The 52,989-nt window shown below is 67.9% G+C and carries 43 protein-coding genes, 1 tRNA gene and 1 pseudogene; 19 read left to right on the top strand and 26 right to left on the bottom strand.

Annotation, left to right across the window (positions count from 1 at the left end):
* Nucleotides 1-1,171: 1,171 nt before the first annotated feature.
* The 6 genes from NS2_RS14425 (at nucleotide 1,172) to phoU (ending at nucleotide 7,562) form a co-directional block, all read left to right on the top strand.
* Nucleotides 1,172-1,244: transfer RNA gene (locus NS2_RS14425), tRNA-Lys, on the top strand.
* A gap of 135 nt (nucleotides 1,245-1,379) precedes the next feature.
* Nucleotides 1,380-1,970, top strand: coding sequence for a DUF937 domain-containing protein (locus NS2_RS14420; protein ID WP_033087925.1), 591 nt, complete (start codon nucleotides 1,380-1,382; stop codon nucleotides 1,968-1,970).
* A gap of 209 nt (nucleotides 1,971-2,179) precedes the next feature.
* Nucleotides 2,180-3,163 carry an acyl-ACP desaturase gene (locus NS2_RS14415; RefSeq protein WP_033087924.1) on the top strand — a complete coding sequence of 328 codons (984 nt, stop codon included), beginning with the start codon at nucleotides 2,180-2,182 and terminating at the stop codon, nucleotides 3,161-3,163.
* Nucleotides 3,164-3,309: 146 nt separating this feature from the next.
* The gene (gene dusB, locus NS2_RS14410; protein ID WP_220703201.1) at nucleotides 3,310-4,425 is read left to right on the top strand and encodes a tRNA dihydrouridine synthase DusB; all 1,116 of its coding nucleotides are present in this window, start codon (nucleotides 3,310-3,312) and stop codon (nucleotides 4,423-4,425) included.
* Between the two features lie 244 nt (nucleotides 4,426-4,669).
* On the top strand, nucleotides 4,670-6,778 hold the full coding sequence (locus NS2_RS14405; RefSeq protein WP_033087922.1) for an LCP family protein: 2,109 nt from the start codon (nucleotides 4,670-4,672) through the stop codon (nucleotides 6,776-6,778).
* A 112-nt stretch (nucleotides 6,779-6,890) separates the two neighbouring features.
* Entirely contained in the window at nucleotides 6,891-7,562 is a 672-nt protein-coding gene (gene phoU, locus NS2_RS14400; protein ID WP_033087921.1) for a phosphate signaling complex protein PhoU, read from the top strand.
* A gap of 54 nt (nucleotides 7,563-7,616) precedes the next feature.
* Here phoU and NS2_RS14395 read toward each other — a convergent pair.
* The 7 genes and pseudogenes from NS2_RS14395 to NS2_RS14365 form a co-directional block, all read right to left on the bottom strand.
* Nucleotides 7,617-9,219, bottom strand: a pseudogene (locus tag NS2_RS14395) (MFS transporter).
* Nucleotides 9,220-9,417: 198 nt separating this feature from the next.
* On the bottom strand, nucleotides 9,418-10,194 hold the full coding sequence (pstB, locus tag NS2_RS14390) for a phosphate ABC transporter ATP-binding protein PstB (RefSeq protein ID WP_033087920.1): 777 nt from the start codon (nucleotides 10,192-10,194) through the stop codon (nucleotides 9,418-9,420).
* A 13-nt stretch (nucleotides 10,195-10,207) separates the two neighbouring features.
* Entirely contained in the window at nucleotides 10,208-11,107 is a 900-nt protein-coding gene (gene pstA, locus NS2_RS14385) for a phosphate ABC transporter permease PstA (protein ID WP_036548737.1), read from the bottom strand.
* The gene (gene pstC, locus NS2_RS14380) at nucleotides 11,104-12,090 is read right to left on the bottom strand and encodes a phosphate ABC transporter permease subunit PstC (protein WP_033087933.1); all 987 of its coding nucleotides are present in this window, start codon (nucleotides 12,088-12,090) and stop codon (nucleotides 11,104-11,106) included. Before pstC ends, pstA begins: the two co-directional genes overlap by 4 nt.
* A 113-nt stretch (nucleotides 12,091-12,203) precedes the next feature.
* The gene (gene pstS, locus NS2_RS14375) at nucleotides 12,204-13,322 is read right to left on the bottom strand and encodes a phosphate ABC transporter substrate-binding protein PstS (RefSeq protein WP_033087918.1); all 1,119 of its coding nucleotides are present in this window, start codon (nucleotides 13,320-13,322) and stop codon (nucleotides 12,204-12,206) included.
* Between the two features lie 230 nt (nucleotides 13,323-13,552).
* On the bottom strand, nucleotides 13,553-14,449 hold the full coding sequence (mshD, locus tag NS2_RS14370) for a mycothiol synthase (protein WP_033087917.1): 897 nt from the start codon (nucleotides 14,447-14,449) through the stop codon (nucleotides 13,553-13,555).
* The gene (locus NS2_RS14365; protein WP_147207184.1) at nucleotides 14,449-15,201 is read right to left on the bottom strand and encodes a winged helix-turn-helix transcriptional regulator; all 753 of its coding nucleotides are present in this window, start codon (nucleotides 15,199-15,201) and stop codon (nucleotides 14,449-14,451) included. The genes mshD and NS2_RS14365 overlap by 1 nt, the downstream gene beginning before the upstream one ends.
* Before the next feature lie 411 nt (nucleotides 15,202-15,612).
* Here NS2_RS14365 and NS2_RS14360 point away from each other — a divergent pair, with 411 nt between their 5' ends.
* The 6 genes from NS2_RS14360 to NS2_RS14335 all read left to right on the top strand — a co-directional run bounded on the left by NS2_RS14360 (nucleotide 15,613) and on the right by NS2_RS14335 (nucleotide 19,872).
* Entirely contained in the window at nucleotides 15,613-16,512 is a 900-nt protein-coding gene (locus tag NS2_RS14360) for an LmeA family phospholipid-binding protein (protein ID WP_033087915.1), read from the top strand.
* On the top strand, nucleotides 16,509-16,970 hold the full coding sequence (locus tag NS2_RS14355) for a thioredoxin family protein (protein WP_033087914.1): 462 nt from the start codon (nucleotides 16,509-16,511) through the stop codon (nucleotides 16,968-16,970). Before NS2_RS14360 ends, NS2_RS14355 begins: the two co-directional genes overlap by 4 nt.
* Before the next feature lie 257 nt (nucleotides 16,971-17,227).
* Nucleotides 17,228-17,728, top strand: coding sequence for a DUF4395 domain-containing protein (locus NS2_RS14350; RefSeq protein WP_036548740.1), 501 nt, complete (start codon nucleotides 17,228-17,230; stop codon nucleotides 17,726-17,728).
* Nucleotides 17,729-17,800: 72 nt separating this feature from the next.
* A complete protein-coding gene (locus tag NS2_RS14345) occupies nucleotides 17,801-18,634 on the top strand; it encodes a sulfurtransferase (protein ID WP_036548744.1) in 834 nt (277 codons plus the stop codon).
* Nucleotides 18,635-18,639: 5 nt separating this feature from the next.
* Entirely contained in the window at nucleotides 18,640-18,945 is a 306-nt protein-coding gene (locus tag NS2_RS14340) for a DUF1416 domain-containing protein (protein WP_033087911.1), read from the top strand.
* A gap of 252 nt (nucleotides 18,946-19,197) precedes the next feature.
* Nucleotides 19,198-19,872: a heme-binding beta-barrel domain-containing protein gene (locus NS2_RS14335; protein ID WP_045437834.1), complete on the top strand. Its 675-nt coding sequence runs from the start codon at nucleotides 19,198-19,200 to the stop codon at nucleotides 19,870-19,872.
* A 413-nt stretch (nucleotides 19,873-20,285) separates the two neighbouring features.
* Here NS2_RS14335 and NS2_RS14330 read toward each other — a convergent pair whose 3' ends face one another.
* The 5 genes from NS2_RS14330 to NS2_RS14310 form a co-directional block, all read right to left on the bottom strand.
* Complete coding sequence (locus tag NS2_RS14330) at nucleotides 20,286-21,950, bottom strand: ATP-binding cassette domain-containing protein (RefSeq protein ID WP_033087909.1); 1,665 nt, start codon at nucleotides 21,948-21,950, stop codon at nucleotides 20,286-20,288.
* A complete protein-coding gene (locus NS2_RS14325) occupies nucleotides 21,947-23,929 on the bottom strand; it encodes an ABC transporter ATP-binding protein/permease (RefSeq protein WP_063865004.1) in 1,983 nt (660 codons plus the stop codon). The genes NS2_RS14330 and NS2_RS14325 overlap by 4 nt, the downstream gene beginning before the upstream one ends.
* A 56-nt stretch (nucleotides 23,930-23,985) precedes the next feature.
* The gene (gene cydB, locus NS2_RS14320; RefSeq protein ID WP_033087908.1) at nucleotides 23,986-25,035 is read right to left on the bottom strand and encodes a cytochrome d ubiquinol oxidase subunit II; all 1,050 of its coding nucleotides are present in this window, start codon (nucleotides 25,033-25,035) and stop codon (nucleotides 23,986-23,988) included.
* A gap of 9 nt (nucleotides 25,036-25,044) precedes the next feature.
* Nucleotides 25,045-26,517 (bottom strand): cytochrome ubiquinol oxidase subunit I, encoded by a 1,473-nt coding sequence (locus NS2_RS14315; protein ID WP_033087907.1) that lies wholly within the window; start codon nucleotides 26,515-26,517, stop codon nucleotides 25,045-25,047.
* A 185-nt stretch (nucleotides 26,518-26,702) separates the two neighbouring features.
* Entirely contained in the window at nucleotides 26,703-27,629 is a 927-nt protein-coding gene (locus tag NS2_RS14310; RefSeq protein ID WP_033087906.1) for an aminodeoxychorismate lyase, read from the bottom strand.
* Nucleotides 27,630-27,774: 145 nt separating this feature from the next.
* Here NS2_RS14310 and ygfZ point away from each other — a divergent pair, with 145 nt between their 5' ends.
* From ygfZ to NS2_RS14290, 4 genes are all read left to right on the top strand, one after another.
* Nucleotides 27,775-28,890 carry a CAF17-like 4Fe-4S cluster assembly/insertion protein YgfZ gene (ygfZ, locus tag NS2_RS14305; protein ID WP_033087905.1) on the top strand — a complete coding sequence of 372 codons (1,116 nt, stop codon included), beginning with the start codon at nucleotides 27,775-27,777 and terminating at the stop codon, nucleotides 28,888-28,890.
* Nucleotides 28,887-29,555: an MOSC domain-containing protein gene (locus tag NS2_RS14300; protein ID WP_033087904.1), complete on the top strand. Its 669-nt coding sequence runs from the start codon at nucleotides 28,887-28,889 to the stop codon at nucleotides 29,553-29,555. The genes ygfZ and NS2_RS14300 overlap by 4 nt, the downstream gene beginning before the upstream one ends.
* Nucleotides 29,556-29,581: 26 nt before the next feature.
* Entirely contained in the window at nucleotides 29,582-30,544 is a 963-nt protein-coding gene (locus NS2_RS14295; protein ID WP_033087903.1) for an asparaginase, read from the top strand.
* Between the two features lie 187 nt (nucleotides 30,545-30,731).
* On the top strand, nucleotides 30,732-30,944 hold the full coding sequence (locus NS2_RS14290) for a DUF3073 domain-containing protein (RefSeq protein ID WP_071811571.1): 213 nt from the start codon (nucleotides 30,732-30,734) through the stop codon (nucleotides 30,942-30,944).
* A 296-nt stretch (nucleotides 30,945-31,240) separates the two neighbouring features.
* Here NS2_RS14290 and purM read toward each other — a convergent pair whose 3' ends face one another.
* The 7 genes from purM to purF form a co-directional block, all read right to left on the bottom strand.
* Complete coding sequence (gene purM / locus NS2_RS14285) at nucleotides 31,241-32,320, bottom strand: phosphoribosylformylglycinamidine cyclo-ligase (RefSeq protein ID WP_036548396.1); 1,080 nt, start codon at nucleotides 32,318-32,320, stop codon at nucleotides 31,241-31,243.
* 183 nt (nucleotides 32,321-32,503) lie between these two features.
* Nucleotides 32,504-34,216, bottom strand: coding sequence for an ABC transporter ATP-binding protein (locus tag NS2_RS14280; protein ID WP_033087901.1), 1,713 nt, complete (start codon nucleotides 34,214-34,216; stop codon nucleotides 32,504-32,506).
* Nucleotides 34,209-35,234 (bottom strand): ABC transporter permease, encoded by a 1,026-nt coding sequence (locus NS2_RS14275; protein WP_045437829.1) that lies wholly within the window; start codon nucleotides 35,232-35,234, stop codon nucleotides 34,209-34,211. Before NS2_RS14275 ends, NS2_RS14280 begins: the two co-directional genes overlap by 8 nt.
* Complete coding sequence (locus tag NS2_RS14270; RefSeq protein WP_033087930.1) at nucleotides 35,234-36,274, bottom strand: ABC transporter permease; 1,041 nt, start codon at nucleotides 36,272-36,274, stop codon at nucleotides 35,234-35,236. The genes NS2_RS14275 and NS2_RS14270 overlap by 1 nt, the downstream gene beginning before the upstream one ends.
* A gap of 53 nt (nucleotides 36,275-36,327) precedes the next feature.
* On the bottom strand, nucleotides 36,328-37,881 hold the full coding sequence (locus NS2_RS14265) for an ABC transporter substrate-binding protein (RefSeq protein WP_033087929.1): 1,554 nt from the start codon (nucleotides 37,879-37,881) through the stop codon (nucleotides 36,328-36,330).
* Between the two features lie 308 nt (nucleotides 37,882-38,189).
* Nucleotides 38,190-39,776 carry an ABC transporter substrate-binding protein gene (locus tag NS2_RS14260; protein ID WP_033087900.1) on the bottom strand — a complete coding sequence of 529 codons (1,587 nt, stop codon included), beginning with the start codon at nucleotides 39,774-39,776 and terminating at the stop codon, nucleotides 38,190-38,192.
* Nucleotides 39,777-40,035: 259 nt separating this feature from the next.
* Entirely contained in the window at nucleotides 40,036-41,601 is a 1,566-nt protein-coding gene (gene purF, locus NS2_RS14255; RefSeq protein WP_036548400.1) for an amidophosphoribosyltransferase, read from the bottom strand.
* 176 nt (nucleotides 41,602-41,777) lie between these two features.
* Here purF and NS2_RS14250 point away from each other — a divergent pair, with 176 nt between their 5' ends.
* The gene (locus NS2_RS14250) at nucleotides 41,778-43,085 is read left to right on the top strand and encodes a YhgE/Pip domain-containing protein (RefSeq protein WP_052086418.1); all 1,308 of its coding nucleotides are present in this window, start codon (nucleotides 41,778-41,780) and stop codon (nucleotides 43,083-43,085) included.
* A 13-nt stretch (nucleotides 43,086-43,098) separates the two neighbouring features.
* Here the strand turns inward: NS2_RS14250 and NS2_RS14245 are convergent, their stop codons facing one another.
* From NS2_RS14245 to NS2_RS14230, 4 genes are all read right to left on the bottom strand, one after another.
* Complete coding sequence (locus tag NS2_RS14245; protein ID WP_033087898.1) at nucleotides 43,099-43,485, bottom strand: sterol carrier family protein; 387 nt, start codon at nucleotides 43,483-43,485, stop codon at nucleotides 43,099-43,101.
* Between the two features lie 67 nt (nucleotides 43,486-43,552).
* Nucleotides 43,553-44,044: a hypothetical protein gene (locus NS2_RS14240; protein ID WP_033087897.1), complete on the bottom strand. Its 492-nt coding sequence runs from the start codon at nucleotides 44,042-44,044 to the stop codon at nucleotides 43,553-43,555.
* 128 nt (nucleotides 44,045-44,172) lie between these two features.
* Nucleotides 44,173-44,799, bottom strand: a complete 627-nt coding sequence (locus tag NS2_RS14235; RefSeq protein ID WP_096490738.1) for a CPBP family intramembrane glutamic endopeptidase — start codon at nucleotides 44,797-44,799, stop codon at nucleotides 44,173-44,175.
* Nucleotides 44,800-44,801: 2 nt separating this feature from the next.
* Complete coding sequence (locus NS2_RS14230) at nucleotides 44,802-46,604, bottom strand: alpha/beta hydrolase (protein ID WP_228102536.1); 1,803 nt, start codon at nucleotides 46,602-46,604, stop codon at nucleotides 44,802-44,804.
* Nucleotides 46,605-46,753: 149 nt separating this feature from the next.
* On the opposite strand from NS2_RS14230, the gene NS2_RS14225 reads away from it, so the two are divergent.
* Nucleotides 46,754-47,041, top strand: coding sequence for a YiaA/YiaB family inner membrane protein (locus NS2_RS14225; RefSeq protein ID WP_033087895.1), 288 nt, complete (start codon nucleotides 46,754-46,756; stop codon nucleotides 47,039-47,041).
* Nucleotides 47,042-47,148: 107 nt separating this feature from the next.
* Here NS2_RS14225 and purL read toward each other — a convergent pair whose 3' ends face one another.
* Nucleotides 47,149-49,443 carry a phosphoribosylformylglycinamidine synthase subunit PurL gene (gene purL, locus NS2_RS14220; protein ID WP_033087894.1) on the bottom strand — a complete coding sequence of 765 codons (2,295 nt, stop codon included), beginning with the start codon at nucleotides 49,441-49,443 and terminating at the stop codon, nucleotides 47,149-47,151.
* A gap of 352 nt (nucleotides 49,444-49,795) precedes the next feature.
* Here purL and NS2_RS14215 point away from each other — a divergent pair, with 352 nt between their 5' ends.
* A complete protein-coding gene (locus NS2_RS14215; protein WP_228102537.1) occupies nucleotides 49,796-51,043 on the top strand; it encodes a glycosyltransferase 87 family protein in 1,248 nt (415 codons plus the stop codon).
* Nucleotides 51,044-51,151: 108 nt separating this feature from the next.
* Here the strand turns inward: NS2_RS14215 and NS2_RS14210 are convergent, their stop codons facing one another.
* Nucleotides 51,152-52,471 carry a M18 family aminopeptidase gene (locus tag NS2_RS14210; RefSeq protein WP_033087893.1) on the bottom strand — a complete coding sequence of 440 codons (1,320 nt, stop codon included), beginning with the start codon at nucleotides 52,469-52,471 and terminating at the stop codon, nucleotides 51,152-51,154.
* An 87-nt stretch (nucleotides 52,472-52,558) separates the two neighbouring features.
* Nucleotides 52,559-52,966, bottom strand: coding sequence for a MarR family winged helix-turn-helix transcriptional regulator (locus NS2_RS14205; protein WP_036548412.1), 408 nt, complete (start codon nucleotides 52,964-52,966; stop codon nucleotides 52,559-52,561).
* Nucleotides 52,967-52,989: the final 23 nt, after the last annotated feature.

Genomic DNA, 52,989 nt, shown 5'->3' with positions numbered 1-52,989 from the left:
CGACACTAGCTAACCGTCGCTGACCGGTTCCCCGGCCTCGACGCAAAGTTACGTGTCTTTCAAATACTTCAAATCGGGCTTCGCCCGGAATTACCAAACTTTTGGTACGAAAAAGCGCGAAAAACTTGAAACACACCAACTGGTATAGTTTTTCCCGCCCGGGTGCACCGCAGGGGGTGCGCACCCGGGCGTTCACGTCGTTTCGGTCCGCCTCCCCGCAGCTTCATCTGTTGGAGCCGCGATCGGCCGGACCGGTCGCGACACGTTCGGGCACTTCAACGATAAGCCGAATCCCGTGCCGCCGGGGCAATCCCGGTTCTTCGGGAATTCACCAGTCGGTCACCGTACCCGGAAAGCGCACCCAGCGTGAGGTGTACCGGAAAGTCAGTTAGCCAGCATGCCCCCTTTCGAAAGCCGCAATTTCCCAGCAATCGTATGGGCGATTGGCCTGAATCGACGAATTCGCCCATACCCCACCGATGTTCGACATACCGGCCCCCACGGCGCGCAGGGTCCCCACCGACCCCGCATCGCCGCCGAGCCGCCGCCCGCGTCCCCGCGACGGCCCCGACCGGCACCCACCCCCTACTCCAAAAAGCTTGCCACACATCACCATTGGATGATATTCACACTCCAGCGCCACGAAACAAATTGAGTGGCAAGACGATTGCAAGAAACCGCGTAAGCGGCCATCAGCGCCCGCTTACCGCGAGATTCCGGGCCCATCGGACCGGGAAACCGTTCGAACCGGAGCGCGGCGCGACCGCGCCGCCGCCCCTCCCCACCCACACTCCGCGCGAACCCCTACAAACCCCCGGGTCCGCTTTTTTGCTGTCCGATACCGTCTCCCGGTGCCGCACCGACCGGTCCGCACCCTCACAGAGCCACATCGTCCCCCCAACCCGGCCCCGAGAGTCGACGACCCCACCTTATCGGCACGAGTGGTCACCCCAACGGCACATCGCGTCATCCCCCGATGCCCCCGCCCCGGGACACCCGGCCGACCCCGACCACCGCGCCGACCGCCCTCCACCCCCGCCCCGACCCCGGACGCGCCGCTCCAGCCACCTCCGCGAAACCATCATGACCTGCACAAATACCATCTGCGAGAGCACAATCGGATACTCGTTTAACGATTACGGGGTCGGCACATTAAACTGACGTCCCGCAAGCCCCTATAGCTCAGTTGGTAGAGCTACGGACTTTTAATCCGCAGGTCCCAGGTTCGAGCCCTGGTGGGGGCACTCCCAGACGAGGGGCCCGGAATCATACCGCCGGGCCCCTCGCCACATCCGCGAATCTGTGGCAATCTGTCCGGATTTCCCCTACGGTGGCCTGAGCAGAGCTTTTCCCGGGATCCACCACCACAGGCGGAGTTCATGACTTCCTTCGATGACCTGCTCTCCCAAGTACCCGTCGCCCAGATCGCCGCGAAGCTCGGCGGCGACGAGGCGACCGCGAAGACGGCGATCGACGCGGCCGTCCCCGTGCTACTCGGCGGATTCCAGGCACAGGCCGGCAACCCCGACACCGGGCTGAATCTGGAGAACGAAGTCGCCAACCAGCCGCACGCGCTACTCGACGGCGGTGTCGACATCGATCAGGTGGATGTCGGCAACGGCAGTCAGATCGTCGATCAGACCTTCGGCGCCGAAAAGAACACGGTGATCAGCGCTCTCGGCAATGTCGGCGGCAATGCCATCAGCGGCGACCTGATGGGCAAGCTGCTCCCGATGCTCGCGCCGATCGTGCTGGCGTATCTGGGCAAGAAGGCCCTCGGCGGCGGAGGCGGCGGCGCGGCAGCCGAATCCTCCGGCGGCGGTATCGGGGACATTCTCGGCAGCCTGCTCGGCGGGGCCACCGGCGGAAACAAGAGCGGCGGTCTCGGCGACATCCTCGGCAAGGCCATGGGACAGAACGCAGGCAACGTGCTCGGCAATGTGCTGGGCGGTTTGCTGGGCAAGAAGTGATCGCGCACCGGAAGGTGATGCGCGGCTAACGAACTGCGGCCCACAGCGATACACCCGTCGCTGTGGGCCGCTGCCTTATGACCTCTCTCACCTACACCGCAATGGTGCGCACATGAGTTTCACATCACCCTACGGTCACGTAAGGTATGGGCGCGGCGGCAGGCCGGCGAGGGTACGACAGCACTAGGCACGACACGAAGGGCACATACATGGCAAAGGATCTGACTCAACTCGAGCTACTGCGGGAGTTGGAGCCGGTTGCCGCGGAGAACATCAATCGTCACCTCTCCCTGGCCAAGGAATGGCACCCGCACGACTACGTGCCGTGGGACGAAGGCCGTAACTTCGCCGCCATGGGCGGTGTCGATTGGGATCCCGAGCAGTCGAAGCTCAGCGAGGTCGCCAAGGCGTCCATGATCACCAACCTGCTCACCGAGGACAATCTGCCGTCCTACCACCGGGAGATCGCCGAGAACTTCTCGCAGGACGGGGCCTGGGGCACCTGGGTCGGTCGCTGGACCGCCGAGGAGAACCGGCACGGCATCGTCATGCGCGACTACCTGGTGGTCACCCGCGGCGTCGACCCGGTCGCGCTGGAGCAGGCCCGCATGGTGCACATGACCAACGGGTTCGCCTCTCCCACCGAGAAACTCGAAGAGGTCGGCAACGCCGGATTCCTCTACTCCGTGGCGTACGTGACCTTCCAGGAGCTCGCGACCCGCGTCTCGCACCGCAACACCGGCCGGGTCTGCGACGACCCCATCGCCGACCGCATGCTGCAGCGCATCGCCGCCGACGAGAACCTGCACATGATCTTCTACCGCAACATGTGCGGCACGGCCCTGGACCTGTCGCCCGACCAGACCATCGAAGCCATCACCCTGATCCTGGAGAACTTCCAGATGCCGGGCGCGGGCATGCCCAACTTCCGCCGCAATGGCGTGCTGATGGCCAAGCACGGCATCTACGACCTGCGCCAGCACCTCGAAGAGGTGGTGAACCCGGTGCTCAAGAAGTGGAAGATCTTCGAGCGCAGCGACTTCACCGCCCGCGGCGAGGAGACCCGCGAGCGCCTCGGCAACTTCCTCGAGAAGCTGTCCAAGGATGTCGTGAAGTTCGAGGAGCAGCGCGACAAGATGCTGGCCCGCGAGGCCGCCAAGCGCGAGAAGGAGCTGGCCGCCACCGGCAGCTAGCAGCCGCGATTTTTCGAACACCGCCGCTCACATCGCAGACCGCGATGTGAGCGGCGGCACTTTGCGGGGGACGTGGCTCTGGCGGGGTCCGGGCGGGTGAGACCCTGGGCGGCGTGACTGCCTCGCTGGACGCCCCCAAGACCGAGTTGCGGATCGGGCCCTACCCGCTCGACCCGCCGGTCGTGCTGGCCCCCATGGCGGGCATCACCAATGTCGCCTTCCGGACCCTGTGCCGGGAGTTCGGCAGCGCCACTTCGCTTTATGTGTGCGAGATGATCACCGCGCGCGCGATCGTGGAACGCAATGAGAAGACGCTCAACATGATGGCCTTCGGGCCCGACGAGTCGCCGCGGTCCATGCAGCTCTACGGTGTCGACCCCAAGACCCTCAGCGAGGCCGTGCGGATCGTGGTGGGCGAGGGCTGGGCCGACCACATCGACATGAACCTGGGCTGCCCGGTGCGCAAGGTGACCCGCCTCGGCGGCGGCTCGGCACTGCCCTACAAGCGGCGGCTGTTCCGCGAGATCGTGCGCGAAATGGTCGCGGCCGCAGGCGATGTGCCGGTCACCTTCAAGTTCCGCATCGGCATCGACGACGAGCACCACACCTACCTCGACACCGGCCGGATCGCGGAAGAAGAAGGCGCGGCGGCGGTTTCGCTGCACGCCCGCACCGCCGCCCAGCTCTACTCCGGGCAGGCCGACTGGAGCGCCATCGCCCGGCTCAAGGAGACCGTCACCGGCATCCCGGTGCTCGGCAACGGCGATATCTTCACCGCCGACGACGCGCTGCGCATGATGACCGAAACCGGTTGCGACGGTGTGGTCGTGGGCCGCGGCTGTCTGGGCCGCCCGTGGCTGTTCGGCGAACTGAGCGCCGCCCTGCGCGGCGAGCCGATTCCGGCGGGCCCGACGCTGGGCAAGGTCGGCGAAATCCTGCACCGCCACGCCGCGCTGCTGGTCGAGCACGACGGCGAGGACAAGGCCATGCGCGACATTCGCAAGCACATGGCCTGGTATCTGATGGGCTTCCCGGTGGGCTCGGCGCTGCGGCGGCAGTTCGCCACCGTCACCAGCCTGGCGCAGATCGCCGATCTGGTCGGGCAGCTGGATCCGGATGTGCCGTTCCCGGAGGACGCGCTCGGCCCGCGCGGGCGGCAGGGTTCGCCGCAGACCAAGGTGACGCTGCCCGACGGCTGGCTCGACGATCCCGAGGACGCGACCGTGCCGACCGCCGCCGACGTCATGCACAGCGGCGGCTGACGGTAGGCCGACCGGCCGAGGCGGCGAGGCACCGCTTGCGGCTCGATCCGGATAACGCCCGGCGCGCTACCGGGTCCAGCCCCGACACCCTGGCACACTTCTCGGGGCGTACTTTTCGGCCCCCGAAGCACCCCGACATAGCGGAAAAAACGGACCCATCTGCGGTGGACATACGTTCGAGTGGTCCATCGTGGCGAAATCGTTATCATGACCCTCGGCACAAAGAGCAAAGTGAGGTTCGTTGGTGGGTGACGATCGGTACGGGCGGACGCCACGGCCCGGAGGTCGCGCCCCTTGGGAGCGCTACCCCGCGGACACGGATGACACGGCGCGCACCGGGCGGCGCTCCCGGCGCGCCGAGGACAGTGAGACCGCCGCCGCGCCGATCTCGGTCCAGGACCTCGTCGAACGGGTGGACAGCGAGCGCCAGACCCGACGCCGGGTAGAAGCGGACACTTCAGACGAACCGGTTGCCCCCCTGTCCTCCACGGCGCAGAACGGCCACAAAACAGAGGGACCGGTCGGAGTCGTACCCCCGTCCGCCCCCGGCCCACAACCGAAGGCGGCCAACGGTTCCCAGCGGGCCACCCGCGACACCAGCCACCTGCGCCGGGTGGCCAACGCGCCCGGAACCGGAAGCAACCGCGCGGTACCGCGTCCCGCCGACCCCGTGTGCGATCCCGTCACCGAGGAACTAACCCCGATCACGGAGGCCGCTCCAGCCCCGCCGCCCGCGGAACGGGCCCGGGCGCTGCTGTCCCGAAAGGTCAAGTCGCCCGCCGGCTATCCGACCACCGCGCTTCCCGCCGCCGTGGGAACCGAACCGGCCAAACGGATCTCACCGGCCCGCCGGGAACGCAACCGGCGCGTGCGGCTGGCCGGACGCGCCACCCTCGCGGTGATCGCCGTGATCGCGCTCATCGTCACCGGCGGCGGCTGGAGCTATCTGCGCGCCAAGGACAACAACTTCCAGCGGGTCGTCGCGATCGAGGACAACAACGACGACGTGGTCGACGCCGACGGCCAGACCGGCGACGAGAACTTCCTGATCGTCGGCACCGACACCCGCGCGGGCACCAACAGCCAGCTCGGTGCCGGCAGCGTCGACGACGCCGAGGGCGCGCGCTCCGACACCGTCATGCTGGTCAACATTCCCGCCAACCGGTCCCGGGTCGTGGCCGTCTCCTTCCCCCGCGACCTGGACGTCACCCGCCCCGACTGCGAGGGCTGGGACAACGACAAGGCCACCTACTCCGGCCAGAAGTTCCTGGGCGCGGCCGGCGACAAGCTCAATGCCACCTACGCCCTGGGCGGCCCGAAATGCCTGACCAAGGTGATCACCAAGCTCTCCGGCCTGAAGATCAACCACTTCGTGGGCATCGACTTCGCCGGGTTCGAATCCATGGTCGACGTGGTCGGCGGCGTCGAGGTGTGCACCACCAAACCGCTGGTCGACGAGGTGCTCGGCACCGTGCTCACCACCCCGGGCAAGCAGGTCGTGAACGGTTCCACCGCACTGGATTACGTGCGCGCCCGCCACGTCTACGGCGAGGAGCGCAGCGACTACGACCGCATCAACCGGCAGCAGCGTTTCCTGTCCTCGCTGCTGCGCAGCGCACTGTCGAGCAAGGTGCTCTTCGACCCGGGCAAGCTCAACGGCTTCATCAACGCCTTCGCCCAGCACTCCTTCATGGACAACGTGACCACCAAAGACCTGCTGACACTGGGCCGTTCGCTGCAGAAGATGCAGGCCGGGAACATCACCTTCCTGACCGTCCCGACCGCGGGCACCACGTCCTACGGCAACGAGATTCCGCGCGAATCCGATATCAAGGCCATCTTCCGGGCCGTCATCGACGACCAGCCGCTGCCCGGCGAGAAGAAGACCGACGCCCCGACCGGCACCAGCACCGCACCCGCCGCCAAACCCAAACTGGCGGCGGTGGATCCGAGCATCGTCTCGCTGCAGGTGTCCAATGGCTCGGGTCAGGCGGGCGTGGCCGGGACCACCGCGACCAAGCTGGCCAATCAGGGCTTCCAGATCTACAGCACCGGCAACTACGCCGACGGCACCTCGGCCAAGACCAAGGTCCGCTACTCCGGCGGGCACGAGGCCGAGGCCGCCACCGTGGCCAGTTCCGTTCCGGGTGCGATCCTGGAACCGGCGAGCGGGCTGGGCAGCATTGTCGAACTGGTGGTCGGCGCCGATTTCGCGGGCACGGTGAAGGCGCCCACCGCCTTCGGCCAGACCCTGCCCGACACGCCGAGCGACGCCGGCAGCCCGAGCGCGCCGCCGGTCACACTTCCGTCCGATCTCGAGCACGTCAACGCCGCCGACGACCTATGTAAATAGAGGGGATGATCCCACCCACCGGACCTGCGGCAACACCGCTGGAACCGACCGGCACCGACGGTTAACCCGCAGTTGGTGACTTGGTCAGCGGTGCGCACTAATGTCTTGACTCATGCGTGTCATCTACAACGAACAAATGGCCGAGCTCGCCGATCTGCTCGGCGGCATGGCCGGGCTCGCCGGATCGGCGATGGAGCGGGCCACCCAGTCCCTGCTCAATGCCGATCTCGAGCTCGCGGAGCAGGTGATCAGCGAATACGACCGCATCGCCGAGATGATCCAGCTCGCCGAGGAGAAGGCCTTCGCGCTGCTGGCCCTGCAGGCCCCCGTCGCCGGAGATTTGCGGCAGGTGGTCAGCGCCATCCAGATCGTCTCCGATGTGAACCGGATGGGCGTGCTCTCGCTGCACGTGGCCAAGATGACCCGCCGCCGCTTCCCCGCGCACGCCGTGCCGGAGGCCGTCAACAGCTACTTCGCCGAAATGGGCCGGGTCGCCGTGAAGATGGGCGCCACCGCCAAAGAGGTGCTGGAGTCCCGCGATCCCGAGCGGGCCGCCAAGCTCACCGATGACGACGAGGCGATGGACGACCTGCGCAAGCACCTGTTCACGCTGATCATGGACCGCGACTGGCAGTTCGGCGTGGCCGCGGCCGTCGACGTGGCGCTGCTGGGCCGCTACTACGAGCGGTTCGCCGACCACGCCGTCGAGATCGGTCGTCGCGTGGTGTTCCTGGTCACCGGCGTGCTGCCGCCGGACCCGGATTCCGAGAAGGAAAGCATCTAACTGCTCGAAGGGGTTTCCGGGACGAATCCCGGAAACCCCTCGTCGCGCTTCGCGTCAGTCCTCGTCGGACTCGCGCCAGCCCATGAGTATCGAACCACCCCGTTCCACCCGCCAGGGAAGCGTCGCGGCCACGATGACCGCGCATACGACCAGGGTGCCGACCGCCACGTAGGAGGCGGCCTCGGCGCCCTGCAGGGCCGCGACCTTCATGGCGTGGATCAGATCCGCCTTCGCCGGTGCGAATATCGGATTCACCGGCGCCTTCACGATCTCGAGGACACTGATCGGGGTATTGCTCGCCAGGTCCTTCTGGTGCGCGTTCATGATCTGGTTCGGAATAGCGGCGATCTTGCCGCCGATGCTGCCGGAGTAGACCGAGGTCATGATCGAACCCAGCAGCGCGACGCCGAGCGCACCGCCCACCTCACGCGTGGTGTCGTTGACCGCCGAGCCCGCGCCCGCCTCCTCCATGGGCACCGCGCCCATGATGGATTCGGTGGCCGGTCCCTGCACCACCGCGAACCCCAGGCCCATCAGGATCATGGACACCACAACCGGTCCCAGATAAGGGGTTTCGACCCGGGTCTGGCCCGCGATGTACATGGCCACCGCCAGGATCAGCAGCCCCGACACCACCATGGCCGTGGTGCCCAGCCGCTGCGCCAGCATGGTCGCGATGGGCGCGCCGAAGCCCACCGCCACCGCGAAAGGCAGTGAGTGGATGCCGAATTCGAGCGGGGACAGCTCCTTCACGCCCTGGAAGTACTGGGTGATCAGGAACAGGAAGCCGAAGGCCGAGAAGTAGGACACCGTGATCGCCAGCGAGGGCAGCGCGAAGCGGCGGTTGCGGAACAGGCGCATGTTCCACCGGGGTGGCCGTGCGCAGCTCCCAGCCCACGAAGGCGGCCAGCAGGACGATCGAAAGCAGGTAGCCCAGCAGGGATTCGGTGGCGAACCAGCCGTGCTTGGGGGCCTCGATGATGGACCACACCAGCGCGGTCACCGCGGCCAGCGACAGCACGACGCCGATCCGGTCGAGCCGATCCACGTGCGCCGCACGGGATTCCGGAACCGTGAACAGTACGGCCGCGATGGCCGCCAGCGCCACCGGCACATTGATCCAGAACACCGAATGCCAGGAGAAGTACTTCAGCAGCCAGCCGCCCACGGTCGGCCCGATGGCCACGGCGACACCGGCCATGGCAGTCCACAGCGCGATGGCCGCGGCCCGCTCGCGCTTGGCGGTGAAGATATTGGTGATCAGCGCCAGCGTGGCCGGGAAGACCACCGCTGCGAACACGCCCATGCCGGCGCGGGCCGCGATGACCTGACCGAGCCCGCTCGACAGCGCGCCCGCCGCCGACATGACCGCCACGCCGGTCAAGCCGATGATCATGAACAGCCGTCGCCCGTACCGGTCCCCGAGGTGGCCCATGGCCAGCAGCAACCCGGAGAAGGCCAGCGTGAACGCGTCCACGATCCACTGCAGGCCGCTCATATCGGCCTGCAACTGCACCGCCATCGACGGCAGCGCCACGTTTACCAGCGTGTTGTCCAGCACCACAAGAAGTTCCGCGAGACAGATGGCGACCAGCGCCGCCGCCTTCGCCCGCTGCGACAGCCCCGTCGCGGTCCGTCCGGATCCCAGGCTCGCCATTGAGACGGTCATCCGACACCTCCTTACTAAACCTATCGGTTTACCAGCAAGGTCAGAGTAACTGTGACGAACGGTTGCATACAAGCACCCCGCCGCCATATGACTGACTACACACAGCGGTCGCTTACGCACCGTCACCAGCACAAATGAAACGACCCCTGCCAGCTGGCAGGGGTCGTAGACGCCGGAGAGTCTTTTTTATCCGAAGCGACCGGAGATGTAGTCCTCGGTCTGCTTCTGCGACGGGTTGGAGAAGATCTTCTCGGTCTCGTCGATCTCGATGAGCTTGCCCGGCTTGCCCTGCGCCTCCAGGTTGAAGAACGCCGTCTGGTCGCTCACGCGCGCGGCCTGCTGCATGTTGTGGGTGACGATGACGATGGTGAACTCCTTCTTCAGCTCGGTGATCAGATCCTCGATCGCGAGCGTGGAGATGGGGTCCAGGGCCGAACACGGCTCGTCCATGAGCAGCACGTCCGGCGACACCGCGATGGCGCGGGCGATGCACAGACGCTGCTGCTGACCGCCGGAGAGGCCGCCGCCCGGCTTGTCGAGGCGGTCCTTGACCTCGTTCCAGAGGTTGGCGCCGCGCAGCGAGTGCTCGGCCACCTCGTCCAACTGGGCCTTGTTGCGCACGCCCTGCAGCTTCAGCCCGGCCACCACATTGTCGCGAATCGACATGGTGGGGAACGGGTTCGACCGCTGGAACACCATGCCGATGGTGCGGCGCACGCCGACCGGATCGACCTGGGCGCCGTAGATGTCCTCGCCGTCGAGCAGCACCGCGCCCTCGACGCGGGCCTCCGGGGTCACCTCGTGCATGCGGTTGAGTGCGCGCAGCACGGTCGACTTACCGCAACCGGAGGGACCGATGAACGCGGTCACGCTGCACGGCAGCACGGTCAGCCCGACATTGGCGACGGCATGGAACTTGCCGTAGAAGATATTGAGGTCTTTGACGTCAATCCGCTTGGCCATCAGTCTTTCCGTTCTATCGGTTCCGCGTGAGCAGCTTGTTGACCGCCGCGGCGGCGAGGTACAGCAGCGCGATGATCAGGATCAGGGTCAGCGCCGCACCCCAGATGCGCTCGCGGCCGGCGGGCTCGGGGTTGGACAGCTCCTGGTACATCAGCAGCGGAAGCGAAGCCATATTGCCGTTGAAGACATCGAAGTTGATGGCCTTCGAATAACCCACCAGCACCAGCACCGGCGCGGTCTCACCCATGACGCGGGCGACGGCCAGCAGCATGCCGGAGATCATGCCCGGGGCGGCGGTCGGAATGACGATCCGCACAATGGTTTTCCACTTCGGAATGCCGAGCGCGTAAGCGGCCTCGCGCAATTCGTCGGGAACCAGTTTGAGCATCTCCTCGGTGCTGCGGACGACCACCGGCAGCATGAGCAGCACCAGGGCCAGCGACACCGCGAAGGCGCTCTGCGGGAAGCCGAAGGTGGCGATCCACAGCGCGAAGATGAACAGCGCGGCCACGATCGAGGGCACACCGGCCAGGATGTCGACCATGAAGGTGGTGGTCTTGGCCAGCCAGCCGCGCCCGTATTCGACCAGGTACACCGCGGCCATGATGCCCAGCGGCACCGCGATGATCGCCGCGATGCCCGACTGCACGATGGTGCCGTAGATGGCGTGGTACACACCGCCCGCGTGCGATTCCGGCAGCACGCCGTTCTGCGACATGCTGAACCAGCCCGAGCGGGTCAGGGCGACCGCGCCCTTCTGGATCACGATGTAGAGCACCCACAGCAGCGGCACCAGGGCGATGCCGAAGCACAGCCACACCGTGGCGGTGGCGACGTTGTTCTTGATCCGGCGGCCGACGCTGACGTGCCGGAAGGTCGGGGCCTTGACCGGTTTGTCGAGTGTGGTGGTCATCCGTTGACCTTCCCGCCCGCCGCGAGCCGAGCCAGTGCGTTGACGACGAACGTCAGGGCGAACAACACGAAACCGGCGGCGATATAGGCGCCGGTCGGCAGATTGGAGCTGAATTCCGAAGCGGCCGAGGCGATCTTGGAGGCGAAGGTGTAGCCGCCGTCGAACAGCGACCAGCTGCCGGCCTTGGTCGAGGTGCGCAGCACGATCAGCACCGCGATGGTCTCACCGAGCGCGCGGCCCAGGCCCAGCATGGAACCGGCGATCACGCCCGAGCGGCCGAAGGGCAGCACCGTCAGGCGCACCACTTCCCACTTGGTGGCGCCCAGCGCCTGCGCCGCCTCGATGTGCGTGCGCGGGGTCAGGCCGAAGACCTCACGGCTGACCGAGGTGATGATCGGCAGGATCATCACCGCGAGCACCACGCCCGCGGTGAAGATGGTGCCGCCACCGGCAATGCTGACATTGCCGTCGGAGAACAGGAACAACCAGCTCAAGTGCTTGTTCAGGAAGTCCTGGAGCGGGCTCAGTTTGGGAGCCACGACCAGGAATCCCCAGAGACCGAACACGATGGACGGCACCGCCGCCAGCAGATCCACGATGACCGAGAACGGCCGCGCCAGCGCCTTCGGCGAGTACTGCGTCAGGAACAGGGCGATGCCCACACCGATCGGCACCGCGAGCACGAGCGCGAACAACGAGCTCAACACCGTGACCATGAACAGGTCCTTGATGCCGAAGCGCAGGTTGTTCTCGTCCTTGACGTTGAAATCCGTCGTGGTGAAGAAGTTCGCCTTGTTGGCCATGATCGAGGGCCAGGCCCGGATCAGCAGGAACAACGCGATCAGGGCAATGGCGGCGACGATGATTCCGCCGGCGGCGGTGGCCGCCGAACGGAAAGCGAACTCCGCGCCGAACTTGGTGGGCGCGCCCTTCCTGGGTACGCCGTGCCTCGGGGCCGGTTTGGTGCTGGGTTCGGTCGGCATCAGCGCAGTATCCCCCGGCAGTTGGGCACGTTCTCCCCCCGGGCCGTCCGAAACGGACAGACCCGGGGATGCAATGTCATCGTGCACGGTCATCGTGGTTTTCGATCAGGCGATCAGGAAATGGCGTTGATCGCGGTGGTGAGCTTGGTCTTGAACGCGTCCGGCAGCGGCACGTAGCCGGCGTCCGCCAGACCGGTCTGACCGTTGCCGACGGCCGAGGTCAGGAAGGCCTTGACCGCCTTGGCGGTGTCGGCGTCGCTGTACTTCGAGCAGACGATCTCGTAGGTGGCCAGCATGATCGGGTAGGCGCCACCGGTGGTGGGCTTGTAGATCGAGCTGTTGTCCAGCACCAGGTCGTTGCCCTCACCCTTGACCTTCGCGGCGTCGACGGCCTTGGCGGCGGTCTCGGCGGTCAGCTCGACCGGCTTGGGGTCGTTGGAGGTGGCGGTGGTCAGCACGCGCACGGAGGACAGCTTCTGCGCCTTGGCGAAGGACCACTCGGTGTAGGTGATGGTGAACTTGGTGTTCGCGACCGCGGCCGAGGTGCCGTCCGAACCCTTGGCGCCCTCTCCGGTGCCGCCGTTGAAGGACTTGCCCGCACCCTTGGTGTAGCCACCGGCGGCGGTCAAGTACTTCTGGAAGTTGTCGGTGGTGCCCGACTCGTCGGAGCGGAAGATCACGCCGATCTTGTCCGAGGGCAGCTTGTCGGCCTTGTTGGTGTTCAGGGCCTTGATCGCGGTGTCGTTCCAGGTGGTGATGTCACCGGAGAAGATCTTGGCGAGCGTCGGCGGGTCCAGGACCAGGTCCTCGATGCCGGGCAGGTTGTAGGCCACCGAGATCGGGCCGAAGACCGCCGGGAGGTTCCAGGCCGGGCTGGCGCAGCGGGCGGCGGCCTTGTCGACCTCACCCTTTTCCGCGTTCAGCGGCGAATCCGAACCCGCGAAATCGGTCTGGTTGCCGACGAACTCGTTCACGCCGGCGCCGGAGCCCGAGCCGGTGTAGTCCAGCTTGGCACCGCTGCAGTTGGCCTGGTAGGCCGCCACGAAGCGGTCCATGGCGTTCTTCTGAGCGGTGGAGCCACTCGCCTTGAGCGAGGACTTGCCGCCACAGGCGACATCGATCTTGCTGGCGCTACCGCCACCGGCGTTGTTGTCACTGCCACAGGCGGACAGTGTCAGGGCACCGGCCGCGGCCAACACACCGAGCAGGGCGCTGCTGCGCTTGAGATTCACCTATTCCTCCGGGAATCACGATTGCACGTCCAACCCCTCAACGGTCGGACGGGCGCGATCTGGCGGCTGTTCGCTGCGAACTAGCGCACCGGGCAGCGGAAGGCGGCCCACTTGCAACGTAGGGGCGGCTGGTTGACAGTTGGACCAGCACGGGTGAACGGAAGATGAACACCCCGCCCCGATTGCGGCGCACTTCGTGTGACATTAGCCGCACCGTTGCCAGGCGGAATTTACGACACGCTGGCGTAGGCGACGTCGACGTGGAACCGGGTGAAATCGAGCCGGGTGTAGGTGTGCACGGCCGCGGTGTTGTCACCCTCGGTGTAGAGCAGCACCGCGTCGAGACCGCGATCCTTCAGGTAGTGCAGACCGGCCAGGGTGAGCAACCGGCCCAGGCCGCGACCCTGCGCCGCGGGGTCGATGCCGACCACGTAGACCTCGCCGATGGGCGGGTTCTCGTCGGAATGCACCTTGGTCCAGTGGAATCCGAGCATCCGGTCCGGATGGGCCGGGTCGGTCGCGATGAACAGGCCCTTGGGATCGAACCAGGATTCGGCGCGACGGGCGGCGATATCAGCCTCGGACCAACCGCCCTGTTCGGGATGCCAGGAGAAGGCCGCATTGTTCACGCGGAGCAGTTCGGCGTCGTCGGAAGGCCCCGCGTAGGTGCGCAATTCGAGGCCCTCGGGCACGATCAGTTCCGGTAGCTCCGAATTCGCCAACTCGCGCCGCATTTGCAGCAATTCGCGCGAAACGGACAGACCCAGGCGGGCCGCGACGGACCGTGCGGGGGCCAGATTCCCGTGCGCCCAGACCCGCGCGCCGGGGCCGCCCGCGGCCAGCGCGGCCGCCACCAGACCAGCGCCGATGCCGTTTCCGCGGGCCCGGGGATCGACCGCGACCTCCGCCATGGCGGGGTGTTCCCCGTGCGCGGGAACGAGATTCGCGTACCCGGCCACCGCGCCGTCCCGGATGTCCACCAGATGGCGTGCAGGAGAATCGTTTCCGAGCGACAGCACGGCCTGCTCGGAGATCGGGGCGACCCCGTCGGCGGCGGTCGCCCGCGCCAGTACATCCCGCACCGCCGCGGCCGTCTCGTCGGGCAGCCGGTCGGTCCAGGAGGTCATCAGAGCGTGCCGTTCGCCGTCGTCAGTTCGGAATCGTCGCCATCGGCATCGGGGAAGGTGACCGCATCGCCCTTACCGGCCGAGCGCGCCGGGCGCACCGCCTTGTAGCCGACATTGCGGACCGTGCCGATCAGCGACTCGTATTCGCTGCCGAGCTTGGCGCGCAGGCGTCGCACGTGCACGTCCACGGTGCGGGTGCCACCGAAGAAGTCGTAACCCCAGACCTCCTGCAGCAGCTGCGCGCGGGTGAAGACCCGGCCGGCGTGCTGGGCGAGGTACTTGAGGAGCTCGAACTCCTTGTAGGTCAGGTCGAGCGGGCGGCCGCGCAGCCGGGCGGTGTAGGTGCCCTCGTCGATCACCAGCTCACCCAGGGTGATCTTGCCGGTGTTCTCCGGGCTGGCCACACCGCCGTTGCGGGCCACCAGCAGGCGCAGCCGGGCGTCCAGTTCGGCGGGGCCGGTACCGGGTAGCAGGATGTCGTCCAGCCCCCAGTCCGCGTTCACCGCGACCAGACCGCCCTCGGTCAGCACCGCCACCACCGGAACCGAGGAACCGGTGCTGCCCAGCAATCGGCACAGACCGCGCGCGGCGGCCAGATCGGTGCGGGCATCGACCAGTGCCACATCGGCGGAACCGGCCTCGAGCAGGGACGCCACCTGGGTCGGGGCGGGCCGCACATGGTGCGGCAGCAGCGCGAGCGAAGGCAGCACCGCCTCGGGGTTGGGGTCGGAGGTCAGCAGGAGCAGCTCCATGGGGGCCCTCCATCCCATCTGGCATGTGTGTGGCTACCGCACTGTCGGCCACTACCCCATGCAGGTCATCACAGGTAATCGCTGCCTACATTAGCCTGTCCCGTCCGACACTCGCGTATTGCGACCGACCGTCGCTACCGACCGGTCCGATAAACCAGCCTTTCACTTCCTTTTCACCGACCCGCGACCTGCTCGTGTCGCACGGGAACCCGTTGTCTCCAGTAGGTGTAGGCCCGGTGTTTTTCGTATGCCATCGCGCCGACTGATTTCGTAACGGTCGGGGCAACTCCCCGGGTACGCCCGAAATGGACTCGGCTCCCAACGCAGGCACGGGATGCGATCCGGCCACGGCACGCGGCCGTCCGCCAAAGTCGCGGGGAGGCGGGAGAGCGGGGCGGATAGGGTGCAGCTATGCGTTTCCGGAGGCTCATCATCGGATTGCTCTGCTTGGCGGGGCTGGCCGTGCTGCTCGATTTCGGGGTTGCGGCCTATTCCGAGTACCGGGTTTCGCGGTTGCTGCGGACCGGTTCGAACCTGAGCGCCGATCCCGCGATCACCTTCCACGAGTCGCTGCGGCATCCATTCGCCTTGCAGGCCCTCGACGGGGAGTACGTCGGAATGGATATGCGCGCCCGGGCAATGCGGCCGGACATTCCCGGACAGGTCACGGTCGAAGCCGATCTACAGGGCGTGCGTCTGTCGATGCGCAATCTCATCGACGGCCATGTCGGCAAGGTTCCGGTCGACGAGGTGCGGGGCCGGGTGCGCTTCGAGCCCACCGAGCTGGGCCGCCTGTTCCAGATCCCCGACCTCCAGGTGCACGGTTCCGATTCCGATCTGACCGATGGTTCGGGTGGTTCCGGCGGCGCGGGCACGACCCTGCCCGGCTCGGTCACCTCCATCATCTTGCAGGGCACGGTGCCGATCGGTCCGGACGCCGAGGCCGCGGCGCTGCAGGATCCGCGCGGCGACAGCCGGGACAAGACCGCCAAGAAGGCCAATACGGTCGAGGTCCACGTGCTGGCCGAGTTGCGACTCGACGGCGACCAGATCCGCATCACCGCCACCGCCATCTCCGGCCGGGACCTGCAGAGCGACACCGATCCCCTGCCGACTCCCGGCCAGCAGCGCATCGTCATCCCCGAACAGGACCGTCCCGCGGTGCTGGCCCACTTCACCCGCACCATCGACATCGAGAACATGCCCTTCGGCATCGTGCCGACCAAGGTCGAGCCCAGTGGCGGGCAGATCGTGGTGTCGGGAATCGGTCGCAATGTGACCGTCGATCTGGATCGGTTGCAGCAGCGATGATCGCGCTCGTGGTGCTGGTGGTCATGCTGGTCGCGGCGATCGGCGTGGGAGTTCTGGTGCGCCGCAACGAGGGCCGGGTGCGGACCGCCGCGGCCCCGTCGACTCCGCCGGAGCCCGAATCGAATCGGGCCGCGCTGCTGGCCGCGGCCGGGGTGCTCCCGGGCCGGCCCACCGTGCTGCACTTCTCCGCCGACTGGTGCGGGCCGTGCGCGGCGGTGCGTCGGGTGGTCTCCGGTGTGGTGGCCGGGCTGGCCGCGGCCGAGCTGCCGCCGCTGGATCTCGAGGTCGACATCGACGCGAATCCGGAGCTGGCGCGGGAGCTGAACGTGCTCTCGTTGCCCACCACTTTCGGATTGGATTCTCGAGGATTGGAACGCTTCCGCATCTCCGGCGTTCCGAAGGCGGCGGATCTGCGCACTTCACTGGCACCTTTGACGGTCTCGGACACCGATGAGTGATCAGCACCACGGACCCCGGGTCCAATTTCCCCCGAAAATTGGGTAAACTCCCTCTCGTGCAATCCAACCGCGAGCTGATGCTCACCCGACGCCGCACGGTAGACCTGTGCCGGCTCGGTGGTTGTTGCTGCCTGTGCCGCTAGCCGGTTGGCCTTTCGTATTCCTCTGTCGCCGACCGGATTTGTCCCCCGCTGTCGAGAGATCGTTCCGATCCTCCGGCGAACTGGCCAATACCCCTTCAGCACAGGAGTACTCCCATGTCGAACCCCAATCAGGGCAAATCACCCGCCGGACAGGTAGATGTGCGCGGCCCGCGCTTCGCCGCCTGGATCCCCACCGCCGTGCTCGCTCTCGTTCTGATCGGCGCCACCTTCTCCGCGCCCGCCGCCACCGTGCTGCTGGCCGTGCAGGCCGTCGTGTTCGGGCTCGGCGCGGCCTACGGTCCGCGCCGCAGCCCCTACGGCCGGATCTACGCCACCTTCGTCGCTCCGCGCGTCGGTGCGCCGACCGAGTTGGAACCCGTTGCGCCGCTGCGGTTCGCGCAGCTGGTGGGCCTGGCCTTCGCCGTGCTCGGCGTGCTCGGGTTCGCCGCGGGCAGCACCGTCGCGGGCGCGATCTTCACCGGATTCGCGCTGTTCGCGGCCTTCCTGAACGCGGCCTTCGGAATCTGCCTGGGCTGCAAGATCTATCCGCTGGCCGCCCGGTTCCGTACCGCCCCGAGCGATCCGGCCCCGGCCTCGACCCCCACGTCCGTCTAGTCCCCGACTTCCGACCATCCCTCAACCACGCGAACGCAACGCCGCTCCCGGCACCGCATCGAAAGGAACAACATGGCCCGCTCCGATGTCCTGGTCTCCGCAGACTGGGTCGAAGAGAACCTGAACACCCCGGGCGTCGTCCTCGTAGAGGTCGACGAGGACACCTCCGCCTACGACCTGGGACACATCGAGGGCGCCGTGCGTCTCGACTGGAAGAAGGACCTCCAGGACCAGGTCCGCCGCGACTTCGTGAACCAGGAGCAGTTCTCCGCGCTGCTGTCCGAGCGCGGCATCGCCAACGACGACACCGTGGTGCTCTACGGCGGCAACAACAACTGGTTCGCGGCCTACGCCTACTGGTACTTCAAGCTGTACGGCCACTCGGACGTGAAGCTGCTCGACGGCGGCCGCAAGAAGTGGGAGCTGGACGGCCGCGAGCTGACCAAGGAGGTCCGGGTCCGCCCGGCCACCGAGTACAAGGCGTCCGCGCAGGACCTGTCCATCCGCGCCTTCCGCGACGAGGTCATCGACGCCATCGGCGCCAAGAACCTGGTCGACGTGCGCTCGCCCGACGAGTTCTCCGGCAAGATCCTGGCCCCGGCCCACCTGCCGCAGGAGCAGTCGCAGCGTCCGGGCCACATCCCCGGCGCCATCAACGTCCCGTGGTCCAAGGCCGCGAACGAGGACGGCACCTTCAAGAGCGACGCCGAGCTGGCGGAGATCTACAAGGACGCGGGCCTGGACGGCGAGAAGCAGACCATCGCCTACTGCCGCATCGGCGAGCGTTCCTCGCACACCTGGTTCGTGCTGCAGGAGCTGCTGGGCCACCAGAATGTCAAGAACTACGACGGGTCCTGGACCGAATACGGTTCCCTCGTCGGTGCACCGATCGAGTTGGGAGCGTAATCAATATGTGTGCAGCACCTACCCAGGGTCAGGCCATCCCGGCCAATGTCGACGTCGAGAAGGAGACGGTCATCACCGGCCGCGTCCTGACCGCTGACGGCCAGACCGTCGGTGGCGCGTTCGTGCGCCTGCTCGACGGCAACGGTGACTTCACCGCCGAGGTCGTCGCCTCGGGCACCGGCGACTGCCGCTTCTTCGCCGCGCCGGGCACGTGGACCATCCGCGCGCTCTCGGCGTCCGGCAACGGCGCCGCCGAGGTGTCGCCGGAGGGCAACGGCATCCACAACGTGGACGTCACCGTCACCAAGTAAGGCGCGCCGCCTCGAAAGATCAAGAACGGCCCCGGGATTCACGATCCCGGGGTCGTTCGCCGTATCACCGGGGTCGTTGCCACATGTCAGGCGGGCTCGGACTACACTCCGAACCGTGAACGCTGCGACATTCTTCGAGATTCTGCTCGGCGTGATGACCGTGGTCATCGTGAGCTTCGCCGTCTACGTCTTCTACCGGCTGTTCACCGAGTCGTGACAGATCCGGCCCACGGGAACAACATCGAAAACGGAGTGGCCGACTCGGCGTCCTCGACGACGCCGATAGTTCGTCACGACGAGGGCGGTCGGCGCAGCGGGGACCAGGCGGTCGCCGACGCGGCCGAACGGGCCAAGTCGACCGGGGCGCTGAATGTTCCGACGCTCCCGGGCCTACCGTTGCCCGAGGACACCGCGAACCTGCGCCTGGGCCCGGATCTGAGTTCCTCCATGCTCGCGCTGCTGCCGCTGGTCGGTGTGTGGCGCGGTGAGGGTGAGGGCAACGAGCCCGACACCGGTGATTACCGCTTCGGTCAGCAGATCATCGTCTCCCACGACGGCGGCGACTACCTGACCTGGGAGGCGCGCTCCTGGAAGCTGGACGCGCAGGGCGAGTACGCGGGACCGGATCTGCGCGAGAGCGGATTCTGGCGGGTCGGCATCGACGGCGACGACGAGGTGCTCGAGCTGCTGCTCACGCACTCCTCCGGCATTGTCGAGCTGTTCTACGGCCAGGCCCTCACCCAGTCCTCCTGGGAGCTGGCCACCGACGTGGTGATCCGCAGCCAGTCCGGCATCGTGGTGGGCGGCGCGAAGCGGCTCTACGGCATTGTCGAGGGCGGCGATCTGGGCTACGTCGAGGAGCGCATCGCGGCCGACGGCGCCCTGGAGCCGCGGCTCTCGGCACGCTTGAAGCGGTTCGTCGGCTGAGAGGCCGATCGATACGCGACAACTGATTTGGTAGCGATGGGGGTACCTCACCGGGTACCCCAAAATTGTTTGGGCTCCCGCCGCAGGCACGGAATGCCAATTCGGACGGCTCTTTGCCGCCCGCTGAAGTCGCGGAGAGGCGGAACAGGTACGGCCCCCGAGTCATACCTGCGGAGGATGCAACATTCTCACGCACGTCCGGTCGGACGGACCGTAACTCGGGGGCCGGGTGACTGCCTTGGATTCGCGAGGGCTCGCGCGATCGGAATCCGATTGCAGCGGTAGCGCCTAGCGGGCAGCCACCTCACGCGTCCTAGAAATCATTCTCGAACCACCTCCTTCCTGTGTACCGACGAAGTTAGTCGGATGAGTCAGAGGCGGCAACGTATTTTCTCGGACTGCGAAATCGCAGTTCAGGGAGTCGTTGCGGCAATAAAGGTCTCGATCGAAACAGAACCGCCCGGTTGGACTCGAACAATGGTGTCGGCCTTGGCGTCCGATGGCAGCTGATGGGTGACCACCACGACGGTGCGGTCGCGGTCCACCAGTCCGCTCGATTCGTCCAGCAGGCGGCGCAGCAATTCGGCCCCGGCGTCGGCCTCGAGGTGTTCGGTCGGCTCGTCCAGCAGCAGGGTGCAGGCAGGGGAGAGCAGGGCGCGGGCCAGCAGGATGCGGCGGCGCTGACCGCCGGAGACCGCGGCCGCTCCGCCGACCAGATCGGTGTCGACGCCATCGGGCAGGGAGTCCAGCCAGGGTCCGGCTCCCACCGCGCGCAGGGCGGTCTCGGCTTCGGCGGCGGTGATGTCGCCACGGGCCACCCGCAGATTCTCGAGCACGGTGGTGCCGAACAGATGGGCGTCCTCGGCGAAGAAGGTGACGCCCGGGTGGGGCGTGTCGAACAGTCCGGCCCAGGCCATCAGCAGTGTGGTCTTGCCCGCGCCGCTGGGACCGACGACCGCGATGCGGCGACCCGCGGGCAGTGGCGGGAAAGTCGGCACGGGAGAGTCGGATTCGTCGTGTTCGAGCCGGTTCAGGCGGTGCAGGGCGGCGCGGCCGGTGGTCAGGGCCTGGGCTGCCGCCGGCAGCACCGCGACGGCTTCGAAGGCCGACAGTGGCACCAGCACCAGCACCAGCACGGTGAACGCCATCGGCGTGATGCCGCCCGGCGGCACCGTCTGGAACCCGGCCGTCGGGATGGGAGTCCCGCTGCCGTAGAGCACGATTCCGATCAGCAGCGCGCCCAGCACGCTCGCCCCGATCGACAGCGGCAGCACCGCCGCCGCCCAGGCGCTGCGCGCGGCCGCCCGATCCTCGGCCGCCACGGCCCGCTGCCCCGCCGCGGTGGCCGCGCCGACCGCGTCGGAAAGCCGTCCCGCGACCCGCAATTCGGGCGCGTGATCGAGCACGGTGAGCGCCTCGGCGGTGAACTCGGTGCGATCCGTCCGCACCGCCAGCTCCGCCTCCCTGGCCGCCCGCGCCGACAACCACGGCGCGATGATTCCCGAAACCGCCAGCGCCACCGCCAGAATCGCCGCCGCGAGCACCGAGATGCTCGCCAGCAGTCCGACGGCCAGCAGCGACAGGATGATCGCCACCGCGATCGGCACGAATGCCCGCACCACCACGGCCCCGAGATCGTCGATATCGTTCATGACCCGCCCGAGCAGCTCGCCGCGCCGCAACTGGGTCGGATCGCCCTGCCGCACTTCGTCCTCCGGCCCGGCAGTTGCCGCCCCGGTGCGCCGCGGCCGCCAGATGTCGGCTCCCGCCAGGGTCCGATAGGTCGTGGTCCGCGCCGTGCTCATGGCGCGCAACGCCACATCGTGGGTGGCCAGGCGCTCCAGGTATCGGCACAGCCCACGCGAGATGCCCAGCGCGCGAACGGTCACCACGGCGATGCTCAGATCCAGCACCGGCGGCATCTGCCAGGCGCGCGCGATCAGCCAGGCCGCCAGGGCCGCCAGCCCCAGCCCGCTGCCGAGCGCCAGCACGCCCCACCCGATCGACAGCGCCATCCGCGCCCGCGACAGCTCGAGCAGCTCCCTGATCCGCCGGAAATCCGCCAGTACCGTCCTCATCGCGACGACACCTCCCCCACGCCCGCCACTTCCACATTGCGAAGCGAAGGCTCGCGGGCCGCACCAACCGGATAGCTGTCGCCGGGCCCGGCGTTCGCGACGGTGAACGGCGGCGGCCCCGATACCGATTCGGCGGCGGCTGATTTCGGTACACGCGCAGCGCTTCGTGCCACCTCGCGGGGATCGTTCACATCCGTGGATGCCTTCCTCGACGCCGGATCCGGATTCGCGACGGCGACGGCCGGGGCGGGGGTGGCGTGGACTTCGACCGTGTGGTCGGCGACCGCGAGAACCGACGGGCGGTGGGCTACCACGACCACGGTGGCACCGGCGCGGGCACGGTCGACGAGGGCGGCCAGAACCGTTGCCTCGCTGTCCTCGTCGAGATGGGCGGTGGGTTCGTCCAGGAGCAGGATCGAGCGCGGGGCCGCGAGAGTGCGGGTGAGGGCCAGGCGCTGGCGCTGGCCGAGCGACAGGCCGATGCCACCCACGCCGACCACGGTGTCCCACCCTTCGGGGAGGGACTTCAGGACCGCGTCGAAACCGGTTGCGGTGCACGCGGCTTCGACAAGTTCGGGCGTGGCCGGGGGGCCGAGGAGTTCGAGGTTGGCGCGCAGCGTGCCGGGGACGAGGACGGGCCGCTGGGGCAGCCAGGCGATGTGTGACCACCAGTGGTCGAGGTCCAGATCGGGGACGGGGACGTCATCGACCAGGACGGTGCCGGAGTCGGGCGTGAGCAGGCCCAGGATGGCTTGCAGGGCCGTCGATTTGCCACAGCCGTTGGGACCGGTCAGCACCGTGACCGAACCGGGCCGGATATCGGCGCGCAGCCGGTCCGGGGCGTATCCGTCGCGGGCGCGGACGGTGAGGTTGCGGACGTCGATGTGGCCGTTCACATTCGGGCGAGCGCCGGGGCCCGGGCGCACGGGAGCGTCCTCCCCCCGATCGGCGTCCGGTTCGATGATGGCGAAAGCCTTTTCGGCCGCGGCCATTCCGTCCTGGGCGGCATGGAAGCGTTCGCCGAGGGTGCGCAGCGGGAGATAGACCTCGGGGGCGAGAATCAGCGCCAGCAGTCCCGCGTACAGCCCCATGTGGCCGAAGACCAGGCGCATGCCGATGGAGACCGCGACCAGCGCCACGCAGAGGGTGGCGAGCATCTCCAGGACCATGGACGACAGGAAGGCCAAGCGCAGCGCGGACATGGTCCGGCGGTGCAGTATCTCGCCCAGTTCGCGGACCCGCCCGGCCATGCTGCGGGGCGAATCGCCCTGCTCCCCCGCGTGGTTCGCACCGTCACCGGCGGGATCGGACGCCGGGCGGCCGGTCTCGCGGCCCAGCGCGCGCAGGGTGGGCATGCCCGCGAACAGGTCCAGCAGCTGATCGGAGAGCCGCGTGGTGGCGGCCAGGGTGTCGGCGGACTTGCCCTGGGTGAGCAGGCCGATCAGGATCATGAAGATCGGAATCAGGGGCAGGGTGACGGCGATGATCGCGCCGGAGACCCAGTCGTGGACGGCGATCACGGCCAGCACCACGGGCGGCACGAACATGGTCAGGATCAGGGCGGGCAGGTAGCCCGCGAGATAGGCGCGCAGCCCGCTCAGGCCCGAGCCGACCACGACGGCGAGTTCGGTTCGGCGGCCTTCCAATCCGCGGGGCGGCAGCTGGGCTCCGGCGGCCAGGGCGGTGGTCTCGAGTTCGGCGACCACCTGGGCCCCGGCCCGGTGCGCGAGGCGGGACTGCCACCAGGTGGCGGCCACCCGACACCCGACCGCGAACGCGAAGATGACGAGTTCGGCCGTCCAGGAGCCGATCCGGCGATGGTCGGGTTCGGTGATGACCCCCGCGAGCACCCGCGCCAAGGCGAGCGCCGCGACGACTATGCAGCCGGTGGTGACCAGCGACAGCCCCACACTGAGTCCGAGATACCTGCGCGCGGAGCGGGCGTGCCGCCACAGTCGCGGGTCCACCGGTCGTGCCATGGTCGATCTCCTCTGCGAAAACGGGCGCACCCGATACGAGTGCGCCCGTTCCCCGTTCAGCTCTTGGCGGATTCCATGGGCAGTCCGATCGGGGCCGGAATCTGCTCCATGGTGAGCCGCTTGCGGAACACCCAGTAGGTCCAGGCCTGGTACACCAGGACGACCGGGACCAGGGCCACCGCGACCCAGCTCATCACCACCAGCGTGTAATGGGTCGAGGACGCGGACACGGTGCCGTTTCGACCATCGACGGTGAGGCTGAACGCGTCATTGACGGTGGACGGCAGCACATCCGGGAACAGCGACCCGAACAGCAGCACGGTGGCCGCCGCGATGGTGACCGCGGTGCCGGTGAAGGCCCAGCCGTCGCGGCCCTGGGTCGCCGCCGCGCCCGCGACCAGCAGCCCGATCACGGCCAGCACCAACGGAATCCAGGTCCAGCCCTGCCCGTAGGCCAGCTGGGTCCAGATGCCGAAGGCCGCCACCACCACGGCGGTGGGGACGAACAGCAGCCGGATGATGCGCTGCGCGTCGTCGCGGACGTCGTTGCCGGTCTTGAGCGCGATGAACACCGCGCCGTGCAGCATGAACAGCAGCAGCGTCGTCAGCCCGCCGAGGAGACCGTACGGGGTGAGCAGGTCGAACAGATTGCCCTCGATCTGCTTGTGCTCGTTGAGCTTCACGCCGTGCACGATGTTGGCGAAGGCCAGGCCCCAGGCCAGCGCCGGGATCCAGGAGCCGAGCGCGATGCCGATATCGCACCAGTTGCGCCAGCGCGGGTCGTTGATCTTGCCGCGCCATTCGATGGCGCAGGCACGGGCGATCAGGCCGACCAGGATGAGCAACAGCGCCAGGTAGAACCCGGAGAACAGGCTGGCGTACCACTCCGGGAAGGCCGCGAACATGGCGCCGCCGCCGGTGAGCAGCCACACCTCGTTGCCGTCCCACACCGGTCCGATGGTGTTGAGCACCACGCGCTTCTTCACTTCGTCGCCGCGCCCGATGATGGGCAGCAGCATGCCGACGCCGAAGTCGAAGCCCTCGAGCACGAAGTAGCCGGTGAACAGGACCGCGATCAGGAGAAACCAGAATTCAGGGAGACTCATCCTCGGCTCCTAGTAGGCGAAGGAAAGCTTCTCGACGGAATCCCCGGTCATCTTCGGGGTTTCCGTGTCGGTGGCCTTGTCGGGTCCGGCGATCACGTACCGGCGCATCAGGTAGAACCACCCGATGGCCAGCAGTCCGTAGAGCGCCGTGAACACGATGCGCGAGGTGAGCACCGTGCCCGCCGAGATCCCGGAAACGCCCTGCTGCACCGTCATTCGGATGTGCTGGTCGCCGGTCGGGTTGGGTGCGACGACCCAGGGCTGGCGGCCCATCTCGGTGAAGATCCAGCCGGAGATATTGCCCAGGAACGGCGTGGCGATGGCGATCAGCGACAGCCAGCTGAACCAGGTCTGGTCCGGGATGCGGCCGCGGCGGGTGACCCAGAATCCGGCCAGCACCAACAGGATCGAGCCGGCCATCCAGGTGATCATGGCGCGGAAGGACCAGTAGGTGACGAACAGGTTGGGCCGGTAGTCGCCGATCCCGTACTTCTGGTTGTACTCGACCTGCAGATCCTTGACGCCCTTGAGCGTCACACCGGTGAAGTCGCCGGTGGCCAGCCACGGCAGCACGTAGGGCACCTCGATGAGGTGGTCCACGCTGTCGCAGTTGTTGTGGGTGCCGATGGTCAGCACCGAGAAGTCGGGATCGGTCTGCGTGCTGCAAAGCGATTCGGCCGAGGCCATTTTCATGGGCTGCTGCTTGAACATGAGCTTGCCCTGGATGTCACCGGTGAAGATGAGCGCCACCGCGGCGATCAGGATGACGTACAGCCCCATGCGCGCGCTGGGCCGCCACATGGTGCGGGCCTCCTCTAGCGGCGCATCGCTGCCCTCGGCCTTGGCCTTGCGGGCGTTGCGCACCATCCACCAGCCCGCGATGCCCGCGACGAAAGTGCCCGAGGTCAGGAAGGATCCGGCCACCACGTGCGGGAAGGCGGCGAGGGTGGTGTTGTTGGTGAGCACCGCCCAGATGCTGTGCAGCTCGGCGCGCCCGGTGGCCGGGTTGTACTCCGCGCCGACCGGGTGCTGCATGAACGAGTTGGCGGCGATGATGAAGTACGCGGAGGCGTTGACGCCGATGGCGACCAGCCAGATGCAGGCCAGGTGCACCTTCTTGGGTAGTCGCGTCCACCCGAAGATCCACAGGCCCAGGAACGTCGACTCCATGAAGAAGGCGACCAGCGCCTCCATGGCCAGCGGTGCGCCGAAGACGTCACCGACGAAGCGGGAGTACTCGCTCCAGCTCATGCCGAACTGGAATTCCTGCACGATGCCGGTGGCGACGCCGAGAGCGAAGTTGATCAGGAACAGTTTCCCGAAAAACTTTGTGAGCCTTAACCAATGCTCCTTCCCGGTGATCACCCAGGCGGTCTGCATGCCCGCGACGAGCGGAGCGAGGCCGATGGTGAGTGGCACCAGGATGAAGTGATAGACGGTTGTGATTCCGAACTGCCAGCGCGCCAGATCTACGACGCTCATCCGACCTCCCTGCCGATCTACGACATGACGTAGTAACAGACACTACGCCGACTGGTCTTCAGATCAACATGCGGCGCGCCACAGTGTGCGGTCAATTTGCCACAATGTGACAGACTCACCGCCAAGGTCCCTGTACGACATGACGAATCGGGGAACGAATCAGGCAAAAGGCCCTTGAATCCTGATCACCAGTCCGCCAGACTCCCGGGCAGGGCAATGCCCCGGTTCACCATCTCGATGATCTCGCCCGCGTTCTCCGGGGCCGACATGCGCAGCCCGTCCAGCGAATTGACCCGCGCGGCCAGCGTCACCGACGACAGCAGCCACACCGCGTCGGCGGTGATCAGATCGGCCACCCACAGCGGCTCGTAGCGGCACTCCCAGCCCGCCTTCTCGGCCTGCGTGTACAGCGCGCGCTGAGTCGTGCCGGGCAGCACGCCATTTCGCGCGGGCGGGGTGATGAGCTTGTCGTCGCGCTGCACGACGACCGTCGAGCGCGGACCCTCCAGCACCCGGTGCTCAGTGCTGGTGAAGATGACATCGTCCGCGCCCATCCGCTGGGCGAATCGCAGTGCCGACATATTGGTCGCGTAGGACAGCGTCTTCGCGCCCAGCAGCAGCCAGGGCGCGTTCTGCGCCAGATCGACGGAGATGCCCCGCGACAGCGTGATCACCGAAACACCCTCGGCCCGAGCCTTTTTCACACGCTCGGGCACCCCGACCACCAAAACGTAACCGGTGGTGGCGGGTTCGGCTCCGGCCAGGTCCCTACTCTTGTTTGCCGATGGTTTGCCATTGTCACCGTGATCGCTCTCACGCCCCCGGGTGAGCACCATCCGCAGCGTCCCCTCGCGCTCGCGGCCCCATTCCTCGGCCGCCAACTCCACCGCGAACCGCCACGCCTCCAGATCCGGCGCGGGCAGATCGAGCGCCTCGGCCGACCGCCGCAGCCGAGCCAGATGCAATTCCAGCGCACCCGGCACGCCATCGCGCACCAGCACGGTTTCGAAGATGCCGTCCCCCCGCAGGGCACCGATATCGTCCGCATACAAAAAAGGCGCGTCCGGATCCTGGATCGCGCCATCGATAGTCACCAGAACCCGTTCCACCATGCGTTCGACCCTATGACAGATGCACCGTCGCGGTGCGTTTACCGCGCCGCCGACCCAGTCAAGCCACCTGGCATCCGATCCCCCACCCGGCCGCCGACGCAGAAGCGCCATCCGGCTCTCCGACCGGTTGGCATAGGGTGTTGTTGTGTCCTTCTCGGTTGCGCCCAGTCCGATACTGCTGGTTCCAGGGGCTGTCGCGGGGTTGCCGGAGTCTCCGGATGCCGCGGTCGCGTGGCATTACGGCAATCCCTTCGGCGAGCAGCGCGCGGCGGTACAGCAGGTGGCGGTGGTGGATCGTTCCCACCGGTTCGTGCTCGCCATCACCGGGAAGGAACGCCTGAGTTGGCTGCACACCATCTCCAGTCAGGCCGTCGCCGATCTGGGTGACGGCGAATCCGCGGAGAATCTCGACCTGGATCTGAACGGCCGGGTGCTCAATCACTTCGTGCTCACCGACCTCGACGGCACGGTGTGGATCGACACCGAGGCGGAGCGCGGACCGGGTCTGCTGAACTTCCTCCAGAAGATGGTCTTCTGGGCCGACGCCAAGCCCGTCGAGGCCCAAGACCACGCGATATTGAGCCTGCTCGGCCCCGGCGTGACCGAACTCACCGGAACCCTGGGCGTCCCAGCCCTTCCCGACACCTACCGCGCCGTGGCCCTGCCCGGTGGCGGTTTCATCCGACGCATGCCCTGGCCCACGGCCGATTCCTTCGACCTCGTCATCCCCCGCGATCAGCTCGTCACCTGGTGGACGCGGCTGCGCGAGGCGGGCGCGGCGGCCGCGGGCATGTGGGCCTTCGAGGCGCTGCGCGCGGCGGCGCTGCGCCCGCGCATCGGCGTCGACACCGATGACCGCACCATCCCGCACGAGGTGAACTGGATCGGCGGCCCCGCCGAATACGGTGCCGTGCACCTGAACAAGGGCTGCTACCGCGGCCAGGAGACGGTCGCCCGGGTGCACAATCTCGGCAAGCCGCCGCGCCATCTGGTGCTGCTGCACCTGGACGGTTCCGCGGATTCCCGTCCGGCGCCGGGTGATCCGGTGACCGCGGGCGGCCGCGCCGTCGGCGTGCTGGGCACCGTGATCGACCACTACGAGTTCGGCCCGATCGCGCTGGCCCTGATCAAACGCAGCATCCCGGTCGACACCGAGCTGGTGGCCGGCCCGTGCGCCGCGGCCATCGACCCCGATTCGGTTCCGGCCCACGACGAGCCGCAGGCCGGTCGGCTCGCCGTCGAGAAGCTACGCGGCCGATGAACGCTGCCGCCGGCCGGGTGCTGGCCGTCTGCGTCGTGCACGCCGAGCTGGAGGTGCCCGCCCGCTCGTCCAAGGTGGGCCGCACCGCCATCGACAAACGCCCGGTGCCGCACCGGGTTCCGGTCACCGCGCTCGGCCTCGACGGCGACCACGTGTGCGACACCGTGCATCACGGCGGCGCGCACCAGGCCGTCTACGCCTACGCCGAGGAGGACGCCGTCCGCTGGGCCGGGGAACTGGGCCGCGAGCTCGCGCCCGGCTGGTTCGGCGAAAACCTGCGCGTCTCCGGCCTTCCGGTGAGCGACGCCGTGATCGGCGAGCGCTGGACCGTCGGGGACACGCTCCTGGAGGTCTCCGCCCCGCGCGTCCCCTGCGCCACCTTCCAATGGCATTCGGGCGAGCCGCAGTGGGTGAAACGCTTCACCGCGCAGGCGAATACGGGCGCATACCTGCGTGTCCTCACCGAGGGTGCGATAGGCGCGGGCGACGAGGTCGCGGTGGTGCACGTGCCCGCGCACGGCGTCACCGTCCGCGATCTGTTCACCGGCGCGGACCCGGCCCGCCTGGATCTGCTGGCCGAGGCCGAGCCCACCATTTCCGATGACGTGCGCATGCAGATCGACCGCCACCGCCACCGCCGCCGCCACGCCGGGGCGAACCGATGACACCGAGCAGCGAAGGGAATTCGAGCATGAGCGTGGATCTGGTCGAGGTGGTTCGCTCCGGCTTCCGGGAGTGCGTGCATCGCGGCTCGGCGGTGATCCTGCGGCCCGACGGTGACCCGCTGGTCGAGGTCGGCGCGGTGCACGGCCCGATCTTCCCGCGCTCCACCAACAAGCCCATGCAGGCACTCACCTTGCTGCGCAATGGTTTCGAGCCCGTCGACGACGCCGAGCTGGCCATCTCGACCGCGTCGCACTTCGGCGAGCCCGACCACGTGGAACTGGTGCGGCGGCTGCTGGATCGCTTCGGATTCACCGAGGACGATCTGGAGTGCCCGCCCGATCTGCCCTTCGAGGAGCAGGCCCGGGCCCAGGCGCTGGCCGGTAGCGACCGCGTGAAAGCCGTACGGCGCGTCTACATGAACTGCTCGGGCAAACACGCCGCCATGCTGGCCACCTGCAAGATCAACGACTGGCCGACCCGCGGCTACCTGGAGGTCGGCCACCCGCTGCAGCAGGCGGTGCTGGAGACCGTGGCCGACGTGACCGGCGAGCCGGAGACCGATCTCGGCATCGACGGCTGCGGCCTGCCCATCGTGCCGGTCTCGCTGGTGAACCTGGCCCGCGCCTACGCCACCTTCGCCACCGCGGCCACCGATACCCCCGAACGCCGCATAGCGGACGCGATCCGCGCGCACCCCCGAGTGATTTCCGGCACGGACGGCCCCGATTTCCGGGTGATGACCGCGACCCCCGGTCTGGTCTGCAAGATCGGCGCGGACGGCGTGCACGCCGGCGCGCTGCCCGACGGTTCGGCCTTCGCGTACCAGATCGACGACGGCGCGGACCGCGCGCGACTTCCGTTGACGCTGGCGATTCTCCAGCGTATCGGCGTCGATTGGACGGACGCGCACGCCGAGCTGGCGGCCCCCGCCGTGCTCGGCGGCGGGGCCCGCGTGGGCATCATCCGAGCCATCCCCGGCGTGCTGTAGCCGCCGGTCGGCACGCTTTTCCCGACCCCGCGCGGGCGGGTGCGCCCGGCCCCGGGACGTTTATCCCCCACTCCTGGAAGCGCGACCGCCGGACACACGCTAAAGTGTTCGTCAGGAAGAGTATTAATTCGAACGGGGCCGCCAAACCCACCCCAGGCCGCCCCGCAGTGACGCGAGGGGGTCAGCCATGGGCCGTGGCCGGGCTAAGGCAAAGCAGACCAAGGTTGCACGGGAGCTCAAGTACAGCTCGCCGTCGACCGACTTCTCGAGCCTTCAGCGAGAGCTGTCGGGGAGTCCCTCCGACACGCAGCGGAGTGGTGTGCTTTCCGAAGAGCATGACGCGAGCGAATCGCGGTCGAGCTGGGAAGAAGAAGACAGCTACGACGACTGGCGTCGCTGACTCGGATTTTCCGACGCACTGCAGGGGGAGGCCATCGGGCTTCCCCCTTTAGCACGTCTCCCCCCGCCTCCCCGCGCCTTCAGCGCACGGCTGGGATCCGTAGTCAGTTTCGCATGCGTGCCGACGGTGGGGTGCCAAACCGATTTTGGACGTACCCGATGAGTTACCCCGGTCGGCACGAAATCAGTTGTCACGTTGAGAGACGAATAATCTCCAGCTCGCAGCGAACCGCTGCCGGACACAGCGAAGGGCCCCGGCCACTCTCCAGAGTGGCCGGGGCCCTTCGTTGTTGACGCTCAGAAGCGCGGGTGGTCGCCCAGCAGGACTGCGCGGGCGGAGTCGATGTCCTTGGCCTTCTTCACCGTGCCGAGGGTCCAGCAGTCGATGTGGCGGGCGGTGAGGACCGCGAGGGCGCGGTCGGCGTCCTCGGGGGCGACGACCGCGACCATGCCGACGCCCATGTTGAAGGTCTTCTCCATCTCGGCGCGCTCGACGCGGCCGCGCTGGGCGATCATCTTGAAGACCGGGGCCGGGTTCCAGGTGCCGCGGTCCAGCTCGGCGACCATACCGGCGGGGAGCACGCGGGCCAGGTTGGCGGCCAGGCCGCCGCCCGTCACGTGGCAGAAGGTGCGCACGTCGGTCTCGGCGATCAGGGCCAGGCAGTCCTTGGCGTAGATCTTGGTGGGCTCCAGCAGTTCCTCGCCGAGGGTGCGGCCGAATTCCTCGACGTGCCCGGTGAGGGACATGCGGTCGATGTCGAGCAGCACCTTGCGGGCCAGTGAGTAGCCGTTGGAGTGCAGGCCCGAGGAGCCCATGCCGATGACCACGTCGCCGGGGCGGACGCGGTCCGGGCCGAGCACGGCGTCGGCCTCGACCACGCCGACGCCGGTGCCGGAGATGTCGTAGTCGTCCGCGCCCATCAGGCCCGGGTGCTCGGCGGTCTCGCCGCCGAGCAGGGCGCAGCCCGCGATGACACAGCCCTCGGCGATGCCGGACACGATCTGCGCGACCCGCTCCGGGACCACCTTGCCGACGGCGATGTAGTCCTGCAGGAACAGCGGTTCGGCGCCGCAGACCACCAGGTCGTCGACGACCATGGCGACCAGGTCCAGGCCGATGGTGTCGTGCTTGTCGAGGGCCTGGGCGACCGCGATCTTGGTGCCGACGCCGTCGGTGGAGGCGGCGAGCAACGGCTCCTTGTAGCCGCCCTTCAGTGCGAACAGCCCTGCGAAGCCGCCGAGTCCGCCCTGTACCTCGGGGCGGCTTGCCTTCTTCGCCAGCGGCGCGAACAACTCGACTGCGCGGTCACCGGCTTCGATATCGACACCGGCCGCCGCGTACGAGGCACCGGCGCCGCTGGGGGTCTGTTCAGTCATTGTCGGGGAGAGCTCCAAGCCGAATCGGTGGATAGGATGCCTGCTCACGGTAGCATTCCCGCCTCACTCCCCCGCCTCCCCGGGCCTTCAACGCACGGCTGAGAGCCGTCGCCGGCCGTGCATGCGGGCCGGCGGTTGGGAACCGAACCAATTTTGGACGTACCCCACGAGTTACCCATATCGCTACGAAATCAGTTGTCGCGTTTCGTAACGATGCCGACGGCGTTGCTCCACCGGGTCCGGGACCGGGACGGCGGCGACCAGTCGTCGGGTGTACTCCTCGCGCGGGCGGCGCAGGATGTCGTCATTGTCACCCTGTTCGACCACCGCGCCATTGCGCAGTACCACGATCCGGTCGGCGAGCTGATCCACCACGGCGAGGTCGTGGCTGATGAACAGGCAGGCCCAGCCGCATTCGCGCTGCAGGTCGGCGAAGAGCTCGAGCACCTTGGCCTGGACCGAGACGTCCAGGGCGCTGGTGGGTTCGTCGGCCACGAGCAGGTCGGGGCGCAGGACCAGGGCGCGGGCCAGGCTGACGCGCTGGCGCTGACCGCCCGAAAGCTCGTGCGGGTAGCGGTTTTCCACACCGGCCGGGAGCTGCACGTCGTCGAGCAGGTGACGGACGCGTTCGCGGGCGGCCGCCCCCTTGGCCTCCTTGTGCACCAGCAGCGGTTCGGCCACGCACTCGCCGATGGTGAGGCGCGGGTTCAGGGAGGTGGCCGGGTCCTGGAAGACGAAGCCGAAGCGCCGCCGGATGGGCCGCAGGTTGCGTTCGGAGAGTCCGGCGATATCGGTGCCGAGCACCCGCACGCTGCCCGCGGTGGGGCGTTGCAGGGCGGCCACGCAGCGGCCGATGGTGGACTTGCCGGAGCCGGATTCGCCGACCAGGCCGAGGGTTTCGCCGCGGCGCAGGCTCAGGGTGACGTCGTCGACCGCCCGGAAGGCAGGGCGGCCCAGCGGGGCCGGGAATTCCACGACCAGGTTCGAGACCTCGAGCACCGTCTCGGCATCGGCCGGGATGGGTTCGCGGACGATGGTCTTGGCCAGCGCCGCACCCGCCACCGGGGCACTGTCGGTAGCCTCGTCGGCCTCCCAGTTGTCCGGCAGCACATGCAGTTTCGGCACGGCCGCGAGCAGGGCCCGGGTGTACTCGTGCTGGGGTTCGGCGAAGAGCCGGTCCACCGGTGCCTCTTCGACGATCTTGCCCTCGCGCATCACCACGACGCGGTCGGCGAGGTCGGCGACCACGCCCATGTTGTGGGTGATGAGCACGATGGCCGCGCCGATGCGGTCGCACAGATCCCGCAGCAGTTCCAGGATTTCGGCCTGCACGGTGACGTCGAGCGCGGTGGTCGGCTCGTCGGCGATGATCACCTTGGGCTCGCAGGCGATGGCGATGGCGATCACCACGCGCTGCTTCTGGCCGCCGGAGAGCTGGTGCGGGTAGTAGTCCACCCGTGCCTCCGGGTCGGGCAGCCCGACCGCGCGCAGCAGCTCGATCGCCTTGGCGCGCGCGGCCTTCCGCTTCATGCCGGAGTGCGCGCGCAGCGCCTCGCCGATCTGGAAGCCGACGGTGAACAGCGGGTCCAGCGCCGCGCCGGGCTCCTGGAACACCATCGAGATGGCCCCGCCGCGCAGCGCGGTGAGTTCCCTCTCGCTCATCTTGGTGACGGCCTTGGTACCGAGGACGACGGTGCCCCGCACGGTGGCGGTGGGCGGCAGCAGTCCCATGGCGGTGCGGGAGCTCACCGATTTGCCGGAGCCGGATTCGCCGACCACGGCCAGCACCTCACCCGGAAACACCTGGTAGGAAACGTCGTTCACGGCCGCGACCGGACCGGAGTCGGTGGCGAAGCAGACGGTCAGGCCCTCGAAGGACAGTACGGGTTCAGGCATTGTCCGCCTCCTTCGCGGATTCGGTGGGGTCGGCCTCGACGGCAGCGATCTCGGCGGCGGGTGCCGTTGCCGCGCGGCGGGTGCGCAGCAGCGGGTTGAGCACCTCGTTGAGGCTCTCGCCGACCAGGGTCATGCCGAGCACCACCAGCACGATGGCGACGCCCGGCCACACGCCGGTCCACCAGATGCCGTTGGAGACATCGGACAGCGCCTTGTTGAGGTCGTAGCCCCATTCGGCGGCCTGGGTGGGCTCGATGCCGAAGCCGAGGAAGCCCAACCCCGCCAGGGTCAGAATGGCCTCCGCGCCGTTGAGGGTGATGAGCACCGGCAGCGACTGGGTGACATTGGCGAGGATGTGCCGGAACAGGATTCGCGTGGTGGACGCGCCGGTGACGCGCGCGGCGTCCACGTACGGTTCCTGCTTCACCGATATGGTGGCATTGCGCACCACCCGGAAGTACTGCGGCACGAAGATGACGGTGATGGCGATGGCCGCCGACAGGATGCCGCCGAAGCTCGACGACTGCCCGCCCGACACCACGATCGACACCACGATGGCCAGCAGCAGCGACGGGAACGCGTACATGGCGTCCATGAACAGCACCAGGATGCGGTCCACCCAGCGCCCGAGGTAGCCGGACACCAGGCCCAGCGGCACGCCGACGAACAGCGACAGCACCAGCGACACCGCGATCACCGACAGTGCCGTGCGCGCACCGAAGATGACGCGGGAGAACACGTCCTCGCCGCGCACCGAGGTGCCGAACCAGTGCGCCGCCGAGGGTGCCTGCTGCCGCGCGAATTCCACGCCGTCGGCGGTGCTCTGCGCGAACCCGTAGGGCGCGAGGAGCGGCGCGAAGACGGCCACCAGGATGAAGCCCGCGACCAGCGCGAGCCCGAGCAGCAGGGTGAAACGCTGCAGCCCGTGGGTCATGCGCACCAGGGCCAGGCCGGGGATGCGCAGCTTGGAGCGGGTCGGCGGAACCGTTGTGCCGACGCCGGTTTCGATGACCGCCATCAGAACCTCACTCGCGGGTCGATGAGCGCCACGATCAGGTCCACCAGGAAGCTCATGACGGCCACCACGATGGCGATGAACGCGACGATGCCCTGCACCGCAACGAAGTCGCGCGCCTGCAGGTAACTGGCCAGCTGGTAGCCCAATCCCTTCCATTCGAAGGTGGTCTCGGTGAGCACCGCGCCGCCGAGCATCATGGCGATCTGCATGCCCATCACGGTGACGACCGGGATGAGGGCATTGCGGAAGGCGTGCCGACCGGTGACGACGCGGTCCGAAAGACCACGCGCACGAGCGGCTTCGACGTAACCCGCGCGCAGCGTCTGGATCAGGTTGATGCGCACCAGCCGCAGGAACACGCCCGCGGTCAGCAGGCCGAGCGCGATCGCGGGCAGCACAGCGTGTTTCAGCACGTCGACGATGTAGCCCGTGTCGCCGTAGAGGAACGCGTCCACGATCATGATGTTGGTCTTGGGCGACACGTGCTGCAGTTGCAGCTCGACATTGGTGCTGGCCCGTCCGGCAACGGGCAGCCAGCCGAGCTTGACCGAGAAGATCAGCTTGAGCAGCAGGCCGACGAAGAACACGGGGGCGGCGTACACCAGGATGGCGAACAGCCGCAGGCTCACATCACGGGCCGAATCCCGTTTGGTGGCGGCGTATCTGCCCAGCGGCACGCCGACCGCGAAGGCCACGATGAGCGACCAGAAGACCAGCTCCAGGGTGGCCGCGCCGTAGGTGACGATGACGTCGCTGATCGCCCGATTGTCCTGGGAGCGGCCGAAATCACCGCGCAGCAGCCCGGTCAGGTACTCCCAGTACTGGGTGAGGATGGGCCGGTTCAGCCCGGCCGCCTCCTTGCGCTCCTGGATCTGCTGCGGGCTCCGCCGCCCGCCCATGGCGGCGCTGATCGGGTCGCCGATCACGCGCATGAGGAAGAAGACCAGGGTGACCAGGATCCAGGTGGTCGGGATGATGAGCAGCGCTCGCACCCCGAGGTAACGCAGCAGCGCACTGTAGCGGGAACTGCCGCCGCGCAATCGCTTTCCCGCGGGGCGGGCCGTCGCCGGCCCGCCCTTCTCCTCGATGGCCGTCACTTGCTCAGCACACCGAAGCGGAACTTGAAGGTGGGGTCGAGGGTGTCGGCGACGCCCTTGACGTTCTTGCCCGCGACCGCGATATTGCGCCCGGCCAGCAGCGGCAGCATCGGCAGGTGGTCACTGGCCAGCGAGTACTGGATCTGCTTGAGAATCTCGGCCCGCTTGGCCGGGTCCGACTCGGTGGTCTCGGCGGTGAGCAGCGCGTTGATCTTCGGATCCGAGAAGGGGTTCTGCAGCGTGTTGTTCGGGGCGAAGAACGGGGTCAGGTAGTTGTCGGCGTCCGGGAAGTCCGGGAACCAGCCGAACTGGTAGAGCGGGTAGGAGTCCTTCACCCGTTCATCCTGATACGAAACCCATTCGGTGGACTGCAGATTCACCTTGAACAGCCCGGTGGCCTCGAGCTGGTTCTTGATGGCGGCGTACTCCTCGGAGCTGGAGCCGCCGTAGTGGTCGGAGTTGTACTGCAGGTTCAGCGTGACCGGGGCGGCGACCCCGGCGTCGGCCAGGAACTTGGCGGCCGCGTCCTTGTTCGGCTTGGCGCCGTAGAGCTCCTTGTACGGCTCGGTCGCACCGGTCGCACCCTGCACCACCGACGAGTAGGCCGGGGTGTAGGTGCCCTTGTAGACGCCGGTGGCCAGCGCCTCGCGGTCGACGCTGGACGCGATCGCCTTGCGCACGGCCAGCTTCTGGGCCGGGGTGCCGCCGGGCATGGTGTTCATGTTGAAGACGATGTAGCGCAGCTCGCCACCGGGCCCCTCATGCACGGTGACCTTGCCGTCGTTACGCAGCGAATCGATGTCGGTGGGGCTCAGGCTCCGGTAGGCGACGTCGATATTGCCGTTCTGCACATCGAGCTTCAGGTTGGCCATCTCGGCGTAGAACTTCATCGAGACGCTGTCGTTCTTGGGCTTGCCGAACAGGCCGTCGTAGCCCGTGTTGGCCTTGTACTCGACCAGCTTGTTCTTGTCGTAGCTGGTGATGGTGTACGGGCCGGAGAAGGCGTTGGTCTTGACGACCTCCGCGTCGGTGAGGATCTTGTCGGCCGGGAAGCTCTTCTCGTCCACGATGATTCCGGCCTGGCTGGGCAGCACCGAGGCGAAGGTCTGATCGTTGGCGACCTTGAGCGTGAAGTTGACGGTCTTCTCGTCCGGGGCGTCGGTGTGGTCCAGATTGCCCAGCAACGAGGCGGGACCGTTGGGGTCGTTGATCTTCAGGATGCGGTCGAAGGAGAACTTCGCGCTCTTGGCGGTGAGCGGGTTCCCGTTCGCGAACTTCAGGCCGGGCTTGATCGTGCAGCTGTAGACGGTGGGCGCGGTGAAGCCGCACTTCTCGGCGGCGTCCGGCTCGGGGACCGACTTGCCGGGCGCGAAGTTCAGCAGGGTCTGGTAGATCTGCGTCTCCGCCTGCAGCGAGCCGTTGTCGTAGGCGAGGGCGGGATCCAGCGAGAAGATCTTGTCGGTGGTGCCCACCACCAGACCGGCTCCGCTCCCCCCGTCCCCGGTGCGACCCGAGCCGCAGCCCGCGGCGACGAGTGCGATGCCTGCCATGCCGACCGCGGCGAAGGTCCTCGCCCGATTCGTCTTCGAACCCATGTTGCTCAACTCTCGAACTTCGGGCGGCGTGAGTCCGGATCGCGGACATCACACCGCCACAGCGTGATGTGTCTCGGCGCACCGTAGTAACGGTTTGTTGCCTCTATGTTGCCGGGATGCCGATGAATAAAACGGTAAATCGGAAATCTGGTTATAACCAGCTGAAACTTCGGCGAACCTCATACGAAACTGAATAGTTTCCAGCCATACTGCATAACTACCGATCGAAGCCCGCCCGTCTTTCCAAGCGGGCTCGACGCCAGTTATTTGCTCAGCACACCGAATCGGAATTTCGAGGACGGGTCCAGGGTCGCCTCCACGCCCTGCACGTTCTTGCCCGCGACCGCGATCTGGTTACCCGTCAGCAGCGGCACGATGGGCAGGTGATCCGCCATCAGATCGTGCTGCAGGGTGGCCAGCACGGCCGCCCGCTTGGCCGGATCGCCCTCGGTGAGTTGGGCGTTCAGCTCCGCGGTGATCTTCGGATCGGAGAAGTGGTTGCGCAGGAAGTTGTCCTCGGTGAAGAACGGACGCAGGTAGTCGTCGGCATCCGGGTAGTCCGGGAACCAGCCGAACTGGAACGCCGGGTAGCCGTCGGAGGAGCGCGCCTTCTGGTAGGCGACCCATTCGGTGGACTGCAGGTTCACCTTGAACAGCCCGGTCGACTCCAGCTGGTTCTTGATCGCGGCGTACTCCTCGGAGCTGGCCGCGCCGTAGTGCTCGGTGGTGTACTGCAGGCTCAGCTCGACCGGCGTGGCCACACCCGCCTCGGACAGGAACTTGGCGGCCGCGTCCTTGTTCGGCTTCGCACCGTAGATGTCCTTGAGCGCGTCGGTCGCGCCCGGAAGACCCTTGGGCACCGGCGAATACAGCGGCGACCAGGTGCCCTTGAAGACATTGGTGGCCAACGCGTCGCGGTCGACGGAGGTCGCCACGGCCTTGCGGATGGCCAGCTTCTGCGCGGGGTTGCCGCCGGGCTGGGTGTTCAGGTTGAACACGATGTAGCGGGTGTCGCCGCCGGGCGCCTGGTGCACGGTCACCTTGGCGTCATTGCGCAGCGATTCCAGATCGGTCGGGGACAGCGTGTGCCAGGCGACATCGATATTGCCCTGCTGCACATCGAGTTTCAGGTTGGAGGCCTCGGCGTAGTACTTGACCGTGACGGTGTCGGTCTTGGGCTTGCCGAACAGCCCGTTGTAGTCCGGATTGGCCTTGTACTCGACCAGCTTGTTCTTGTCGTAGCTGGAGATGGTGTACGGGCCGGAGAAGGGCTTGGCCTTCACGATGTCCTCGTCGGCCATGATCTTGTCGGCCGGGAACACCTTCTCGTCCACGATGGCCGCCGCCTGGGTGGGCAGGATGGCCGGGAAGGTCTGGTCATTGGCCTTCTTCAGGGTGAAGGCCACGGTCTTGTCGTCGGGGGCGTCGGTGTGATCGAGGTTGTCCAGCAACGCCTTCGGACCCTGCGGGTCGTCGATCTTGACCATGCGGTCGAAGGAGAACTTCACGCTCTCGGCGGTCAGCGGATCGCCGTTGACGAACTTCAGGCCCGGCTTGAGCGTGCAGGTGTAGACGGTCGGGGTGGTGAACTCGCACTTCTCGGCGGCATCGGGTTTCGGGGTGGCGTCGCCGGCGGGGAAGTTCAAAAGGAACTGGTAGACCTGGGTTTCGGCCAGCAGTGAACCGTTGTCGTAAGCCTTGGCGGGATCCAGCGAGGTCACCTTGTCGGTGGTGCCGACCAGGATGCCGGTCCCCCCACCGCCGCCACCGGTCTTGCCGGAACCGCATCCGGCGATCGCAAACACGGCCAGCCCGGCGAACCCGACTGCCGCAACCTTTTTCGCGCGCATGTACTGCCCTTGCTCTCGAACACGCAGCGCCGGCGGCCGGGTCACAGGCCCGCCGCGCCGCGGTGGACATCCTTTGGCTGGGCACAGTATCGGCCGGTTATAACCGGAGTGTTGCGTTTCTGGACAATCGGTACATAAATTGCGCCATCCGCGCGCAGACGCCGATGTCTCAACTGCGACAGGAAATTTCCCGTGCCGGACCGGGAAAACAGCGGTGCCCGTCCGCGATTGCGCGGGCGGGCACCGAAAAACGCTGGTATTACGGGCGGCTCAGCGCCGAGGCATTGGCATTGTCGGCCAGCAGCTCCGACTCGGTGGTGCCGGACAGCATGCCCTCCAGCACGTTCTTGCCGATGGCCGATTCGACCGGCAGCGGGATCGGGTACTCGCCGTCGAAGCAGGCACAGCACAGCCGCGAGCGCGGCTGCTCGGTCGCGGCGATCATGGACTCGATGGAGATGTAGCCCAGGCTGTCCGCGCCGATGGAGCGGCGCACGCCCTCCACCATGTCTTCGATGCTTTCCCCGGCAATGCCCTCGGGGCCCGCGCCATTGGCGATCAGCTCCGCGCGCGAGGCGAAGTCGATGCCGTAGAAGCAGGGCCACTTGACCGGCGGCGAGGCGATGCGCACGTGGATCTCCAACGCGCCCGCCTCGCGCAGCATGCGGATCAAGGCGCGCTGGGTGTTGCCGCGCACGATGGAGTCGTCCACCACGATGAGCCGCTTGCCGCGGATGACCTCGCGAAGCGGGTTCAGCTTCAACCGGATTCCGAGCTGGCGGATGGTCTGGCTGGGCTGGATGAAGGTGCGGCCCACGTAGGCGTTCTTCATCAGGCCCTGGCCGTAGGGCACGCCGGAACCCTGCGCGTAGCCGACCGCGGCCGGGGTGCCGGACTCCGGCACCGGGATGACCAGGTCGGCGTCGATCGGGTGCTCGGCGGCCAGGCGGCGGCCGATGTCCACGCGGGTGGCGTGCACCGAGCGGCCGGAGATGGTGGAGTCGGGCCGGGCCAGGTAGACGTATTCGAAGACGCAGCCCTTGGGCGTCGGGTTGGCGAAGCGCAGCGAGCGCACCCCGTCGGCGTCGATGGCCAGCAGCTCGCCCGGCTCGATCTCGCGCACGAAGGACGCGCCCACGATGTCGAGCGCGGCGGTCTCACTGGCAACCACCCAGCCACGATCCAGGCGGCCCAGGCATAGTGGGCGCACGCCGTGCGGGTCGCGGGCGGCGTAGAGGGTGTGCTCATCCATGAAGGTGAGGCAGAAGGCGCCGCGCAGCGTCGGCAGCAACTCCATGGCGGCCTGCTCGATGCTCTTGTCCGCGGCGGCGTGCGCCAGCAGCGCGGTCATCACATCGGAGTCCGAGGTGGCGGCCACGGTGCCCGCGAGCCGGCCGGTGACCAGACCGAGATCCCTTGCCCGCGCGCTCAATTCGGCGGTGTTGACCAGATTCCCGTTGTGGCCCAGCGCGAGTCCGGTGCCGACCGCGGTGGTGCGGAAGATGGGCTGCGCGTTCTCCCAGGTGGTGGAACCCGTGGTGGAGTAGCGGCAGTGGCCGACGGCCACGTGGCCGGGCATGGCGGCCAGGGTCTGTTCGTCGAAGACCTGGCTGACCAGGCCGAGATCCTTGAACACCAGCACCTGCGACCCGTCGGCGACGGCGATGCCCGCCGCCTCCTGACCACGGTGCTGCAATGCGTAGAGTCCGTAGTAAGTGAGCTTTGCCACATCTTCGCCCGGTGCCCAGACACCGAACACACCGCACTCTTCGCGCGGTTCGTTCTCGTCCTGGTCGGGCGGGGTGGCGGCGGAGGGGAGAGTCACCGTTTGCTCCCTGTTCGGCGGGCTGGGGGCGTGAGCCATTCTACGGGTAACCGCAAGGCAACCCACCGTTGGGATAACCGGGACGGCAGGCGGTTTGCTGTTAGCGTTCGACCGTGACGGAGACCGAGCCTGCCGGCAGTGCGGAACCCAGCCCATCCCGTAAGCATCTGAGCCCGATCAGGTGGGCATTCCCCATCGTGGTGGTCACCCTGCTGGCCTCGCTGCTGGGCGTCATGTACCTCGACTACGTGGTCGATCCGGAGCAGAACCTGCACGACTTCCCGATCGCGCTGGTGAATCAGGATGTCGGCGACGATATCGGCGGCAAGCACGTGAACTTCGGTGATCAGGTCTCCGACGGTCTGCAGCAGGCGGTTCCGTCGGACCAGATCGATCTGCGGGTGCTCGGCATCAACGAGGCGCAGCTGCAGATGCAGTCGGCGCAGGTGTACGGCACCATCATCATTCCGTCCGACTTCTCCAAGCGGCTCGGCATTCTCGGCGTCGGCTCCGTGGTACCCGGAGACATCAGCAAGCCGGTCCTCACCCTGCAGACCAATCCGCGCACCGGCGCGTTCGCGACCGCGGTCGTCCAGAAATTCGGTGAGCAAGCTCTCACCCAGGTGAATACCCAAGTCGGCCAGCAGCTCACCGAACAGGTGAAGGCGCAGCTGACGCCGCCCCCGGGCGCTCCCCCGGGCGCTCCCCCGACCGACCTCTCGGCGGCCACCCGGCTGGTGCTGGCAAAGCCGCTGAATATCGTCGTCGAGCAGTTCCGGCCGCTGCCCGGCGGTTCCGGCGAGGGTCTGACGGCCTTCTTCTACAGCCTGCTGCTCCTGCTGATCGGCATGGTCGGGGCGATGATCATCCACCAGCTCATCGATTCCGCCCTCGGCTTCCTGCCGACCGAGTGGGGGCCGTGGTACGTGCACTATCCGCGCGCGTCGATCTCGCGCACGAAGACGCTGCTCATCAAGTGGTCGGCGGTGGTCGTGATGGCACTGGCGGTCTCGGGCGCGTATCTGGGCATCGCGGCCGCGCTCGGCATGCCGCTCGACAAACCGTTGCTGCTGTTCCTCTACGGCGCTTTCGTGATCATCGCGGTCGGCTTCACCTGCACCTCGGTGCTGGCCGCGGTCGGTACCTCCGGCCTGATCATCAACATCATCGTCTTCATCATCCTGGGCCTGCCCTCCTCGGGCGGCACCATCCCGATCGAGGCGACCCCGCGATACTTCGGCTGGCTGGCCCAGTTCGAGCCCATGCACCAGGTCTTCCTGGGCACCCGGTCGATCCTCTACTTCAACGGCAACGGCCAGGCGGGCCTGACGCGCGGATTCTGGATGGCGGCGCTCGGCCTGGCCATCGGCGTCACCCTGGGCCTTTTCATCACCCGCTTCTACGACCGGAAGGGCCTGGAGCGCAAGCCCGTCAACGCCGACGCCCTCGCCACCGGCAAGCACGCCAAGACGGCCGACGCCTAGCCCGGCCGCAGCGTCACACCGGCACGACCGGCAGCCACCGCGCGACCTCCGCGGCCCGGCTGCCGGACGCGCTCAACGCCCCCGACTCCACCGCCGCCTCGAACCCCAACAGCCCGGTCGCCAGCAGAAGCCAAGTCCGCGCATCGGTTTCGACCACGTTCGGCGGCGTCCCCCGGGTATGCCGCGGCCCCTCGATACACTGCACCGCCACGAACGGCGGCACCCGCACCTCCACCGAGTGCCCCGGCGCATCCGCCGCCAGCGCCCGCGCGGTCCCGCGCACGGCCGCCGCGATCTCGGTCCGGGCCGGAGCAGCGGCCGACCCATCCCGCAGCCACTCCCCCACCGCGGCCACCGCCGCCCGCACCTGAACCGGATCCACCTCACCACGTCGCGCCATGCCGCGAGGCTACCGCCGCCGCTTCCGGATCGAAGCAGCGGCGGCTTCACCTGCTACCGGCGCGATTTCAGAGCCCGCTGAGGAACGGGATGCTGCCCGCGGAACCGGTTCCCGTGGACGCGGCCGCCACGACGCAGCTGGTCGGGCCGTAGGTGAAGTTCCAGCCGGGCCCGGACTCGGCGGCGTACAGCTTGTGGGTGCCCGCCGTCGCGGGGGTCCACTGCACGCTGGCGGAAGTGCCCTTGCCGTCGGCGACGAAGACGGGCGAACCGATCGCCACGCTCTTGCCGTCGGGGCCGACCTCACTGAACGCGACGGTGGTGTTCGGATTCAGAATGGCGGCGCTGACCGTGTAGGTCCCGTTCACCTGCAGGGTCGTGCTCGACACCGCGGGCTGATCGGCCGGAATCGATCCCGAGGCGAAGGTGCAGCCCGAGGAGGGCTGTCCGGTGTCGGCCACCGCCGCGCTCCCGCCCACGGTCACGGTGGCGACTGCCACCGCCGCGGCGATTCCGCACTCGATCGCCCTGCGCGCACGCCGATTTCCCAGTGAAATCACCGAGTCTCCCCACTATCTACCCCCGACTCCAGGGGGCGTCGAAATATCTTGCATTGCAACACCATTGCCGCAACAGGGAGCAACGTATCAGCCGCCACCGACAGCCGATCGATCTTGGTGTGAACCGGTTACACAGGCCGCGGGGAGCGGCGGGCCAGGCGCGGGGCCAGTGCTCCCCCGGCATTGAGGGCCAGGTGCAGCAGGGCCGGGGCGGTGGCACTGCCGGTGTGGTGGCGGAGGCGGTCGAAGAGCAGACCGGCGGCGGTGGTGATGGCGACCGTGGCGGCGACGGGATCGGCCGCGGCGCGGGCGGGTTGGATGTGGGAGAGGCCGAAGGTCAAGGCGGACAGGGCGATTCCGGCGGGACCGGCGGCCTGCTCGAGCAAGGGTGTCAGGGTGGAGCGGTAGACGAGTTCCTCGGTGAGGACGGTGCCGCCGGGGATGTGCAGGGCGGTCCATTCGACGGTGGAGACGCCGGGGCCGCGATCGTCGAGTCCGGCCAGGTGGCGGCGGGTCGCCGGAACGGCCAGGGCCACGGCGTATCCGGAGAGGACCACCCCGGCAGCAGCCGCACCGGCACGCAGTCCGCGGGGTGACAGCCAATTCGGCTCACCGCCGAACGCGAGGGTGTAAGCGGCCGCGAAAGCGGTATTGGCGGCGGTGCGGCCGCGTAGATCGAGGTCCAGGGCGGGAAGTACCCGATTGCTCCAGAGCAGCGGGAGTGCCGTCGCGGCAAGGTGTTTCGGGCGCAGCACGGCTATTTGACCGCTCGTTCGTAGGCTTCGGCGAGTTCGATCTGGGTGCGGATGCGTTCGGCCACGTCCTGGTCCCAGTCCGGCGGTGCGGCAATGGCGGCCCAGCCGTCGAGGACCAGGGAGCCGTAGCGGTGGCCGTGGCCTTCGCTGACGCCCTGGGCGTTGGTGAGGTCGGCGACCACCTGCCAGAAGGTGACGAAGGGCCACCAGCGCATCTGCGGGGAGACGTCCGCGCCGCGTGGCTCCGACAGCCAATCCGGTTGGGAGAAGATGAGATCCGAGGACCACCAGACGATGGGGTCCGACGGGTGTTGCAGGTAGGCGATGCGCGGTTTGCGCCAGTCGGCGGAGGGTTTGCCCAGATCGGCGGCGGTGGCGGCGAATCGGACCACCAGGCCGTCGGCGTAGATGGGATCCACCTCGCGGGTGCCGGGGTCGCGGCGCTGAACGAACTGCTGCCACAGGCGATTCGAGTTGGGCGGGCCCACCCACAGCGCGCCGTCCACCTTCGAGCGCAGGTCGGCCAGGCCGTCGAAGGCGGATTCGGAGCCCTGCGAGCCCAGGGATTCGCCGTACACCAGCAGTTTCGGCCGATGCTCGGGCGGGCGCCGCGACCAGTGCTCGTACACGGCGTCGAACATCTTCTTACCATTGACCGCCACCTTCTGCCGGTCCGCCAGGAACGACAGCACACTCGGCAGATACGAGTACTGCGAGGCCACGATGGCGGTGTCGCCGCCCCACATGTATTCCAGGGCCGCGGCCGCCTCGCCGTTCACCCAGCCGGTGCCGGTGGTGGTGGCCAGCACCAGCACCTTGCGGTCGAAGGCCCCGGTGCGCTCGAGTTCGGCGACGGCCAGCTCCTCCTCGGTGGTGTCCTGGCTCGCCGATTGCAGGCCCACGTACACCCGGATCGGTTCGCGCGCGGGCTTTCCGGTGGCGGCGGTGATCAGCATGGGATCGGGTCCGTGCGAGACGAACCAGCGGCCCTCCGAGCCGAGGGTCTCCCACTTGGCCAGCGACGCCGGGCTGCCCGAACGCTCCGGTTTCGTGGGCTGTACCGCGTATTCGGTCATCTTGTCGTTGCGAACGCTGAAGGCGGAGTTGGCGACCGCGAAGAACGCGCGGGTGGCGACACCGTTGAACAGGGTCACGATGAGCACCGTGAGCAGCAGCGCCCCGGTGGCGGGCGCGAGCGTGGGCGGCACCTTCACCCACCGGCTGAGCAGCCGGGCCAGCAGGCGCACGGCCGCCCGCAGCGTGCGGTACACCGCCACCACCAGCGCGCCGACCGCGAAACTCAGCGCGCCCGTGCGCAGATACGCGGCGCGGGTGGTGCCCTCCATGCCCATCAGGCCGGTGATCTCGCGCTGCCAGTCGGCGGAGAGCACCAGCATGCGGGCGGCCACCAGGATGCAGGCGACCACCACGACGACCTTCGCCAGGTAGCGCGCCCATTCGGGCGGGGTGACCATCCGGAGGTGCGGCCGAATCCACCTGCGGAACAACCACTGCAGCACGCAGCCCACGCCGTATCCGATGGCGGCATTGAGGCCGGAGATCAGCCCCTGGAACAGCCAGTCGCGCGGAACCAGCGACGGCGTCACCGACCAGGCGAAGAAGATGGTGGCCACCACCAGGCCGGTGTGATTGAGGTCGACGATGTCCTCGACGCGGCGCGCGAACACCGCGACCTTGCGACCCCAGCCGCGCCGGAACAGCTTCCGATACGCCACGGCCCCACGCCTGTACAACACGGTGCCGCGAGTGCGCAGCCGTGTCAGGGCTTCGGCGGAGTCCAGCACCCGTCCAGTATGGAGGCAACCGGCCGGAATCCGGGGACGCGAGCGTGTGAGAGGGGCCATCACACCGGCGTGTCGGGCGGCATCTACCCACGGCGCTCGAGTAGTAGTACTCGGTCGAAGCGGCGCGGTCCTCGACAGACTCACATCCCATGAGCACACCGAGCGCACAGACCAAGAGCACCACCGCGTTTCTGGCTCAGGCCATGATCGCCTTCGGAATCAGCTTCTCCGCCTTGGTCATCGGCATCGCGTACCTGCCCCTCGATATCTGGCAGCGCGGATTCCTGCTGATGGCAATGCTGTTCCTGGTGAGCAGCAGCTTCACCCTCGCGAAAGTGATTCGCGACCAACACGAGTCCACCAGGGTGACCCACCGCATCGACGAGGCCCGGATGGCAAAACTGATGGCCGAACACGACCCATTCAAGATCAACTGAGCTGTCCCGCCCCCTCCCGGGTGAACAGGACGACGAGAGCCCGCCGGAACGAGGGGAACCGGCGGGCTCTCACTATGTCCACGGCCGTGCGGCCGAATGGGTTCGGCTCAGTGGTCGGAGTTGCCGAACAGGGCGGGCAGCGTGCCCTCGTGGGCGGCGCGGAGGTCGTCGAGCTTCACGCTGAACTGGCCCTGCACCTCGACCGAGTCCGAGCCGTCGTCGACCACGCCGATGCGCACCCACGGCAGGCCGCGGGCATCGCACATCTTGCTGAAGCGGGTCTCCTCCGAGCGCGGCACGGCCACCAGCACGCGGCCCGCGGACTCGGAGAACAGGGTGACGAACGGGTCCGCGCCCTCGGGAAGGAGGATGCGGCAGGCGGTTTCACCCGCGAGCGCCGCCTCGACGACGGTCTGGATCAGGCCGCCCTCGGAGATGTCGTGGGCCGCGGAGATCATGCCGTCGCGCGAACCGGAGACCAGGATCTCCGAGATCAGCTGCTCGCGAGCCAGATCCACCTGGGGCGGCAGGCCGCCGAGGTGATCGTGCTCGACCTGCGCCCAGATGGAGCCGTCCAGCTCGTCGCGGGTCTCGCCGAGCAGGATGAGGGTCTCGCCCGGCTCGGTGCCCAGGCCGGTCGGGATGCGGCGGTGCACATCGTCGATGACGCCCAGCACGCCGACCACGGGGGTGGGCAGGATGGCGGTCTGGCCGGTCTGGTTGTAGAAGGACACATTGCCGCCGGTGACCGGAATGCCCAGCGCCGCACAGCCGTCCGCGAGACCGCGCACGGCCTGCTGGAACTGCCACATGACGCCCGGGTCCTCCGGCGAACCGAAGTTGAGGCAGTTGGTGACGGCCTTCGGAGTGGCGCCGGTGACGGCGACATTGCGGAAGGCCTCGGCCAGCGCCAGCTGCGCGCCGGTGTAGGGGTCGAGCTTGGTGTAGCGGCCCGAGGCGTCGGTGGCCAGCGCGATGCCGCGGCCGGTCTCCTCGTCGATGCGGATGACACCGGCGTCGGCGTTCTCGGCCAGCACGGTATTGCCGCGCACGTAGCGGTCGTACTGCTCGGTTATCCACTTGCGCGAGCACAGCTGCGGGCTGGCCAGCATCTTCAGCAGGGTGTCGCGCAGTTCGTCGCCGGTCTCGGGCCGGTTCAGGCGCGAGGCCGAATCCGCGTTCAGCGCATCCTGATCCGCGGGGCGCTGCACCGGGCGCTCGTAGACCGGGCCCTGGTGGGCGACGGTGCGCGGCGGCACGTCGACCACGATTTCGTCGTGCCAGGTGATGATGAGGCGCTCGCCGTCGGTGACCTCACCGATGACGGTGGCGGTGACGTCCCACTTGCGGCACACGGCCATGAAGGCGTCCACATTGTCGGGGGTGACGACCGCGCACATGCGCTCCTGCGACTCGCTCGAAAGGATCTCGGCGGGAGTCATATTGGCGGCGCGCAGCGGCACCTGGTCCAGCTCGATGTGCATACCGCCGTCACCGGCCGCGGCCAATTCCGAAGTGGCGCAGGACAGGCCCGCGCCGCCGAGGTCCTGGATGCCCACCACGAGTCCGGCGTGGTACAGCTCGAGACAGCACTCGATGAGCACCTTCTCGGCGAACGGGTCGCCGACCTGGACGCTGGGCAGCTTCTTACGGCCGGAACCGGATTCGTCGCCGGAGAAGGTGTCCGAGGCCAGCACGGACACGCCGCCGATGCCGTCGAGGCCGGTGCGCGCGCCGAAAAGAATGATCTTGTTGCCCTGGCCGGAGGCGAAGGCCAAGTGCAGGTCCTCGACGCGCATGACGCCCGCGCACAGCGCGTTCACCAGCGGATTGCCCTGGTAGGACGGGTCGAACACGGTCTCGCCGCCGACATTCGGCAGCCCCAGCGAGTTGCCGTAGCCGCCGACGCCGCGCACCACGCCGTCGACCACGCGCCGGGTGTCCGGGTGGTCGGCCGCGCCGAAGCGCAGCTGATCCATCACCGCGATCGGGCGCGCGCCCATGGCCATGATGTCGCGCACGATGCCGCCGACGCCGGTGGCAGCGCCCTGGTAGGGCTCCACATACGAGGGGTGGTTGTGCGATTCGACCTTGAAGGTCACCGCCCAGCCGCCGCCGATGTCCACCACGCCCGCGTTCTCGCCGATGCCCGCGAGCATGGACTTCTTCATCTCCTCGGTGGTGGTCTCACCGAAGTAGCGCAGGTGCACCTTGGACGACTTGTACGAGCAGTGCTCCGACCACATCACCGAGTACATGGCGAGCTCGGCATCGGTGGGACGGCGGCCCAGGATCTCCTTGATCCGGGCGTACTCGTCATCCTTGAGGCCGAGTTCCTTGTAGGGCTGCGGGTGGTCCGAGGTGGCCGCGGCGTTGCTGACGGTATCGACGTGGCTGGTCACGGGAATACCAGAGTCCTTTCGGCCGGGCAGGTCGGAAGCGATTGCCCGCGTTGCTGGATGTCGGCGAGATATACGATGCGAGTCTAATTCCCGTCGATTCGAGCCCTTTACCCCGGCTCCCCGCCTCCCCGCGACTTCAGCGCACGGCAGAGAGCCGTCGCCATTCATGCACGCGCGCCTGCGATTAGGCACCACACCGATTTCGGCCGTACCCGGTGAGTTACCCCGATCGGCACGAAATCAGCCGTCACCTCGGTATACGAACCCGAGGCCGCCGGTAGCGTGATATTGGGCACTTCCGGGCCTCATGCCGCTGACCGAGACGAGGCCGGTCACCCGCTACCCTGGGCCCGTGAACGATCGATCCGGGGTCGCGGATTCGACCGAGAAGCCCGTGTCGACGCCGGGAAGGCTGACGCGACGGCAGGGGCAGTTGCTGGCGGGCGCGATCGCGCTGTTCGCGGTGTCGGCTGTGATCAGTTATGTGGTCAAGTGGCACGGGTACATCGATCTACAGGTGTATCGGAACGGGGCGCGGGCCTGGCTCGACGACAAGGACCTGTACGGGCCGATGCCCGCGGTCTATGGAATCGGGCTGCCGTTCACGTATCCGCCGTTGGCCGCGTTGTTCTTCGCGCCGCTGGCCCTGATGCCGCTGGCCGTCGCCGAATGGGCGGTGCTGGTGGTGTCCATCGCGTCGCTCGGGGTGACGCTGTGGCTGGTGCTGGATCGGCTGCGGCCGAGTCTGGCCTGGCCGACCAGGGTTGCGGTGGTCATCGCCGCGGTGGCGCTGACACAGCTGCTGGAGCCGATTCGCGAGACCTACGGGTTCGGGCAGATCAATCTGGTGCTGATGGCGGCGGTGGCGCTGGATTGCCTGGCGCGCAAGCCGTTCTGGCCGCGCGGCATGCTGATCGGCATCGCGGTGTCGGTGAAGCTGACGCCCGGCGGCTATCTGCTCTACTTCCTGCTGCGCCGGGACTGGAAGGGCGCGATCACGGTGGTGCTGTCCGCCATCGGCGCGGTGCTGGTGGGTTTCGTGGTCTTCCCGCACGATTCGCCGCAGTACTGGTTCCACACCCTCGCCGACACCGGCCGCATCGGCCCGCCCTGGTACGCGGGCAATCAGTCGCTCAAGGGCTTCGTCTTCCGGCTCGGCTACTCCACGACGGTCGCCACGCTGCTGTGGCTGATCCTGTCGGCGGTCGCCGTGACACTGGCCGCGCTGTGGATGAAACGCCTGCTGGAAGCCGACGCGACGGTGGCCGCCCTGATGGTCAATGCCGCTGCGGTGCTGCTGGTTTCCCCGGTCTCCTGGTCGCACCACTGGGTGTGGATCGCGCCCGCGCTGCTGGTGGCCGCCGACGCCATCGCCCGCGGCCGGCGCAACCCCTGGTTCCTGGGCGCGGTGGGATTCGCCGTGGTCATGTTCGCCGTCGGCCCGATGTGGCTGCTCCCGCACAACGGCGACCGCGAACTCACCTGGAGCTGGTGGCAACAGCTCATCGGCAACAGCTACGTGCTGTTCACCTTCGGCATCTTCGTCGTGGCGCAATTCCGCCTCCCCGCGACTTCGGCGGACAGCAAAGAGCCGTCATAGCTGACATTCCGTGCCTGCGTTGGGTGCCCACCCGATTCTGGGGGTACCCGGTGAGTTACCCCGACCGTCACCAGATCAGCCGTCGCGTCGGCAATCGGCCAGGGCCCGCTAGCGCGCGGAGTCCGGGGTGAGGAAGGCCGCGAGGGCGCAGGCGTAGGCGGGAACGTCTGCGGCGCCCATCAATTCGCGGGCCGAGTGCATGGCCAGCTGGGCCGCGCCGACATCCACGGTCGGCATGCCGGTACCGGCCGCCGTCATCGGGCCGATGGTGGAGCCGCAGGGCAGGTCGGCGCGGTGGACGTAGCGCTGCAGGGGGACCTCGGCCTGCGCGCAGGCCAGCGCGAAGGCCCCCGCGCCGACGGCATCGGTGGCGTAGCGCAGGTTCTGATTGACCTTGAGCACCGGACCGCCGTTCACCTCGATGCGGTGCGCGGGCTCGTGCCGCTCGGGATAGTTCGGGTGGGTGGCGTGGGCCATATCGCCGGAGGCGCACACCGAACCGGCCAGCGCCGCCAGGTATTCGGCGCGCCCGCCGCCGCGGGTGAGCACGATCCGCTCCAGAACCGTTGCCAGAAGCCCGGATTGGGCGCCGCGGTCGGACTGGCTGCCGACCTCCTCGTGGTCGAACATGGCCAGCACCGGCACCGCCGCGCCGGGTTCGGCGATGGCGGCCAGGAAGGCCCGCAGTCCGGCGTAGCAGGTGCCCTGATTGTCCAGCCGGGGCGCGCTGACCAGGTCCAGGTCGCGCCCGATCAGCTTGGAGGGCACCAGATCATGGGTCATCAGCTCCCAGCCCAGCACCGCGCCGGGCTCGATGCCGGAGCGTTCGGCGATGAAGGTCATGAACGAGCGCGGCTCGCCGCCGATCCCCCACACCGCGTTCACGTGCCGCTGCGGATCGAGCTGCACCCCGCGCCGGTCCTCGGACAGGTGGATGGCCAGCTGCGGCACCCGCAGGATCGGCTCGTCGATGCGAATCAGCCGCTCCCGCACCACATTCCCGTCGCGCACCGACAGCCGCCCGGAGATGCCGAGGTCCCGGTCCAGCCACGAGTTCAGCCAGGCGCCGCCGTAGGGTTCCAGCCCGACCAGCTGCCAGCCCGCCACCGCCAGATCCGGATGCTGTTTGACCCGCAGATTGGGGCTGTCGGTATGGGCCCCGACCACCCGGAACGGGCTGGCCTGCCCGACCCGGAAACCGGTGGGCGCGCCCGGCCCGCCGTCGGCCCAGGCGACCAGGGAGCCGCCGCGCACCACGTAGTAGCGGCCCGCGCTGCTGGAGGGCCAGGGGGCGGATTCGGAAAGTCTGGTGAAGCCGTGATCGTCGAGTTCCGCTGCGACAGTTCGGCAGACGTGGAACGGCGACGGGGAGGCATCGATGAATTCACACAGGCCGGCGGCGGTCGCGGTGGTCTCGGCAACGGGCATGCAACAGATCCTAAGCAACCGTGACTCAGATCAACTCGCGGCTCACCCCGCCGCGCCGGGGCTCCCCCCTGACGATGTCGATGCGCCCTACTCGGGCACCGGCGCTCCGGCTACCCGGCCCAGCAGCCGGACCAACTCCAGGTAGTCGTCACTTCCGAGACTGCGGCGCATTTCGGTCTCGGCACGGGCCTCCTCGGCACGGACCTCGGCGACCAATTCCTCGCCGCGGCGGCTGAGCCCGATGAGAATGCGGCGGCGATCGTCGGCGGCGGCGACCCGGAAGATGAGCCCGCGCTCGGCGAGATGGTCGGCGTGGCGGGTGGCCGAGGACGGGGGTAGCTGGGATCGCCCGGCCAGTTCGCTCATGGTGATGCCGACGTCAGCGGATAGATTGGTGAGCATGCACCACTGATCGGCGGTGAGCCGCCTGGCACACAGCGCGGCGTCCAGGTGACGAAGCCAACTCCGTTCGGCCGCTCGGAGGGCTCCATGCAAGGTGGAATATCCACCTAGTGTCG

Origin of the sequence: Nocardia seriolae NBRC 15557 (genome assembly GCF_007990715.1) — a bacterium.
Lineage (GTDB): Bacteria > Actinomycetota > Actinomycetes > Mycobacteriales > Mycobacteriaceae > Nocardia > Nocardia seriolae.
Note: the sequence above shows the minus strand (reverse complement) of the source record. Positions and strands in the feature narration are given on the sequence as shown.

What these genes read in the sequence shown, in the direction of transcription:
- NS2_RS14420 (WP_033087925.1), top strand. Translation starts at nt 1,380, where the DNA reads ATGACTTCCTTCGATGACCTGCTCTCCCAAGTACCCGTCGCCCAGATC.
- NS2_RS14415 (WP_033087924.1), top strand. Translation starts at nt 2,180, where the DNA reads ATGGCAAAGGATCTGACTCAACTCGAGCTACTGCGGGAGTTGGAGCCG.
- phoU (WP_033087921.1), top strand. Translation starts at nt 6,891, where the DNA reads ATGCGTGTCATCTACAACGAACAAATGGCCGAGCTCGCCGATCTGCTC.
- pstB (WP_033087920.1), bottom strand. Translation starts at nt 10,194, where the DNA reads ATGGCCAAGCGGATTGACGTCAAAGACCTCAATATCTTCTACGGCAAG.
- pstA (WP_036548737.1), bottom strand. Translation starts at nt 11,107, where the DNA reads ATGACCACCACACTCGACAAACCGGTCAAGGCCCCGACCTTCCGGCAC.
- pstC (WP_033087933.1), bottom strand. Translation starts at nt 12,090, where the DNA reads ATGCCGACCGAACCCAGCACCAAACCGGCCCCGAGGCACGGCGTACCC.
- mshD (WP_033087917.1), bottom strand. Translation starts at nt 14,449, where the DNA reads ATGACCTCCTGGACCGACCGGCTGCCCGACGAGACGGCCGCGGCGGTG.
- NS2_RS14365 (WP_147207184.1), bottom strand. Translation starts at nt 15,201, where the DNA reads ATGGAGCTGCTCCTGCTGACCTCCGACCCCAACCCCGAGGCGGTGCTG.
- NS2_RS14360 (WP_033087915.1), top strand. Translation starts at nt 15,613, where the DNA reads ATGCGTTTCCGGAGGCTCATCATCGGATTGCTCTGCTTGGCGGGGCTG.
- NS2_RS14355 (WP_033087914.1), top strand. Translation starts at nt 16,509, where the DNA reads ATGATCGCGCTCGTGGTGCTGGTGGTCATGCTGGTCGCGGCGATCGGC.
- NS2_RS14350 (WP_036548740.1), top strand. Translation starts at nt 17,228, where the DNA reads ATGTCGAACCCCAATCAGGGCAAATCACCCGCCGGACAGGTAGATGTG.
- NS2_RS14345 (WP_036548744.1), top strand. Translation starts at nt 17,801, where the DNA reads ATGGCCCGCTCCGATGTCCTGGTCTCCGCAGACTGGGTCGAAGAGAAC.
- NS2_RS14340 (WP_033087911.1), top strand. Translation starts at nt 18,640, where the DNA reads ATGTGTGCAGCACCTACCCAGGGTCAGGCCATCCCGGCCAATGTCGAC.
- NS2_RS14330 (WP_033087909.1), bottom strand. Translation starts at nt 21,950, where the DNA reads ATGAGGACGGTACTGGCGGATTTCCGGCGGATCAGGGAGCTGCTCGAG.
- NS2_RS14325 (WP_063865004.1), bottom strand. Translation starts at nt 23,929, where the DNA reads ATGGCACGACCGGTGGACCCGCGACTGTGGCGGCACGCCCGCTCCGCG.
- cydB (WP_033087908.1), bottom strand. Translation starts at nt 25,035, where the DNA reads ATGAGTCTCCCTGAATTCTGGTTTCTCCTGATCGCGGTCCTGTTCACC.
- NS2_RS14315 (WP_033087907.1), bottom strand. Translation starts at nt 26,517, where the DNA reads ATGAGCGTCGTAGATCTGGCGCGCTGGCAGTTCGGAATCACAACCGTC.
- NS2_RS14310 (WP_033087906.1), bottom strand. Translation starts at nt 27,629, where the DNA reads ATGGTGGAACGGGTTCTGGTGACTATCGATGGCGCGATCCAGGATCCG.
- NS2_RS14300 (WP_033087904.1), top strand. Translation starts at nt 28,887, where the DNA reads ATGAACGCTGCCGCCGGCCGGGTGCTGGCCGTCTGCGTCGTGCACGCC.
- NS2_RS14295 (WP_033087903.1), top strand. Translation starts at nt 29,582, where the DNA reads ATGAGCGTGGATCTGGTCGAGGTGGTTCGCTCCGGCTTCCGGGAGTGC.
- NS2_RS14290 (WP_071811571.1), top strand. Translation starts at nt 30,732, where the DNA reads ATGGGCCGTGGCCGGGCTAAGGCAAAGCAGACCAAGGTTGCACGGGAG.
- purM (WP_036548396.1), bottom strand. Translation starts at nt 32,320, where the DNA reads ATGACTGAACAGACCCCCAGCGGCGCCGGTGCCTCGTACGCGGCGGCC.
- NS2_RS14280 (WP_033087901.1), bottom strand. Translation starts at nt 34,216, where the DNA reads ATGCCTGAACCCGTACTGTCCTTCGAGGGCCTGACCGTCTGCTTCGCC.
- NS2_RS14275 (WP_045437829.1), bottom strand. Translation starts at nt 35,234, where the DNA reads ATGGCGGTCATCGAAACCGGCGTCGGCACAACGGTTCCGCCGACCCGC.
- NS2_RS14265 (WP_033087929.1), bottom strand. Translation starts at nt 37,881, where the DNA reads ATGGCAGGCATCGCACTCGTCGCCGCGGGCTGCGGCTCGGGTCGCACC.
- NS2_RS14260 (WP_033087900.1), bottom strand. Translation starts at nt 39,776, where the DNA reads ATGCGCGCGAAAAAGGTTGCGGCAGTCGGGTTCGCCGGGCTGGCCGTG.
- NS2_RS14245 (WP_033087898.1), bottom strand. Translation starts at nt 43,485, where the DNA reads ATGGCGCGACGTGGTGAGGTGGATCCGGTTCAGGTGCGGGCGGCGGTG.
- NS2_RS14225 (WP_033087895.1), top strand. Translation starts at nt 46,754, where the DNA reads ATGAGCACACCGAGCGCACAGACCAAGAGCACCACCGCGTTTCTGGCT.
- NS2_RS14210 (WP_033087893.1), bottom strand. Translation starts at nt 52,471, where the DNA reads ATGCCCGTTGCCGAGACCACCGCGACCGCCGCCGGCCTGTGTGAATTC.